We start from the raw sequence: 57266 nt of genomic DNA on the forward strand, positions 1-57266 counted from the left end.
GCGGCGTCCGCCAGTGCGGTGGCGGTCAGGGTGCGGGGTGCCGTGACGTCCATGGCGGGCGTCACCGAAACAGCTCCGAGGGCCGGCCCCAGCAGCGCAAACGGGGCGAAGCCCGCCACCAGCCGTGCTCCCGGCCGGATCCCCAGTGTCGCGGCCAGGGTGTCCCGCATCGCGGCAAGCTGCCGGTGCGTGTACACCACCCCTTTGGCAGGACCGGTGGAGCCCGAGGTGAAGAGGACCGCAGCAGGGGCGTCCTGGCCCGGAGCCGCGTACGGAGCAGGGACGTCCGACGGCGGCACCTGGCTGAGGCTGCTGCCGTGGCGGGTGAGGGCGGTGAGGGAGGTTTCGACGTGGAGGAGGCGGCGGCGGGCAGCCGGCAGGTCCCGCACACTGATGCGCCGGCCGGGCCAGCCAAGCACCGAGGCAGCGGCCAGCGCCTTATCGATGCCGATGAGGAAATCGGGGGTGGCTCCCTTCACGGCACGGCTCAGGCCCCGCGTGCCGAGCCCGGCGTCGGCCACAACCACCACCGCGCCGAGGCGCAGGCAGGCGTAGAGCACCACGGTCAGGTCCACGCCCGGCGGGACCATCAGGCTCACGCGGCTGCCATGCCTTACGCCCGCATCCCGGAGGCCCGCCGCGAGGACGCCGATGTTGTGTTCCAGTTCCCGCCAGGTGAGCGAGCGGGAGACGCCCCCGTTCGCGCCCATTTCCGCGACGGCGGTGTCCCCGCCGCAGTCGCCGGTTGCCTGCCGGATGAGCGGCGCCCAGAGTGTGGGGACACCGGCATCCGCCTGGTGGGTCCCGCGGCTGCCCTCCAACGCTGTGGTATCCAGGGCGGTGCCCTCCGACGCGTTGTCCGCCGGCGACGGGCTGCCGGGCAGGACATCTGCACGTTGCAGGTCGGGTTCGCTGTCCGGGCTGAGCCCGGCAAGCCATTCGAAAATGGGCGCGGCGATGTCCCGGTCTTCGGCGACGAGGTGGCCGGCCCCTTCGAAGCGGTGCACCTTGGCATGGGGCAGCCGGCCGATGAGGTCTTTGAGGTACCGGTCCGAGAAGATCGGGTCCCGCGGGCCCCAGAGCATCAGGGCAGGAACGTCCATTCCGCGCAGCCCCTCGGCGATGCGGGTGAGTGCCGGGAAGCTGGGGTGGGACGGGTCCGCCGGAATGTCCGCGACGAAGTTTCCGACGCCGGCGCGGCGGTCCGCACCGCGGTATGGGGCCATGAAGGCACTGCGGACATCAGCTGCGAGCGGAGGATGGGCCAAAGCATGAGTGACCCGCAGAAACGCGTCCGACGTCGTTGTTCCCCAGCGGTGCACGGCAGGGTGGAGGGCAAGCCGCAGGGCCGGCGGAACGGGGGAACCGGCCGGTTGGTGGACAGCGGTGTTTGTGAGGACCACGCCGGCGAGTTGGCGGGGATGCGCCAGTGCCCAGCCGAGGCTGATGACGCCGCCCCAGTCGTGGCCGACGGTGATGACGGGTCCGTCCAGGTCCAGCGCCGTGGTGAGGTCGCCCAAATCGTTGATCCGGTCCGCCAGGCGACGGAAGGTGCCGGTGCGCTCGGAGAAGCCCATGTCCAGCTGGTCCACGGCCACCACCCGCCACGGGCGGGCGGCTCCGGATCCGGCGGCACCGGACCCGGCGGCGTCGGTCCCGGCGGCCAGCAGCGTGCGCCACAGGAAGGACCACGTCGGATTGCCGTGCACGCACAGCAGGGTGCCGGCGGGAGCCATGCCGCGGCGGGAGAGCTGTGGCCCGTTGTCGAGCACATGCCAGCGGCGCACAGTTCCAGGGACATCGGCGGCGGAGGTGGAAACCACATCGATCTCGCGGGACCACTCCGGGTCCACGCCCGGCCAGCCGGCGGCTACCAAACGATTTCCATCAGGGCGGTGTTAAGGCCGGAGCCGACGCCCATGCACAGCACGCGGTCCCCGGCCACGAGGGTCTGTGCTTCGGCGGCCAGGGTCATGGGGAGCGAAGCGGGGCCCACATTGCCCCAATGCGGGAACGTGATGGGAACCCTGGCCGGATCCAGGTCGATTGCCTCGATGATGGCCTGCGTATAGGCATTGCTGACCTGGTGCGTGACGTAGCGGTCCATGGTGCTCCAGTCCCACTCCTTTTTCGCCTCCTGCCAGGCGTCCACCACAAGCTGCAGGCCGCCGTCGAGCAGCCCTTTGGTGTCGGTGCTCATGCCGTCGATACCGCCCACGCACAGTTCGTGGTGTTCGGTGCCGGCACGCATCACCCCGCCGACGATCCGGTGCGCGCCGGGGTGCTGGTCCGCCGGGCCCAGCACGGCTGCCGCGGCTCCCGAACCCAGCGTCAGCGTGGCGAACTCCCGGCCAAAGTCCTCACGGGTGGTTTCGGGCCGCTGCAGCCTGGCCAGGGTTGCCTCCTGCGTCGCCTGGGCATCCTCGCCGTTGACGATCATCGCGTACTTGATCTGGCCCGAGTCGATCATGTTCGCCGCCAGGGTGAGGCCGTTGACAAAGCCGAGGCACGCATTGGCGAGGTCAAAGTTCATGGCGGACGACGGCAGGCTGAGTCCGTGGTGGATCTTCACCGCAACCGACGGTTCCAGGCTGCGCCGGGTAACGGAGGTGTTGATCAGCAGGCCAACCTCGGACGCTTCAACCCCGGATTCGGCCAAGGCCTTCGCACCGGCTTCGATCGCGGCGTCGTCGAACGCCGTCCCGGCGGCCCACCAGCGCCGGTGCGTGATGCCTGCCACGCGTTCGAGCAGTTTTGGGGGGAACTTCAGCCGCCGGAGGGTCGGAGCCAGCCGCCGGTCGAAATCCGCCGAACTGACGATCTTCGGAGCTTCGACGCTGCTCACCGATAGAAGCGCGGTGTTACCGTGCCGGAATGTTGCATTCCCTGTCAAAACAAGCCCCTGTTCGTGTCCGTCCTGCGCTGCGGAGGTTGACCGCACTATCCGGCACAAGCCCAAGTGCTTAACTATGCCCGGTGCAGGTCCGTTCCTGCACATGCTTCCAGCGGCATCTATGGCAGCTTCCAACGTATCTGCGCGGAATTGTCGCTGCCCCGCAGTAGATTGTAAGTACGCCGGGGGCCATCCCCCCGGAAGACACCCGCAACGAACCATGCGCCCATAAAGCCAAGCAGGAGACCCGAAACACCTTGCACCTCAAGAGCCTCACCGTCCGGGGATTCAAGTCGTTCGCGTCGGCAACGACCTTCGACTTCGAGCCCGGAGTCACGGCCGTGGTGGGACCGAACGGCTCCGGAAAGTCCAATGTGGTGGATGCCCTGTCCTGGGTCATGGGGGAGCAGGGTGCCAAGACGCTGCGGGGCGGCAAAATGGAAGACGTCATCTTTGCCGGCACCTCCGGCAGGCCGCCCCTGGGCCGGGCCCACGTCTCCCTGACCATCGACAACACGGACGGCGCCCTGCCCATTGAGTACAGCGAAGTCACCATCTCACGGACCCTGTTCCGCACCGGCGGCTCCGAATACGCCATTAACGGGGCCGGTTGCCGCCTGCTCGACATCCAGGAACTGCTCTCCGATTCGGGCCTTGGCCGGGAAATGCACGTCATCGTGGGCCAGGGCCAGCTCGACAAGGTCCTGCATGCCACTCCGGAGGACCGCCGGGGTTTCATCGAGGAAGCCGCGGGGATCCTCAAGCACCGCCGCCGCAAGGAAAAGACAGTCCGCAAGCTGGAGGCCATGCAGGCGAACCTGCAGCGGCTGAACGACCTCACGGGAGAGATCAGGCGCCAGCTCACCCCCCTCGGCAAGCAGGCGGACGTGGCCCGCCGTGCCCAGCGGGTCCAGTTCGATGTCCGGGACGCCCGCGCGCGGTTGCTCGCCGACGATCTTGTCCGGGAGCAGACAACGCTGGAGCAGGACGTTGCCGGCGAGGCGGCGCTGAAAGCCCGCCGGGAAGTGGTGGAGCAGGAACTTGAAACCGGGCGGCGGCAGCAGGCCGGCCTGGAACACCTGGCTGCCGAGGCCACGCCCAGGCTCAATGCGGCACGGGACTCCTGGTACAGGCTGACCACGGCACGGGAACGCCTCCGGTCCCTTGGCTCCCTGGCCCGGGAACGCGGCCGGCTCCTGGGTGCAGTTGATGCGGAACCGTATTCCGGCCGCGATCCTGACCAGCTCGAACGGCAGGCCGCGCGCGTCCGCGACGAAGTGGCGGAGCTCGAGCGCCACATCCTTGACCGGCGCAGTGCCCTTGAGTCGGCCACGGCCGCCAAGGCCGGCGCTGAACATGCCGCCGCTGCCGAAGACAAACGTCTTACCGCCGTTCTCCGGGCCGCAGCGGACCGCCGGGAAGGGCTTGCGAAGCTGGCAGGCCAGGTAGGCGCGGCCAGGTCGCGCGTCGAGTCTGCCCAGGCTGAATTGGGCAGGATCCGGGAGTCACTCGCCGCCGGGCAGGAACGCCGCCGCCAGGCCCAGGCAGAGTTCACTGCCCTGGAAAACCAGGTTGCGGGAGTTGAGGACGGGGAGGAAAGCCTCGACGCCGACTACGAGGATGCCAGCGCCGAACTCGACGCCGTGGTCCAGGAGATCGCCGAACTCAAAGCCGCGGGGGGAGAGGCCGTCCGCGAACGCGACGCCCTGGTGGCCCGCCGCGATGCCCTGCAGCTTGGACTGAACCGCAAAGACGGCGCCGCGCATGTGCTGAATTCTGGGCTCGACGGCGTGGCGGGCACGCTCGCCGGGGCGCTCGCCGTCGAACCCGGCTACGAGGCAGCCATCGCCGCTGCGCTGGGCGATGCCTCCGAGGCGGTCCTGGTCCGTGATCCGGCCGTGGCCGCAGCCGTCGTGCAGCTTTTGAAGGATGACGACGCCGGGCGTGCAGTCCTGCTGCTGGAGTCCGCGCAGCCGGGCCGCAACCCGTCTCGGGGCGACGTATTGCCTCCGGGTGCCCGCTGGGCCCCTGACCTGGTCTCGGCCGACGACGCCCGCGGCTCTCTGGTGGCAGCCCTGCTGGCCGGATTCGCTGTCGTCGAGGATGTGGCCGTCGCCGGCCGGCTGATGGCGGAACGGCCGGAGCTGACGGCAGTGACAGGCGCCGGAGACGTCCTGACCGCGCTGACGGTTGCCGGAGGGTCCGCAAAGGCGCCGTCGCTCCTTGAAGTGCAGGCCGCCGTCGACGACGCCGAAGCCCGCCTCGCCGCCGTCACTGCCGTTCTCGAGCGGAACAGGTTTGCCCTGGCCGGCGCTGAAGCGCGGCGCACCCAGGCTGCGGCGAGGGCCGAGGCCGCGCTGGACCGGCTTCATGACTCCGACGCACGCCTGGCGGCTGTCGCCGAACGGCTGGGCCACCTGAACTCTGTCCTCCGCAGTGCCACGGGCGAAAGCGACAGGCTCGCGGCCTCGCTCGCCAAGGCTGAAGCGAATGTGGGAACTGAGGAAGAGGCGCTTGCAGCCATCGCCGCCCGCCTGGCAGCCGCGCAGGAGGCGCCGGCCGAAGCGGAGCCGTCCACCGATCAGCGCGACGCGCTGGCACTGGCGGCGTCCCTGGCCCGGTCCGCGGAGATGGATGCCAGGCTGTCACTCCGCAGCGCCGAAGAGCAGCTGACAGCCACCCGGAACCGGGCGGTCTCCCTGGAGCGGGCCGCCGCCACCGAACGCAGGGCCAGGGAAGAGGCTGCGGAACGGGCGCGCCGCCGCAGGCTCCAGGCACAGCGTGCGGCTGCGGTGTCGGCGGGCGCGGAGCTGGCCATCCGGTTCATTGACGTGTCCGTGGAGCTGGCTCGGGAGGAACGCGATCTCGCCGAGGAAAACCGGGAGCAGCGGGACCGGGAACTGCAGGCGGTGAGGACCGGGAACGATTCGCTGGCCCGCGAACTTGCGGAGCTGACCGATTCGGTTCATCGCGACGAACTGGCCCGGACCCAGCACCGGGCACGGATCGAAGCCCTGGAAACACGGTCCATCGACGAACTCGGCATCACGCCGGACGTGCTGGTGGCTGACTATGGACCCGATGTTCCGGTCCCGGTCCCCGCGGGGGAGAGCGGGGATAAATGGGCCGCCCTCAGGACGCCGGTGGATGAGAGCGGCACGCCGGTGGTCGAAGGCAAGCCTTTTGTCCGCGAGGAACAGGAAAAGCGCCTCCGGAAGGCAGAGCGGGACCTGTCAGCCCTGGGCAAGGTCAATCCGCTGGCGCTGGAGGAATTTGCCGCCCTTGAGGAGCGGCACCAGTTCCTGAGCACCCAGCTCGAGGATCTGCGTGCCAGCCGTAAGGACCTGCTGGACATCATCAAGGAAGTGGATGACCGGGTCCAGAAGGTCTTTGCCGAGGCGTTCGAAGACACCCAGTCCCAGTTCGTCCGGGTTTTTGGCCGGCTGTTTCCCGGCGGGGAGGGCCGGCTGGTCCTCACCGACCCGTCGGACATGCTCACCACCGGCATCGAGGTGGAGGCGCGGCCGGCCGGCAAAAAGATCAAACGGCTTTCGCTGCTCTCCGGCGGCGAGCGTTCCCTCACTGCGGTGGCCCTGCTGGTTGCCATCTTCAAGGCCCGCCCCTCGCCGTTCTACGTGATGGATGAGGTGGAGGCCGCCCTTGACGACACCAACCTGGGCCGGCTCATCACCATCTTCGAGGAACTGCGCGAGTCCAGCCAGCTGATTGTCATCACCCACCAGAAACGCACCATGGAAGTGGCTGACGCGCTGTATGGCGTGACCATGCGGGGCGACGGCGTATCAACTGTCATCAGCCAGCGACTGGGTGCCGAAGTCTAGAGTTCCCGCAGGCGGTGGCCGCAAGGGCCTGCCGCGTCTGTGAGAAGCTAGGGGAGTGAATGACATCCTCCCCATTATTCTGTCCATTGTTGCTGCCCTGGCGGTTATTGGCGGGCTGATCCCGGTCCTGATGAAGACGCGGAAGAACATCGACCGGTACCCCGGGACGCGGGACGCCAATGATCCTGATAGGGCCCGAGGCGGCGGCACGCTGCTGGAGGACGCTCCCGTGGTTCCGGCCGAGCGGAAGGCTCCTGCCGGCGTCGACCTCGAAGACCTCGAAACCACCGACGTCCCCGACGACGCGGCCGGCCTTGAAACCATCCCGGTGGAGACGCCCCTGCCGGTGGCCGGCCGCCTCACCCGGCTGCGCGAACGCCTGGTCCGGTCCAACAACATCCTGGGCAAGGGCCTGCTCGCGCTGCTCTCCAGCGACAAGATCGACGAAAATGTCTGGGACGAAGTTGAGGAAACCCTCCTTCTGGCCGACCTCGGAACCGAGCCGACCATGCAGCTGGTTGACGCGCTGCGGGAACGCGTCAAGGTCCTCGGCACCCGGACCCCTGAGCAGGTCAAGGCACTGCTCCGCGAGGAACTCATCAAGCTGGTGGATCCCACCATGGACCGCAGCCTGAACACCACCCGGCACGCAGACAAGCCAGCCGTCATGCTGGTGGTGGGCGTCAACGGCGTGGGCAAGACCACGACGGTGGGCAAGCTCGCCCGCGTGCTTGTGGCCGAGGACAAGGACGTCCTGCTGGGCGCGGCGGACACGTTCCGCGCTGCCGCGGCGGAGCAGCTGGCCACTTGGGGACAGCGCGTGGGCGTCCCCACGGTGAAGTCCGACATCGACGGCGCAGACCCCGCCTCAGTCGCCTACGAAGCGGTCAAGGCAGGCATCGACCAGGAAGTCGACGTCGTGATGATCGACACCGCCGGCCGCCTGCAGAACAAGACCGGCCTGATGGACGAACTCGGCAAGGTCAAGCGCGTCATCGAAAAGCTCGCCGAAGTGGACGAAGTCCTGCTGGTCCTGGACGCCACCACCGGCCAGAACGGTCTCAACCAGGCCCGCGTTTTCGCCGAGGTAGTGAACATCACCGGCATCGTCCTGACCAAGCTCGACGGCACGGCCAAGGGCGGCATTGTGGTGGCCATCCAGAAGTCGCTTGGTGTGCCGGTCAAGCTCATCGGACTGGGCGAAGGTGCCGATGACCTGGCGCCGTTCGACGCCGAAGGCTTTGTGGACGCCCTGCTCAACTAGCTCCTGCATCGAGGGGGGAGATCCCGCCGCTAAGCGCACGCCTTAGCGACGGGACCTCACCCCTCGACGTGTTTAAAGCGCTAGCGCGTAGAGGGCTAGCGACTAAGGGGCTCGCGCGTGACCGCCCAGCAGGCGGCTGCCGCCACCAGGACGCCGCCGGTGACGCCGAACGCCCACCCGTAGCCCAGCTGGTCCGCAAGGACGCCCACCAGGACAGGCCCGGCAATCGCTCCGATGTCTGAGGTCATCTGGTAAGCGGCCAGGACTTTGCCGCCTGACCGCTCGTTCCCGATGACGTCGGCCACGGCGGCCTGCTGGGCCGGGCCGAGCAGCCCCGACCCCGCCCCGGCCACTGCAGAGGCCACCAGAAACCAGGCCAGGCCGGAGGTGAAGCCGATGGCGCCCGTGGCCAGTCCGGCGACCAGGAGCCCGGAGATCAACATCGGCTTCCGGCCCAGGCTGTCGGCCAGCCGCCCGGAAAAGGTCAGCGCTGCGGCGTTCCCCGCGGCAAACACGGCAAGCGCCAGGCCGGCAGCTTCAGGACCCGCACCGAGCGCCGCAACCGCGAAGAGGGGCACGGTGGCCATCCGCACGCCGAAGGTCGCCCAGCCGTTGGCGAAGCTGGAAACCAGCGCAGAGCGGTAGGCGCCGTCCCCCAGGGCGTCCGCGAAACCCATGGCCGGAGCCTGGCCGCCGGAGCTCCTCGCAGATGAGGGCGTGTGGCTGAGCTGGGTCTGCACCACGATGGCGGCAAGGATGAGGGCCGCCGCGTAGCAGAGGAAGGGCACCCGCAGCCCGAAGCCCGCCAGCATGCCGCCCACCACGGGGCCCAGGACATTGCCGATCAGGAAAGCGGAGGCATAGGCGCCGGACACACGGCCCCGGCTCTCCGGGGGTGCCAGCCGGACCACCAGAGCCATGGAGGCCACAGTGAACATCACAGAGCCCACCCCGCCGAGTCCACGAAAGACCAAAAGCTGCACGTAGTCCTGGGCGAACGCGCACGCCGCCGTCGATACCGCCACAATGAGAAGGCCGGCCACGTATACGGGCCGTTCTCCCAACCTGCCGATGAGGGCGCCCCCGGCCGGCGCGAACAGCAGCCGCATAAAAGCGAAGATACTCACGATCACCGCGGCGGCCGTAGCACCGACGTCGAAGGTTGTGGCGAATTGTGGAAGCACGGGCGCAACCAGCCCGAAACCAAGCGCGATGAGGAAGGCCGCGGCCAGCATCACCTTAACGTCGCGCGGAAGTCCGGGCCGCTGCGGGCGGATCACGGACAAAATCCGCGTTGTGGCGCGGCTCACAGGCGAACGTGCCGTCATAGGGCGGGATTCCTTGCATGCTTGACCGCCGGTAGGCGGCGACAGGGGTGAAACATAACCGTAACAAGCCAGATATGCACCATTTACTTCCTAGAGGTTCTTGTAACAAACCAGCAATCTAAATCCTCCGCGGGCGAAACACTGCACGGACAAACTCTTTTCAGGACGCAAAAGGCGTTGGCAGGCGGAACAAATCCGCAGCATCGATAAGAGGAGGGACGTGCACCATGGAACTTACAGCAGGTCACGTATGGCTCATGGTGGCGGCAGCACTCGTGCTGTTCATGACACCGGGTCTGGCATTTTTCTACGGCGGCATGACGCGCGCCAAGGCAGCACTGAACATGATGATGATGAGCTTCATCTCCATCGGCATGGTCGGCGTGGTGTGGGTACTGTGGGGCGCGTCGATGAGCTCCGGCGAAGGATTCCTCCAAATCGTCGGGAACCCGTTCGCCACCTTCGGCCTTGAAGGCATCGATACCCCGGACGGCCTGATCAAGGTGGGCTACGCAGCTACCTTCGCCATCATCACGGTAGCCCTGATCAGCGGTGCGATCGCTGACCGCGCCAAGTTCGGCGCCTGGACTGTGTTTGTGCCCGTCTGGGTCACGCTCGTTTACTGCCCGCTGGCTTACATGGTGTGGGGCGGTGGTTTGTTCGGTCCCGAAGGCGCGATCGGTCAGGCACTCGGCCCGGCCATCGACTTCGCCGGCGGTACCGTGGTGCACATCAACGCCGGTGTTGCGGCCCTCATCCTCGTGCTGATCATCGGCAACCGCCGCGGCTTCGGCAAGGACCCCAACCACCGTCCCCACAACATCCCGTTCGTGATGCTTGGTGCGGCCATCCTCTGGTTCGGCTGGTTCGGCTTCAACGGCGGCGCGGCCACCACAGCTGAACAGGGCGGCCTGATCTGGATCAACACCCTCGCAGCACCGGCAGCGGCCATGCTCGGCTGGCTCGTCACCGAACGCATCCGCGACGGCCACCCCACCTCCCTCGGTGCAGCCTCCGGTGTTGTGGCCGGCCTTGTCGCCATCACCCCTGCCTGCGCCAACGTCAGCCCGGTGGGCGCGCTCGGCCTCGGCGTCGTTGCAGGTGTCGCCTCGGCACTGGCCGTCGGCCTCAAGTTCCGCTGGGGCTTCGATGACTCCCTGGATGTTGTCGGCGTCCACCTTGTCTCCGGCATCATCGGCACGGTGGCCCTTGGCTTCATCGCCCTCCCCATCGACGGTGTGGGCGGCGGCCTCTTCTACGGCGGCGGCATGGCCCAGATGTGGGCACAGCTGGCGGCAGCCGGCATCGCCATTGCCTACTCGGCCATCCTGACGGCGATCATCGCCTTCGCCATCCACAAGACCATGGGCTTCCGCGTCTCCCAGGAGCAGGAAGCAGTGGGCGTAGACCTCAGCCTGCACGCTGAGACGGCATACGAGTTCGGGGTAGGCGGCCAGGGCGGAAGCTTCCAGCCGCTCCACGAACTGATCACCGGCAAGGCACCGGCCGGCAACGCCGCAGCCGACGCCAAGAAGACGGAGCCGGCAGCCGGCAAGGAAAGCGTGGAAGCATGAAACTGATCACAGCCATCGTTCGCCCGGAGAAGCTCGAAGCCATCCGCGAAGGACTTGAGTCCTACGGTGTGCAGGGGCTGACGGTCAGTGCGGCCAGCGGCTACGGCCGCCAGCGCGGCTACACCGAGGTCTACCGCGGCGCGGAATACAACGTGGATCTCCTGCCCAAGGTACGGGTGGAAGTGCTCGCGACAGACGAACAGGCCGACGACATCCTTGATGTCATCATCGCCAGCTCCAACACCGGCCGCGCAGGCGACGGCAAGGTCTGGACCATGGACGTCTTCGAAGCAGTCCGGGTACGCACCGGAGAACGCGGCGTGGCAGCGATCTAGCAGGCAGCGCAGCAGTCACCGACACCAAAGAGAGCGGGCAGGGAACCAGGTTCCCTGCCCGCTCTCTGTTGTGGAGCTACTCCGCCGGCGCCGAACCGGACCAGCCTGCTGGACCGGACGACCCGGCGTCGTACTCCTCAAGCGGCACCGTCCCCCGCTGCCAGGCCTTCAGCACAGGTTCAAGGATCCGCCAGCAGTCCTCGGCGGTGTCCCCGCGGACGGACAGTAAGGGGTCACCGTTCAGTACTCCCTCCAAGACTTCGCCGTAGGGCAGCAGCTCCGAAGCGCTGAGTTCGGCATCCAGGGTCACGCGGCTGAGGCTGAGGATGCTGCCGGGGCCGTTGACGTCGACGTCGAACTGGAGCGTGTCCGGGCCGAAGCCGATCCGCAGCTGGTTGGGGGAGTCCACCCCGGTAAACCCGGCCGGAAGGTGGGGAACCGGGAGGAACGTGATCACGGCCTCTTTGCGTTTCACGCCCAGCGCCTTGCCGGACCGGAGGATGAAGGGAACGCCCTGCCAGCGCCAGTTGTTGATGTCCACCCGGACCTCGGCCAGGGTCTCCGTGCCGAGGTCCGGGTCCACACCGGCTTCTTTGGCATAGTCCGGGACTTTCCTGCCCGCGATCGAGCCCGCCGTGTACCGGGCCCGGTGGGTTGATTTGGCATACGGCGCGCTGATGGTGCTGGCGCGCAGGACGGTTGCCACAGCGTCGCGAAGGTCGCGCTCGCCGATGGTGGCCGGCGGTTCCATGGCCACCAGCGCCATGATCTGCAGCAGGTGGCTCTGGATCATGTCCCGCAGCGCGCCCGCCCGGTCGTAGTAGCGGGCGCGGCCCTCCAGTGCCAGGTCTTCGTCGAAGATGATTTCCACTTTCGCCACGTGCTCCCGGTTCCAGACCGGTTCCAGGAAGTTGTTGGCGAACCGCAGCCCGAGGATGTTCAGGACGGTGGCTTTGCCCAGGAAATGGTCCACACGGTGGATATGGTCCTCCGGCACGAGTGCCGCCAGCGTCCGGTTAAGGGACCGGGCCGACTCTTCGCTGGAGCCGAACGGTTTTTCCATGACCAGCCGGGTCCCGGCAGGTACCTGGTCAGGACGCAGGGACTCGCAGGCCAGCTGGCTGATCCGGGGCGGCAGTGCGAAGTAGATGGCAGTGGGCCCTTCGAGTCCGGCCAGCAGCGCGGCTAATGCTCCCTCGGCCGTAACGTCGAGCTGGTGATAGACCGTGGCCTTTTCGACGGCGGTGAGCTCTTTGCGTCCGGCCGGATCTGCCGTCTCCGCCGCTGCAGCGAAGGCTTCATGCACCCGGGACTGCCACTGGTCCGGTGTCCAGTCGTCTGAGCCGGCTCCCACCAGGTTCAGATCACCGGCACGGCCTTTCGCTACCAGCCGGGCCAGGCCGCGCAGGAGGAGGCGGCCGGTCAGATCCCCGGAGGCCCCCAGGATGAGCAGGGTTTTTACACTCGTTTGGCTCGTCACCTTGTCAGCATGCCATCATCCATGCCCGGCTTGGTACCCTAGATAGTCGAGTCCCCCCTGTAACTCCACTGAAAGAAGTGCGCGGCGCGTGTTCAATTCACTCTCTGACCGGTTGACAGCAACCTTCAAGAACCTCCGTGGCAAGGGCCGCCTCACCGAGGCTGATGTTGATGCCACAGTCCGGGAGATCCGCCGCGCCCTCCTGGATGCCGACGTCGCTGTTCCCGTCGTGCGCGAGTTCACAGCCAGGGTCCGGGAACGCTCCCTCGGTGCCGAAGTATCGGCGGCCCTGAACCCCAGCCAGCAGATCGTCAAGATCGTCAACGAGGAACTGGTTGAGATCCTCGGCGGCGAGACCCGCCGCATCCGCCTGGCCAAGACCGGCCCCACGGTCATCATGCTGGCCGGCCTCCAGGGCGCCGGCAAGACCACCCTGGCCGGCAAGCTCTCCAAGTGGCTCAAGGCACAGGGCCACAGCCCCATCCTCGTGGCCTGCGACCTCCAGCGCCCCAACGCGGTGACCCAGCTCCAGGTTGTGGGCAAGCGCGCCGGTGTGCCCGTGTTCGCACCGCACCCGGGTGCCACCTCCGAACTGGAGCACCCCGCCGGTGACCCGGTCGCCGTCGCCCGCGCCGGCGTCGAGGAAGCACGCCAGAAGCTGCACGACGTCGTGATTGTCGATACCGCCGGCCGCCTCGGTGTGGACGCCGAAATGATGGAACAGGCCAGCCAGATCCGGCGCGCCATTGTTCCCAACGAAGTGCTGTTCGTCATCGACGCCATGATCGGCCAGGACGCCGTTAACACGGCGATGGCCTTTGACGAAGGCGTGAACTTCACCGGCATCGTGCTGTCAAAGCTCGACGGCGACGCCCGCGGCGGTGCCGCGCTGTCCGTTGCGTCGGTCACCGGCAAGCCCGTGATGTTCGCGTCCACAGGTGAAGGCCTGGACGACTTTGAGCTCTTCCACCCGGACCGCATGGCCTCGCGCATCCTGGACATGGGAGACGTCCTCACCCTGATCGAGCAGGCCGAGAAGAACTGGGACAAGGACGAAGCCGCCCGGATGGCGAAGAAGTTCGCCGACCAGGAAGAATTCACCCTGGACGACTTCCTGGCCCAGATGCAGCAGATCCGCAACATGGGCTCCATGAAGAAGATGCTCATGATGATGCCGGGCGCGCAGAACATCCGGCAGCAGCTGGAAAACTTCGACGAGCGCGAGATCGACCGCGTGGAGGCGATTGTGCGCTCCATGACCCCGCACGAGCGTGTGGCTCCGAAGATCATCAACGGTTCCCGCCGGGCACGCATCGCGCGTGGCTCCGGCGTGCATGTGTCCGAGGTCAACGGCCTGCTGGAGCGGTTCGCCCAGGCCCAGAAGATGATGAAGAAGATGGCCCAGGGCGGAGGCATGCCGGGGATGCCCGGAATGCCCGGCATGGGCGGGCCCGGCGGTGCACGGAAGGGCGGCAAAAACGCCCCGAAGAAGAAGGCACGTTCAGGCAACCCGGCCAAGGCAGCCCAGGAGCTCAAGGACGCCGAAGCCCGCCGTGCGGGCGCGGCCAAGGCGCTGCCCACCGGCGCGGCTTTCGGCCAGCAGTCCGGCGACTTCGATCCCTCACAGCTGAACCTGCCCAAGGGCTTCGACAAGTTCCTCGGCAAGTAACCGCCCGCCCAACTGAGTAGCAGTAAGTGTCGTTTTGAACGCCCTAAACGACACTTACTGCTACTTACTTTTGATGTCATTGCCGTGGAATAGGGTTGGGTCATGTTCAAGCAGAGGGTAGTTTTCGTGCACGGCGCCGGTCCGTTCGGCGCGGCGGCGTGGCCGCGGCAGCACGGAATGGCGCTGAACTATGATGCTCTGTTCCTGCGGCGCCATGGGTTCGATCCCATGGCTGAACCGGTGGAATCGTCCTTTGAGGAGGACATGGCCATTGTCCTGAGGTCCCTGGCGGATGACGGCCGCGGTGCCGCCGGCGGCCATGTGGTGGCGCATGCCCAGGGCGCCATTGCAGCGATGACGGCCGCCGTCGAACGCCCGGACCTCGTGTATTCGCTGACACTGGTGGAACCGGCCTGTCTCTCACTGACGGCTGAACTTCCCGCCACTGCCGCGCACCGTGCCCTGATGCAGCCGCTTTTCGATGTCCGGCATCAACTGGGTGATGAGGACTTCCAGCGCGAATACGTCCGCCGCATGTTTGCCGTAGATCTTCAGGAGCCTGTATCCCAGGAAGAAAGGCGTTCGGCGCGCAGGCTCCGGCTCCAGGCGCCGGCGTGGGAAGCCCCGCTGCACATCGTGCCGGGCGTCCCCACGATGGTCCTGACCGGAGGCTGGGAACCGCTCTACGAGGAAATCGCCGGCTACCTGCGTGAGACCGGCGCCCTGCACCGCATTGCTGCGGGCGGGCACCGGCCTCAGGATTCGCGTGAAGGTGACTTCGCTGTCCGGTCCTTTATTGCCGACGTCAGCCGGGCGCGCTCACTCCAGGCCTCCTGAGGGCGCCGCCCCTGCCGCCGCGGGGAGCTGAAGTTCAGGCAGGTACACCTTCCCGCCCTTCGCCAGGAACTCCTCGCTTTTTTCGCGCATCCCGCTGTAGATTCCGGCAATGGCTGCCTGCGCGTCGGCAGAGCCATATTCGTCCCGGATGTCCTGGCTGATCTTCATGGAGCAGAATTTGGGGCCGCACATGGAGCAGAAGTGCGCGGTCTTGGCAGGCTCGGCCGGCAGCGTCTCGTCATGGAACGCCTCCGCCGTCACCGGATCGAGGGACAGCGCGAACTGGTCCCGCCAGCGGAATTCGAACCTTGCCTTGGACAGGGCATCGTCCCTTTCATGTGCTCCCGGGTGGCCCTTGGCGAGGTCGGCCGCATGGGCCGCGATCTTGTAGGTGATGACCCCCGTCTTCACATCGTCCTTGTTGGGCAGGCCCAGATGCTCCTTGGGCGTGACGTAACACAGCATGGCGGTACCATAGCGGGCGATTTCCGTGGCCCCGATTGCCGAGGTGATGTGGTCATACCCCGGGGCGATGTCGGTGACCAGCGGCCCCAGCGTGTAGAAAGGGGCACCTTTGCAGAGTTCCTGCTGGCGCTCCACGTTCTCCCGGACCAAGTGGAAGGGGATGTGCCCGGGCCCTTCCACCATTACCTGCACGTCAAATTCCCAAGCCCGCAGGGTCAGCTCCGCCAGGGTGTCCAGTTCGGCGAACTGGGCGGCGTCGTTCGCGTCTGCCGTCGCGCCCGGGCGGAGGCCGTCGCCCAGGGAAAACGCGACGTCGTATTTGGCGAAGATCCCGCACAGCTCGTCGAAGTGCGTGTACAGGAAGTTCTCCTGGTGATGGGCAAGGCACCAGCCGGCCATGATGGAGCCGCCGCGCGAGACGATCCCCGTGACGCGGTTGGCGGTGAGCGGGACATAGCGCAGCAGGACTCCGGCGTGGATGGTCATGTAATCCACGCCCTGCTCACACTGTTCGATCACGGTGTCGCGGAAAATCTCCCAGGTGAGCTTGTTGGCCTCGCCGTTGACCTTCTCGAGCGCCTGGTAAATGGGCACCGTACCGATCGGGACGGGGGAATTGCGGATGAGCCATTCACGGGTGGTGTGGATGTCGTCGCCGGTGGACAGGTCCATCACTGTGTCGGCACCCCACTGCGTGGCCCACTGCAGCTTGTCCACTTCCTCGGCGATGGAGCTGGTGACCGCGGAGTTGCCGATGTTGGCGTTGATCTTCACCAGGAATGCCTTGCCAATAATCATCGGCTCGGATTCCGGGTGGTTGATGTTGTTCGGGATGATGGCACGCCCGGCGGCCACTTCGCTGCGGACCAGTTCAACATCGCAGTTTTCGCGGAGCGCCACAAACTGCATCTCCGGCGTCACGATGCCCTGCCGTGCATAGTGCATCTGGGTAACGGTCTTGCCGGCGATGGCGCGGCGGGGCACCGGCTGTGCGCCCTTCCACTCCGCTGAGGCGGCGCCGCGGCGGACAGCCGACTTGCCGTCGTCGAGCAGGTTCCGCTCCCGGCCGCTGTACGGCTCGGTGTCCCCGCGATCCTCGATCCATTCGCGCCGGAAAGGGCTGAGGCCCACGACAGGATCGCTGCCCGGGCCCGCGGTGCGGTAGACCCGGAAGGGGCCGTTTGCGTCGCCGTTGGGCGAAGGTTCCAAGGCGATTTCGGTTACGGGTACCCGGATGCCGGAGTCTTCATCGTTGATGAAGGCCAGCGAATGAGACTTCAGGGATTGGGTTTCCGGCCTGAGTCTGTGATTCCCATCCGCTTCATTTTGGGCAGGGATCAGCTGTGTTTCTTGCGTATTCAATGAATACTCACTTCCTTCGCCGGCATTACCCGGACAGGTTCGACGGTCGCAGGCGCGTCAGCCCGATCTCAGCCCCTGCAAGGGCACCCGTGTGGTCAAAACGAAGCTACCACAGCCGCTGCCCGGATCCCGCGGAACACTTGTATTAAATTGAAGCTTCAAGTAAATTAGACGCATAACGGCCTTCAACCCCGAAAGCCAGCGGACCGGGAGCGTTCACATGACTGCAGCAGCCACCAGCCAGGATCTTCTACCTGCCGACCTCTCCATGGGCACTGTCATGCTCAAGGTGGCCGATATGAAGCTGATGGCCGACTACTACCAGCGGGCCCTTGGCCTTGAGGTTGTGGCCGAAGAGGACGGCGGCGTCTACCTGGGCCGCCTCAGGCGTCCCCTGGTCCACCTGGCGCCCGCCCCGTCGCTGCACTTGCCGGGCAGGGGAGAGGCAGGCCTGTTCCACACGGCCCTGCTCTTCGACAACCAGGCTGCACTGGCGGCCACTGTCGCCACCGCAGCACAGTTCGACCCCCGGCTCTTTACCGGCAGCGCCGACCACCTCGTCAGCGAAGCCTTCTACTTCAATGACCCCGAGGGCAACGGCATCGAGCTCTACTGGGACCGGCCCCGCAGGAACTGGTCCTGGAACGGCACCGAAGTGGTGATGGACAGCCTGGCCCTGCCGCCCCAGCGCTACCTCGAACAGCACCTGAGCCAGGAATCCCTGGACGGGCAGCTGGGCACTGAAGCCGGCGTGGGCCACGTCCACCTCCAGGTGGGGAACGTCCAGTCAGCACACGATTTCTACGTCGGCACGCTCGGCTTCGAAAAGACCGCCGGCTGGCATGGCCAGGCCTTGTTTGTCTCGGCGGGCCGGTACCACCATCACATGGCCATGAACGTCTGGAACAGCCGCGGCGCCGGGCCGCGCAAGGACACCCTGGGCCTCGGCGAGGTGCTGATCGAGGTGGCCTCCGGGGATGATGTCGGAGCACTCGCGGACCGCCTGAAGGTGGCCGGCGTGGCCTCCCGGCACACGGGTGCCGAGCTGCGCTTTGAGGATCCGTGGCGCAACAACATCCGGGTAGCCGTCCGCTGAGCAGGCGTGGCCGGAAGTGCGGCCCACCATGCACTAGGCTGATTTCGAACGGCCGGGGGCGGCACCCTACGCTGCCCGTCTGGGCCGCACCGTCGACGGAATGAGGGCTGTTCCCATGGGCTTCACTGAAATCTTTGTAGCTACCCACGACGCCGCGCTGAAACGCGCCGGGGTCCTTGATGCCGGCGGCACGCCGTCCGGACCCGCGCTGCGGATACCTGAAATCAGTGATTTTGAGATCGAACAGCTCGGGGACCTTGCCGGGGCTGCCGTCCACGCCGGTGGCGAGGGTTACGAACTGGCCATGGTTGACGTCTCCAGCGACTCCCTCCTCGGTGTCCCGCCGGCCATGGTGCGTGCGCTGGCTGACCTCCTCAGCTACGAAACTGAGGGTGAAGGCAATGTCCTGGAGGACGTCGCTGAACAGTGGGCTGCCCAGGATGACATGCCATTCGGCGTCACCGAGGCCCGGGACTATGTCCGGCAGCTTGCCGGGCTGGCCAGTGGAATCGGCGACGCCGAGCGCACTGGCCTGTACGTCTGGTCTTCCTAGTCCGGCGGCGGCCTTCCACATTGTCCCGGCTGCCGCTTCAAAACGTGTCAAGTCGAAATCCTGACGCTGATCTGGCACAATAAACAGGTACTCGATCTGCGTGGCCCCTCTCTCCGCGTCCGGATCCTGTCCTTCGAACCCTCAAGTATGGCCCGCCCCACGGGTGCAGAACGTCGGTTCAACCCTTTTCTGAAACAGGAGTGACCACAAAAGTGGCCGTAAAGATTCGCCTTAAGCGCTTTGGTAAAATGCGCGCACCGTACTACCGCATCGTCGTTATGGACGCACGCTCCAAGCGTGACGGCCGTGCCATCGAAGAGATCGGCAAGTACCACCCCACCGAAGAGCCCTCATACATCGAGGTCGACACGGACCGTGCCCAGTACTGGCTCGGCGTCGGCGCACAGCCGTCCGAGCAGGTTGCCGCGATCCTCAAGATCACCGGTGACTGGCAGAAGTTCAAGGGCCTCCCGGGCCAGGAAGGCACCCTGAAGACGAAAGCTGCCAAGGCTGCCTTTGTTGCCCCGGAAAAGGGTTCCGTGATCATCCCGGAAGCCATCACCAAGAAGGCAAAGCAGTCTGACGCAGCAGAGGCCCCGGCCGAAGCAGAAGCCACCGAGGCTGAGTAGATTGCTGGCAGAAGCGCTCGAACACCTGGTCCGGGGAATCGTTGATTCACCGGAAGATGTCAAGGTCAGCTCGAAGAACAACCGCCGCGGGGACACCCTCGAGGTCCGTGTTCATCAGGATGACCTGGGACGGGTGATCGGCCGTCAGGGCCGCACCGCACGTGCACTGCGCACCGTTGTGGCGGCACTGGCAGACGGCGAACCGGTTAGGGTCGACGTCGTCGACACCGACCGCCGCCGCTAAGCGCTCGGCACTATCAGTTTTTTGCTCCGGCCCTTCCACCCATGATGGTGGAGGGGCCGGAGTGCTTTTATCACAACACTGTGGATACACCCACAACCGGAACAGAGGAACAGATGCAGCTTCAGGTGGCACGAATCGGCAAACCGCACGGAATCCGCGGGGAAGTGACGGTCCAGGTTTTGACCGATGCTCCTGCGGACCGGTTTGTGCCGGGCACCGAGTTCGTGGTGGAGCCGGCCTCGGCCGGGCCCCTGACTGTTGAGAGTGCCCGCTGGAACAAGGACATCCTCCTGCTCGCGTTCGAGGGAATCGAAACCCGCAACCAGGCCGAGACGCTCCGCGGCGCCAAGCTGTTCATCGAAACCGAAGAGCTGGAAGCTGACGACGACGAAGGCTGGTACGAACACGAACTGGTGGGGCTTGAAGCGCGTGTGGGCTCCCAGGTGGTGGGCAAGATCGCGGCGCTGCACACCATGCCGGTCCAGGACCTGCTGGTGGTCGAAGATGCGGACGGCAAGGAAATCCTCATCCCCTTCGTGGAGCAGATCGTGCCTGAAGTCAACGTTGCCGAAGGTTTCGTCCTGCTCACGCCGCCGGATGGGCTCTTTGACATCAACTCCGACGACGCTGCAGGCGGACCTGAGGGCAGCGCGTAGATGAGAATCGACGTCGTCAGCATCTTCCCGGAGTACCTGGCACCCCTGGAGCTGTCCCTTATTGGCAAAGCACGCCAGGACGGCCTGCTGGACCTGCATGTTCACGACCTGCGGGAATTCACGACGGACAAGCACCGGTCCGTGGACGACACCCCCTATGGTGGCGGTGCCGGGATGGTTATGAAGGCAGAGCCATGGGCGCAGGCGCTGGCGTCCATTGCCGGTGCCAACGCAGACCCGGCAGCCAAGCCGGTCCTGATTGTGCCGTCGCCGGCAGGTGAGCGGTTCACCCAGGCGCTGGCGCATGAGCTTTCCGAAGAAGAGCAATTAGTCTTCGCCTGCGGACGCTACGAAGGTATCGACGAGCGCGTCATCGAATGGGCGGCGGAACACTTCACCGTCCGGCCCATGAGCCTGGGTGACTATGTGCTCAATGGCGGCGAAGTAGCCGTTCTGGCCATGGTGGAGGCCATCGGCAGGCTGTTGCCCGGGGTGGTCGGCAACCCCGAATCCCTGGTTGAGGAGTCGCACTCGGACGGGCTGCTGGAATACCCCGTGTACACCAAACCCGCCAGCTGGCGTGAGCGGGAAGTGCCGGCGGTGCTGCTGAGCGGCAACCACGGCAAGATCGCGCAGTGGCGGCGCCACCAGCAGTACCGGCGGACGGCGGAACGGCGCCCGGACCTGCTGGAAACGTTCGATGCCGGCAAGCTGCCACGTGCCGACCGCACGGCTCTCTACGAACTCGGGTACGACGTCGTCGACGGTCACCTGCGTGTACGGGGCACCGGAACCGACGCCCCAGCCTGAACCGGCAGGCCTGGCCGCCGGAGCAATTGGCCGAAGGCCTGCGAGTGTGGCAAAATTAGTCTTTGTGTCTGCTGGGTCCGCACCTGCCACAGGGGGAGCGCAACCAACAGCCGGACACCCAGGTCCTTTCAAGCATTGAAGGAACCGGACACTTAACTTTCGGCGGTAATTTCCGGTGCGCACTTGTGCGTCCGGGCTTGGCCGCCGTGACCCAAAGTGAATGACCTGTGGCGTTCACCAGGAGTGCAATAATGCATATTCTCGATTCCGTAGATGCAGCCTCGCTGCGCACCGATGTTCCCGAGTTCCGCGCGGGTGACACCCTCAAGGTTCACGTGAACATCATCGAAGGCAAGAACTCCCGTGTCCAGGTGTTCCAGGGCTTCGTCCTGGGCCGCCACGGCGATGGCCTTCGCGAAACCTTCACCGTCCGCAAGGTCTCCTTCGGCGTCGGTGTGGAGCGTACCTTCCCGGTTCACTCCCCGATCATTGAAAAGATCGAGGTTGTCTCCAAGGGTGACGTGCGCCGCGCGAAGCTGTACTACATGCGCGATCTCCGCGGCAAGGCTGCAAAGATCAAGGAAAAGCGCGACTTCCAGCCCAAGAAGTAAGTCCTTCGGGACCTACACAGGCCAAGCCGTTCCAGGCCGGCGCCGGAGCCTTCGCAACAGCGCCCCAGGAATACGGATTATGGACCAGACAAAACGCCAGCCCAGAAAAATGGGCTGGCGTTTTGTGTTCCTGGCGCTGGTGCTCGCCGTTGCGGTCAGCGGCCTGGTCCGTTCGCTGTGGCTGGATGTGTACTTCATTCCGTCCAACTCCATGGAGCCCGTCCTTGAGGGCGGCGACCGGATACTCGTCTCCAGGACAGGCTTCCAGGACGAGCCAATCCGCCGGGGTGACATCGTGGTCTTTGACGGCAGGGGATCCTTTGCTCCGCTGAACAGCGGGAAAGGCCCCTTGCTGGATTCGGTGGCGGCAGCCGGCCGGTGGCTGGGCCTGACCGGCAGCGACACCACGTACGTCAAACGGGTCATCGGACTTCCGGGAGATACAGTGGTCTGCTGCGACGGGAACGGAAAGATCACCGTGAACGGTGCGCCGCTTGACGAGCCCTACCTCTTCGAGGGGGACAGGCCAAGCACACAGGTCTTCACTGCGGTCGTTCCCGACGGGAGGCTGTGGCTCCTGGGTGACCACCGCTCGGTTTCCGCTGATTCGCGCAGCCTGCTGGGGGCTCCGGGCGGCGGCATGGTGCCGCTTGCCAGAGTCATTGGCAGGCCGGTCCAAATCATCTGGCCACTTGATAGATTTGCTGAAATACCACGGCCGCATGCGGCAGGACCAACAACAGAGGACGGACCGTAGATGCCCGAGAACCAAGCCCGGACTCCCGAGCCTCGTGATGGTGCCACCGGTTACACCACTGACCCCATCGCAGCCGGCACCACTGATGCCGGCCGTGCGGGTTCCGGGCCTGCCCGTTCAGGCCCCGTGAATTCCGACGCCGGTGCTTCCGCCCGCGACGTGCCCGACGCCGGTGCTTCCGCCCGCGACGTGCCCGACGCCGGAACTGACCCCAGGCCGGCCGCACCCGAACCAGGGCGGCGCTCAGCCGCACCAAAGTCCGAAGCCGACGCGCCCAGCCAGATTTTTGTCTGGCTGAAGGAAGTTGCCACTGTTGTGGTGATCGCCGTGGTTCTGTCCTTCCTGATCAAGACCTTCCTGTTCCGGGCCTTCTACATACCGTCGGAATCCATGGTCAGTACCCTGGATGTCAACGACCGGATTTTTGTGAACCTCCTGGTGCCCGAGCCCTTTGCACTGTCACGCGGCGACGTTGTGGTCTTTAGGGACACCCAGGGCTGGCTGGCCGAGGTGCCGGAGAAGGAGGCCGGGCCCTTTACGTGGGTCCAGGACGGCCTGACGTTTGTGGGACTTCTTCCGGACAACTCTGAACAGCACCTCGTCAAACGCGTCATCGGCCTCCCCGGGGATACCGTGATCTGCTGCGACGCCGGCGGTAAACTGACCATCAACGGGGTTCCTCTCGAGGAGAGCTACGTCAACGCTGCCGAGCCACCGGAGATCCGGGCGTTCGATGTCGTTGTGCCGGAAGGGAAAGTGTGGGTGATGGGCGATAACCGCAACCATTCCGCTGACTCCCGCGCGCACCTGGACTCCAATGGCGGATTCGTTGACCTGGTGGATGTGGAGGGCAAAGCCGCCGTCATCGCGTGGCCGCTGAACAGGATCACGGTCCTGGATAATTACCCCGATGTCTTCCGGAATGTGCCCGCGGGGAAGTAGCCGTGTCAACAGTCACACCGGCTCCGACGGCCAAGGCGCAGGGCCGGGCCGCAGGGCCCCGGTCCAAAGCCCCGACCCTCCGTCATGAGCGCACCTTCAAGGCACAGGGTGCCCGCTATCTGGCCGGCGTCGACGAGGTGGGGCGCGGGGCCCTGGCGGGGCCCGTGAGTGTCGGTATCGCCGTCGTCGACCTCCACACGCAGAAGCCCCTGTCCGGGGTGCGGGACAGCAAACTTCTGAGTCCTGCGGAGAGGGAGCGCCTGGAACCGCTGGTGCGGCGCTGGAGCGTCGCGTCGGCGGTGGGGCATGCATCCGCGCACGAAATCGACGCCCTCGGCATCATCGCCGCGCTGCGGCTCGCCGGGACACGCGCGTGGCTGGAGATCCTCGCAGCAGGGGTAAGCCCGGATGTGGTGCTGCTCGATGGCAGCCACAACTGGCTTTCGCCGGCCGCGCAGCTTTCCCTGTTCGACGAGCCGGTGCTTGACTCCGGCTGCTCCGCTCCGGTCCATACCAAGGTCAAGGCGGACATGCAGTGCCTCAGCGTGGCGGCCGCCAGCGTGATCGCGAAGGTTGAGCGGGACCAGCAGATGCGCGGCCTGCACGCCGAGTATCCGGCGTTTGGCTGGGACGTCAACAAGGGCTATGCCACTTCGATCCACCGGGACGCCCTGCGCGCCGCCGGCCCCACGCCCTACCACCGGGTGAGCTGGAACCTCCTCGGCGGCGACCTGGCGCCAGGTATTGAGCTGTAGCACCGATGCCGGGCTCGTGCTGCTGCGCCGGTGGCGCCCCGGATGGTGCAAGATGGAAGCATGAGTGCTGAGGATCTTGAAAACTATGAAACCGACATGGAGCTGCAGCTCTACCGTGAATACCGGGACGTCGTCGGGCTCTTCAGCTACGTTGTCGAGACCGAGCGCCGCTTTTACCTCGCCAACCACGTTGACCTCCAAGCCCGCAGCGCCGACGGCGAAGTGTACTTCGACCTGACGCTGCAGGACGCCTGGGTATGGGACGTCTACCGCTCGGCACGGTTCGTCAAGACGGTCCGGGTGCTGACGTTCAAGGACGTCAATGTCGAAGAACTGCCGCGCAACGAGGAACTCGCGTTGCCCAAGGACGTCGACCTGGGCAACTGACGCCTTGCATTCCCCACTTCTCCTCCACACCGCTGCAGCGAAGCGTTTTGCCTTGAGGTTACCCACATAGGCTCATAGCTTTCCGCCCTCCGCCGCCCTGCCACTGCAGGCTTATGGCGGAGGTAGAAATGAAAGCCAAAGACCTGTTGGGCCGGCGCGGCGAGGGGCTTGCCGCCGGCTATCTTGAATCGCTGGGCATGCTTGTGGTGGAGCGGAACTGGCGATGTACCGAAGGCGAAATAGACATCGTCGCGCTGGACGGGGATGCCCTGGTGATCGCCGAGGTGAAGACCCGCCGCACCCTGGATTACGGCCACCCGTTTGAGGCCGTGGGCACCGCCAAACTCGCCCGGCTTCATCGGCTGGGAGCGGCATGGTGCCGGGACCGGGAACTGCGCATGCCGCTGCGGCGCGTGGACGTTATTGCCGTGGTGGACGACGGCGGCGGCGACCCCCTGGTGGAACACCTCAAAGGGGTGGGCTAGATGGCGTTGGGCCGGACCTACTCGGTGGCACTGGTGGGGTTGAACGGGTACATCGTTGAGGTCGAGGCTGACATCGGCCAGACTTTGCCGGCATTCATTATCCTCGGCCTGCCCGATGCCGCACTCAACGAGGCCAAGGAACGGATACGGTCCGCGGCTAAAAACTCCGGCATCCCGCTGAGCCGGCGGAAGATCACCGCCAACCTGATTCCTGCGTCGCTGCCCAAGCGCGGTTCCGGGTTTGACCTTGCTGTCACCATGGCGGTCCTGCGGGCCGCCGACGACATCAGGGCCACCGAACGGACCGTCTTCATCGCGGAGCTGGGCCTTGACGGCCGGCTGCGGCCCATTCGCGGGATCCTGCCGGCGGTGATGGCGGCCGTCCAGGCCGGCTATCCGGACGTTGTGGTGGCACAGGCAAACCTCGCCGAAGCCTCACTCGTCCCGGGCGCTACCGTCAGGGGATACCGGACCCTTGCCCGGCTGGCCCTCGACTTCGGGGCGGACCCGCAGGAACTGGCGCTGGATTTTGAGCCTGAGGATGAAGCCGATCACGGGGATTCCGTTCAAGGCGCCCTGGCCGTTCCGGACATGGCGGATGTGTCCGGCCAGGGGGAGGCACGGCGGGCGCTTGAAGTAGCCGCGGCCGGGGCCCACCACCTTCTGCTGACAGGACCCCCGGGCGCGGGCAAGACCATGCTGGCGGAAAGGCTGCCCGGGCTGCTGCCGGACCTTGCCGACAACGAAGCAATGGAAGTCACCGCCATCCACTCGCTGTGCGGCCTTCCCTCGTCCGCCGTGCAACTCCTGCGTCGTCCGCCGTTTGAGAACCCTCACCATTCAGCTACGGCAGCCGCCATCATCGGCGGTGGATCAGGGCTGCCGCGCCCCGGTGCCGCATCGCGGGCGCACAGGGGTGTCCTGTTCCTTGACGAAGCGCCCGAATACGAACGCCGTGTTCTAGACGCGTTGAGGCAACCGCTGGAAAGCGGAGAACTCGTGATCCACCGTTCCGCGGGGACGGCCGCTTATCCTGCCCGCTTCCAGCTGGTCCTTGCCGCCAACCCGTGTCCCTGCGGCAAAGCGTCAGGCAAGGGCCTTGAGTGCACGTGTACGCCAATGATGCGCCGGCGGTATGTGGCCAGGATGTCCGGCCCGCTTCTTGACCGTGTGGATATCCAGTTGCAGGTAGAACGGGTCTCGCTGGCCGACTTCGGCCAGGCGGGGGCGGAAGAGAACACTGCTGCCGTGGCCGCACGGGTGTGCGATGCCCGGACCCGGCAGGCGGAACGGCTGCGGCCGCTGGGGCTGGAAACCAATTCACAGGTGCCCGGCCGGATCTTGCGCGGGGCTTTGCGCCTGCCGGCCACGGCCACACGGATCCTGGACCACTCCCTGGAACGGGGTGTGCTGACAGCCCGAGGCTACGACAGGGTCCTGCGGCTCGCCTGGACACTGGCGGACCTGTCACAACGGGACACCCCGGACACTAATGACATCGGCCAGGCCCTGGGCCTGCGGCAGGCTGCCTCGGCGGCGGCGTGAAGGACGGTACAAATGGATAACGAACGGATCGCCCGGGCCGCGCTGTCGCGGCTCATGGAACCCCAGGACGCCGCCGGACTGGCGCTTGTGCAGGCAACAGGCGCCCGGGACGCCCTGCAGATCGCCACGGGCAAGGCTGCTGCCGGACCGGCGCTGGAACAGGAAATCACCGGCATTCTGGCGGACAATGGCGCCGCTACCAGCTGGGGCGGAATGGCGGCAGCCCTCAAACGCTGGGCACCGCGCATCCCGGATCTGGCACCTGAGCGCGACCTTGCCACCATGGCGCGGCTCGGCGGCCGGGTGATTATCCCGTCGGACGATCTCTGGCCCGGCCAGCTGGGGGACCTCGGAGTCCACGAACCCATCTGCCTCTGGTGGCGTGGCGTGGAACAGGAGTTGCCCGGCCCCTCGCGAAGCGTGGCACTGGTTGGTTCGCGCGACAGCACCAGCTACGGTGCCTCGGTTACCGGGGACCTTGCCTACTCTCTGGCCCAGCGCGGCTTCACGATTGTGTCCGGAGGGGCGTACGGCATCGACGCGCACGCGCACAGGGCGGCGTTGGCCGGGGGATCCGGAGCGGTGCCCACCATTGCGGTTATGGCCGGCGGCGTGGACCGCTTCTACCCGTCAGGAAACGAGGATCTTCTGCGTGCTGTCAGCAACCAGGGGGCGGTGCTGGCCGAAGTACCGCCCGGATCGGCCCCAACACGTTACCGGTTTCTTCAACGGAACAGGCTAATCGCCGCGCTGGCGGCCGTGACCGTGGTGGTGGAAGCCCGGTGGCGTTCCGGAGCGCTGAACACTGCCCACCACGCCGAGAGCCTGGGCAGGGCGGTCGGAGCTGTGCCGGGTTCTGTGCACAGCGCAAACTCTGCCGGCTGTCATCGGCTGCTCCGTGATGGCGGTGCAGTCTGCGTGACCGACGCAGCCGAGATCGCCGAACTGGCGTCACCCAGCGGTGACGGGCTTGCTGAGCCCGGATCGGCGCGTGACAAAGTACAGGACGGCCTGACGCTGGAGGATCTGATCCTCCTCGATGCCCTGCCCCTCCGCTCCACAACGTCGGTGGACAAGCTGTGCGCTGTCGCGGGCCTCAGTGCCGACTCCGTGCGCGCAGGGCTCGGCAGGCTCGGGCTGCTGGGGCTGGCCGTCTCTGAGAGGGGCGGCTGGAAACGTGCCAAGGCCTCCGGATAGGTTCCGGGTGTCTCCTGTGTCCCTTGCCGGATTGGCGGGAAAATTCTGGGACAGTATAGGCGTGGAGAATAAGGAACTGCCCCCGGCGTATGAGCAGGCACTCGCGGGCTTTGGCCGGTATCTTGAGGCGGAGCGTGCACGGTCTGCACACACACGGCGCGCCTACCTCTCCGACCTGCGGAGCCTCCTTGAATACGCCGTCTCAGAGGGCCTCACCGATCTGCCGGGACTGGATCTGACGACTTTCCGAGGCTGGCTGGGGGCACAGAGCCAGGCCGGGATGTCCCGGTCCACCCTGGCCCGGCGATCGGCCACTGCACGGTCCTTCACCACGTGGGCGCTGCGGGAAGAAATCATCACGGTGGACCCCGCCCTCCGGTTGAGGGCGCCCAAAGCAGAAAAATCACTGCCCGGGGTACTGCAGTCCCAACAGCTTTTACGGCTGTTGACCGGCCTTGAGCAAGCCGCCGCCGAAGGCTCGCCGATTCCGGTGCGCAACCGCGCCATTGTGGAAGTCCTCTACGCAACCGGGCTGCGCGTGGGGGAGTTGGCAGGCCTGGATGTGGACGACCTCAACCCGGACCGCCGCACCCTGCGCGTGGTTGGCAAGGGTAACAAGGAGCGGACCGTCCCCTACGGAGTTCCGGCCGCGGTCGCTGTGGACGACTGGCTCCGCCGGGGCCGGCCGTCCCTGGCCAACGGGCACAGCGGTCCGGCGCTGTTTCTGGGCTCCCGGGGCAACCGCGTTGACCAGCGCCAGGTCCGGACGGTGGTCAAGGACCTCTTCGAGGCCTTGGGCGACACCTCCGCCACCGGCCCGCATGCTCTCAGGCACTCCGCCGCCACACATCTCCTGGATGGCGGCGCGGACCTCCGTGCGGTCCAGGAGATCCTGGGCCACAGCAGCCTGGCCACAACCCAGATCTACACGCATGTGTCGGTGGAACGGCTCCGGAAGAGCTATCAGCAGGCCCATCCGAGGGCCTGACAGCCATCACTTTTTCCCGCAGTGACGGCAAACAACGCTTCATGTCGGGTGTGGCGAATCGCACTGGCGTAATTACGCGGTGTACGGCACAATAAGAGTCACGTCCGCCAACTTTCAAGTTTCGCTTGAAGCTCTTCGCTTTGTGCGTCACAGCAAGTCCGGACTTAGTTTAATAATCAGTAAAGGAACACCGCCGCTGGACAGACAGCACGGGCAGTTTCATCCAGGCAGAGGTCGTTGGGGAAGACGTACCTACAGCTATGGAGGATGGAATGTCTGTTGCAATGACCCGCGGTGTGCTGTTCGTTCACTCGGCCCCTACGGCACTGTGCCCGCATGTCGAGTGGGCCATTGGATCCGTCGTGGATAAGCGAACGGATCTTGAGTGGACCCCTCAACCTGCCGCGCCCGGAATGTTCCGTGCTGAGCTCTCCTGGACGGGGGCCCCGGGGACCGGCTCCCTGCTGGCATCCTCCCTCCGTGGCTGGGCTCATCTGCGCTACGAGGTCACGGAGGAACCGAGCCAGGGCGTAGACGGCGGCCGCTGGTCCCATACCCCTGAACTCGGAATCTTCCATGCCACCACGGATGTTCACGGCAACATCATGGTCTCAGAGGACAGGATCCGCTACGCCTATGAATCAGGCGCCGGCGACCCTTCTGCCGTCTACCACGAACTTTCCCTTGCGCTCGGTGAGGCCTGGGACGAGGAACTTGAGCCGTTCCGCCACGCAGCCGAGGGTGCCCCGGTCCGCTGGCTGCACCAGGTCGGCTAACCGCCGTCCAGTCACTCCGCCAGTAACGCCACGGCGGACGCGGCCCCCTGCACCGAAGCGCTAAGCACCACGGCAGAGAATTACCATGTTCCATAGCAAAAGGAGGCCCCGCGCCTGTGCAGTGCACAGGCGCGGGGCCTCCTTCCGCATCAGCGGAAACCGGGGTTAGACGCTGCGGATGGCGATGACGGCGTTGTGGCCGCCAAAGCCGAAGGAGTTGCTGAGCGCGACAATGTCGCCGGCGGGCAGTTTGCGCGGCGTCTTAGTGACAACGTCCAGGGGGATCTCGGGATCCTGGTTCTCGAGGTTGATGGTCACCGGAGCCTTGCGTTCGTAGACGGCCAGCACCGTGAGTACTGCTTCGACGGCGCCCGAAGCGCCCAGGAGGTGGCCCATCTGCGACTTGGTGGCGGAGACCGCAACGTTGTCGATGTGGTTGCCCAGGGCGGCACGGAGCGCCGTGTACTCGGGCTTGTCACCGACCGGGGTGGAGGTGGCGTGCGCGTTGACGTGGACCACGTCTTCGGCCTGGATGCGGCCGTCGAACATGGCTGCCTTCAGGGCACGGGTGGCACCGAGGCCCTGGGGGTCCGGAGCCGTGATGTGGTAGGCATCCGCAGTCACGGACGTGCCGGCAAGTTCACCGTAGATGCGCGCCCCCCGGGCGAGGGCGTGTTCCTCGGCCTCCAAGACCAGGGCACCGGCGCCTTCGCCCATCACAAAGCCGTCGCGTCCCATGTCGTAGGGGCGCGAGGCGCCTTGGGGATCGTCATTGCGCCGGGAGAGTGCCTGCATGGAGGCGAATGCAGCCAGGGGCATGGGGTGGATGGCCGCCTCTGCGCCGCCGCACATGACCACGTCGGCCTTGCCGGAACGGATCAGATCCAGGCCCAGGTGAAGGGCCTCGGTGCCGGAAGCGCAAGCGGAAACAGGCGTGTGGGCACCGGCGCGGGCACCCAGGTCGAGGCTGACGGCCGCGGCGACGCCGTTGGGCATCAGCATGGGCACGGTCATGGGAAGGACGCGGCGGGGGCCCTTTTCCTTGAGGGTGTCCCAGGCGTCCAGCAGGGTCCAGACACCGCCGATGCCGGTGGCGAAGGCCACGGCGAGGCGGTCGGGGTCAATTTCCGTGATGCCGGAATCGGCCCATGCCTCGCGGGAAGCCACAACGCCGAACTGCGTGGAGGGGTCCATCCGCTTGGCCTCAACGCGGCTCAGCACATCCAGGGCCGGCACACTGCAACGTGCGGCGAAGTGGACGGGCAGTTCGTACTTGGCGACCCAGTCGTCCTCCAGGGTGCGTGCACCGGAGACGCCCTTCAACGCGTTGCTCCACATGGTTGGTACGTCGCCGCCGATGGGCGTGGTGGCACCCAGACCGGTAATGACTACTTTGCGTGTCATTGGATCACTCTCTGTCGCTGGGCAGGCCGTGTCCGGTAACTCCGGCGGGGTCCCGCATGTTGGGCAAATGGCTGCCCGGAAAAATGTGGTGGACTGCCGGCCGCCGAAAAGCAGGCCGGCAGTCCTGTCAACCGTAAGTGGCTGAAGACTTGGCTAGGCCTGTGCGCCGGCGATGAAGCTGACAGCGTCGCCCACGGTCTTGAGGTTCTTGACCTCTTCGTCCGGGATACGCACGCCGAACTTTTCTTCGGCGTTGACCACGATGGTCATCATGGAGATGGAGTCGATGTCCAGGTCCTCGGTGAAGGACTTGTCCAGCTCCACAGCCTCGGGGGCGAGGCCGGTTTCTTCGTTGACGATTTCGGCCAAACCGGCCAGGATCTCTTCGTTGCTAGCCATTGACGGCTCCTTTTCTTGTTATTGCCGGCAGGAAGTGCCGGAAACGGTTCAGCCCGCGGGTGCGGACTGTATGGGACGTTCCTAAGGAAGGACGATAACCTGGGCGCCGAAGACCAGGCCGGCGCCGAAGCCGATCTGGAGGGCGAGGCCGCCGCTGAGCTCAGGCTTTTCCTGGAGCAGGCGGTGGGTTGCCAAGGGAATGGAAGCCGCGGAGGTGTTGCCGGCGTCGGCGATGTCCCGGGCCACGGTGACGGACTCGGGCAGCTTGAGCTTCTTCACCATCTCGTCGATGATGCGCATGTTGGCCTGGTGCGGGATGAACGCGACCAGGTCTTCCGCCTTGATTCCGGCGGCCTCAAGGGCCTGCTCGGCCATTTTGGCCATTTCCCAGACCGCCCAGCGGAAGACCGTCTGTCCGTCCTGGCGAAGTGTGGGGTACAGCTCCTGCGCTTCTTCCAGGAGGGCGAAGTCGCCGGACTCATCCGACTGACGGGCAGCCATGCTCAGGTCGCGGACGTCCAGCATAGAGCGCGTCATACCGATGGCGTCCCATTTGCTTCCGTCCGAACCCCACACTGAGGGGCCGATGCCGGGGGTGTCGGAGGGGCCGATGACAACGGCGCCGGCGCCGTCACCCAGGAGGAAGGAGATGGTGCGTTCCCGGTTGTCGATGACATCCGAAAGCTTTTCCGCCCCGACCACAAGGACATAGGTGGCGGTACCGGAACGGACCAGGGCATCAGCCTGGGCGATCCCGTAGCAGTAACCGGCACACGCGGCCGAGATGTCGAAGGCGGGGGCCGGCGTCGCACCGATGCGGTCAGCCAGGGCGGCAGCAGCCGACGGCGTGGCATACGGGTGGGTCACCGTGGAAACGATCACGGCACCGAGCTGTGAGGCTTCGATGCCTGCCTTCTGCAGGGCCTCCCGGGCTGCGCCTTCGGCCATGTCGATGACGCTGACATCGGCGGCGGCGCGGTGGCGGGTGATGATGCCGGTCCGCTGGCGGATCCATTCGTCCGAGGAGTCAATCCATTGGCAGACGTCCTCGTTGGTGACGATGACATCCGGCCGGAACGCGCCCAGGCCGAGGATGCGGCTGTACTGGTTGACCGGAAGCTGGTTCAGCGTGGGAACGCTCATGCATTTCCCTCCAATTCTGCGAAGAGTGCCAGTGCGGCCGTGAGGTCGTCCGGGGTTTTGACTGCAACTGTTTTGACGCCGGGCATGCCGCGCTTCGCCAGCCCGGCCAGTGTGCCTGCGGGTGCCAGTTCAATCACACCGGTGACGCCGCGCTGTACGAGGGTTTCCATGCACAGATCCCAGCGGACCGGCCTGGAGACCTGGGCGATGAGGCTCTCGACGGCGGCATCGCCGTCAGTCACTTCGCGGCCGTCGAAATTGGACAGCAAGGGCACCAGCGGCTTCTGCGGCTTGAGGTGCGGCTTCAGCGCCTCAAGCGCGCTGACTGCGGGCTGCATGTGCGAAGTATGGAAAGCTCCGGCCACCTTCAGGGGGATGACGCGTGCCTTGGCAGGAGGGTTCTCCGCAAGGGACTTGAGTTGTTCAAAGGTGCCCGCGGCTACGGTCTGGCCGGCGCCGTTGACGTTGGCGGGAGTTGCACCCGCGGCCTCAATGGCGGCCAGGACCTCGGCCGGGTCCCCTCCTACCACGGCACTCATGCCGGTGGGCGTCACGGCTGCGGCTGCAGCCATGCTGTTGGCCCGTTCACGGACGAACGTCATGGCCTCATTCTCGGTGAGCACACCGGCCAGGGCGGCGGCGGTGATCTCACCCACCGAGTGGCCGGCAAGGATCACGGGAAGTGAGCCTAGTTCGACGTCGAAGAGGGACGCGGCGGCTACCAGCCCGGCGGCAACGATCAGGGGCTGCGCAACGGCTGTGTCCTTGATTGTTTCTTCATCGGAGGTGGTCCCGTGAGCAGTCAGGTCGATGCCTGCAATCTCGCTAAGGGAGGCCAGCTGGCCTGCTACCGAAGGCAGTTCCAGCCAAGGGGCCAGAAAACCCGGGGTCTGTGAGCCCTGTCCAGGGCAGACTATTGCAAGCACGTATCCAGCTTTCCAAATTACTGTGTCATCCAGCGGTGTTTCTCTGCACCAAGCTCAAGGGGTCAGATTGTAGGAAGTCTACAACCACTCAGACCTGATTCCGCGCCGGATGACGTTCGGCGGGCGCTTTTGGCGGCGCTGAAAGCCGTCCCACCACCAGGGCCGCCTGCAGCACAAACGCCTCGCGGGGAAGCAGCGGATCCCAGCCCGTAACATCGCAGACCCGCTTGAGCCGGTACCTCACGGTGTTGGCGTGGACAAACAGTTCCCGTGCCGTCGCCTCAAGGGAGTGGCCGAGTTCGAGGTAGGTTCCCAGGGTTTCCACCAGCCCGTTTGAGGCGGCAACCAGTGGACGGTAGATGTTCTTGACCAGGGAGCGCCGCGCGGCTTCGTCACCGGAAATGACGCGTTCCGGCAGCAGGTCGTCGGCGGCAACCGGCCGGGGCGCGGAAGGCCAGGCCCGCGCGGCGGTGAGGCCGGCAAAAGCAGACTGGGCCGAGCTGCTGGCTTCCAGCAGGGACCCTGCTTCCGGGCCATAGACCACCGGTCCCGGGGCGAACATTTCGCTGAGCTTCTGGTACGCGGTTTCGCGGTCCTGGACACCGCCCAGGATCAGGATCAGCCGGTCGCCCTGTATGCCCACCAGCGCGTCTTCCGCGTAGCGGCCTGCCAGCCGGCGCAGTTCGCTGACGTAACTGGCGCTCGGTTCCGATGGCGAATTCCCCACCATGACAGTGAACCGCTCTTGGGCTTTCCAACCGAGCGCTGCAATCCTGGACCGGAGGGCATCGGTGTTTTCCCCGCGGAGGATGGCGTCCACGATCAACGCTTCCAGCCGGGTGTCCCACGATCCGCGCGACTCAGCTGCCCTGGCGTAGACATCCGCAGCGGCGAAGGCCACCTCACGGGAGTACCGAAGGACCGCTTCGCGCAGGGAGGGCTGGTCCGCTTCCGGCGCGATGACCGGCACCTGGTCTTCCACCACCTCCACCACGATCCGGATGAGCTGAAGGGCCTTTTGCAGGCTGATGGACCGGGTCAGTTCTGTGGGGGCAGTCCCGAAGACGTCGGTGAGGATCCACGACGGCGAGCTGGGACGCTCGTACCAGGTGACAAACGCTGCGATGCCGTTCTGTGCCACCATGCCCAGGGCCGAGCGCTCTTCCGAGCTGAGCCGGGAGTACCAGGGGAGCGACTTCTCCAGCTGGCGAAGCGTGGTGGTGGACAGCTGGCCAACACTTGCCCGGAGCTTCTTCAGGGTTTCGGATTTCTCCGGAGTGGTGCTGCGCGAGGTTGGCTTGCGCTTCGCAGTAGGGGTGGTGGGCTCAGGCATCTTCTGAGCATACGGTGCCCGCCGCCCAAGCTCCATTTGTGCAAAGGCTACAACGCGGGTGGAGCTGCGTCACAGCCCGGCGCTGCGCGGGGGAAGCCGGCAGACGACGACGGCGGCCCTCACCTTCGGGTGGGGGCCGCCGTCGTCGTTCATTTCCGCTGCCGGAACCTCAGCGGGAATTGCCTCAGGATTCGCCGCCTGCGTTGCCGGTGGAACCGGCATTGACGTTGTGCAGGCGGTACTTCTCGATGGCCTGGGCCGGAGCCTGGGCATCGACTTCACCGCGGCGCGACAACATCTCCAGGGAACGGACCACGATGGAGTGGATGTCGTTCTTGAAGAAGCGGCGGGCTGCTGCGCGGGTGTCGGAGAAGCCGAAGCCGTCTGCGCCGAGGGTTGCGAATTCGTTGGGGACGAATTGGCGGATCTGGTCCGGGACGGCTTTCATGTAGTCCGAGACGGCGACTACGGGGCCAGTGGCGCCTGCGAGCTGGGCGGTCACGAAGGGTACGCGGGCGGGTTTGCCCGGGTTCAGGAACGCTTCTTCCTCGGCGGCCATGCCGTCGCGGCGCAGTTCGTTCCAGGACGTGACGGACCAGACATCTGCTGAGACGCCCCAGTCTTCGGCGAGGAGCCGCTGGGCTTCGATGGCCCAGGGGACGGAGACGCCGGAGGCCAGGATCTGGGTGCGGGGACCGTCGATCTTGGCCGGTGCCACCAGGTAGATGCCCTTCAGGAGGCCTTCAACATCAAGGTCCTCGGGTTCTGCGGGCTGGGTGATGGGCTCGTTGTAGACCGTGAGGTAGTACATGAGGTTACGGTCTTCAGAGTCCGGCCCGTACATGCGTTCGATGCCGTCGCGGATGATGTGGCCCATTTCGTACCCGTAGGCGGGGTCGTAGGTGACCACGGCGGGGTTCGTGGAGGCCAGCAGCGGGGAATGGCCGTCGGCGTGCTGGAGGCCTTCACCGGTGAGGGTGGTCCGGCCGGCGGTGGCGCCGATGATGAAGCCGCGGGCCATCTGGTCACCGGCTGCCCAGAAGGCGTCGCCGGTGCGCTGGAAGCCGAACATGGAGTAGAACACGTAGACCGGGATCAGCGGCACCCCGTGGGTGGCGTAGGCGGTGCCGGCGGCGGTGAACGCCGCGACGGCGCCGGCTTCGTTGATGCCGGGGTGGATCAGCTGGCCCTGGGCGGATTCTTTGTAGGCCAGGACGAGGTCCCGGTCCACGGACAGGTAGTTCTGGCCCTTGGGGTTGTAGATCTTGGCCGTGGGGAAGAACGCGTCCATGCCGAACGTGCGGGCTTCATCGGGGATGATCGGGGCGATGTGCTTGCCGAAGTTCTTGTCCCGCATGAGGTCCTTGAGGAGCCGGACGAACGCCATGGTGGTCGCGGCCTGCTGCTTGCCGCTGCCCCGCTTGGCCACCTCATAGGACTTGGCGTCCGGAAGGGTAATGTCCTGGTGCTTGGAGCGGCGCTCCGGCACAGCGCCGCCGAGCTCGGCCCGGCGCTCCATCATGTACTTGATTTCCGGTGCATCACTGCCCGGGTGGAAGTACGGCGGTGAGTACAGGTCCTTTTCCAGCTGCTCGTCGGTGACCGGAATCCGCAGGTGGTCGCGGAACTTCTTCAGGTCATCCAGGGTGAGTTTCTTCATCTGGTGGGTGGCGTTGCGGCCCTCGAAGTGCGGTCCGAGGCCGTAGCCCTTGACCGTTTTGGCCAGGATGACGGTGGGTTTGCCCTTGAATTCGGTGGCTGCCTTGTACGCGGCGTAGACCTTGCGGTAATCGTGCCCGCCGCGCTTGAGGTTCCAGATGTCATCGTCGGAAAGGTCCGCGACCATGTCCTTGGTCTGCGGGGTCTTGCCGAAGAAGTGCTCCCGGACGAACCCGCCCGATTCTGCCTTGTAGGTCTGGTAGTCACCGTCCGGGGTCTCGTTCATGATCTTCACGAGCGACCCGTCGGTGTCCTGGGTAAGCAGGTCATCCCACTCCCGGCCCCAGACGACCTTGATGACGTTCCAGCCCGCGCCGCGGAAGAACGCTTCGAGTTCCTGCATGATCTTGCCGTTGCCGCGCACCGGCCCGTCCAGGCGCTGGAGGTTGCAGTTGATCACGAAGTTCAGGTTGTCCAGGTTCTCGTTCGCGGCGAGCTGGAGCAGGCCGCGGGACTCGGGCTCGTCCATTTCCCCGTCGCCGAGGAACGCCCAGACCTGCTGGTCCGAGGTGTCCTTCAGCCCGCGGTTGTGCAGGTACCGGTTGGACTGGGCCTGGTAGATCGCGTTCATCGGCCCGATGCCCATGGACACGGTGGGGAATTCCCAGAACCCGGGCATCAGCCGCGGGTGCGGGTAGGAGGAGAGCGCGTGGCCTTCCTTGGACTTCTCCTGCCGGAACCCGTCCAGGTCCTGCTCGGTCAGCCGGCCTTCCATAAACGCCCGGGCGTACATGCCGGGGGAGGCGTGGCCCTGGAAGAAGACCTGGTCCCCGCCGCCGGGGTGGTCCTTGCCGCGGAAGAAGTGGTTGAAGCCCACCTCGTACAGCGTCGCGGCCCCGGCATAGGTGGAGATGTGCCCGCCCACGCCGATGTTGGCCTTCTGCGCCCGGTGCACCATGATGGCCGCGTTCCAGCGCATGTACGCCCGGTAGCGGCGCTCGTATTCCTCGTTGCCGGGGAACTGTGCTTCCTGGTCCACCGGGATGGTGTTCACGTAGTCCGTGGTGGTCACCATCGGCACGCCCACGCTTTGCGCGCCGGCACGCTGCAGCAGGCTCCGCATGATGTATTGGGCACGCTCGGTGCCCTGTTCCCTGATCAACGCATCCAGGGACTCAACCCATTCGGCGGTCTCTTCCGGATCACGATCAGGCAGCTGGTTAGTCAACCCGCTGAGGATATGGGAGGTATCTTCTCCTGCAGCCACGTCCAACCTCTCTTTGCGCGCATGCATCGGCGCCTTCACAACGGGCAGGGTGACTGTCCGGAATGAGTGCGACGTGTGCGACGTATCGGTTACAACAAGCCCGGTCATGTGCGCCGGGCAGGGTCCTATCACGCCTATGTCTGCATTCCATTCCAGGCGGTCGCCCCGCAGGCATAGTTGTCATCAGCCACTCTAGCTCCGACTCAAGCGCGATGCGTAGCCGCCTCCGTGGCACTGCAGTTGTATTTCGCCGTCATACTGGTTGTGTGACGAAAGCCGCTGCACTGCAGGCTGACGGCCCGTTATGTGACGCAGAATATGGCGGATCGCGGGCCGGGCAGCTTGAAGCGCAGGCACAAAGGGTGTTGGCTTGGAGTAATGGAAATCACTATGCGTTATGCATGTATTAGGCATTGGAGGAACACGTGAGCGAGGCCGACGCCGCCACTTCGGTAAATGTGGCGGAAAAATTGGGTTTCAAAAACGGGGATCTGATTCAGGAGTTCGGTTACGACGATGACGTCGATTTCGACTTGCGTGAGGATATTGAGGACCTGACCGGGTCCGAGCTCCTGGATGAAGACGATCATGACGTTGTGGACGCCGTCATTTTTTGGTGGCGCGAGGGCGACGGCGATCTGGTGGATACCCTCATGGATTCGCTGACCACGCTCAGTGAAGGCGGAGTCGTCTGGGTGCTTACGCCCAAGTCCGGGCGGCAGGGCTACGTCTCGCCGGCGGAAATCCAGGAAGCGGCTCCCACGGCCGGCCTGCACCTGACCACCTCGGCCGGTGTCTCCAAGGACTGGAGCGCCACCCGGCTGGTCAGTAAGAAGAACAAGTGACGGCAGCGCTTTCCGTCGCCGCCGGGCCTGTCCCCGCGGTGGGGGAGTCCGCCCCGGATTTTGAGCTGGTCAACCAGTTCGGGGAGCCTGTACGGCTGTCCTCCTTCCGCGGGCAGAACGTTGTCCTGGTGTTCTATCCGTTCGCTTTTTCGGGCATCTGCACCGGCGAACTGTGTGAAATCCGCGACAACCTGGCACTGTTCGAGGACGCCCGCGCTACGGTCTTGGCGATCTCCGTTGACAGTAAGTTCAGTCTGCGCGCTTATGCCGAAAAGGAAGCCTACGGCTTCGATCTGCTGGCTGACTTCTGGCCCCACGGGGCAGTGGCAAGCACTTACGGCGTCTTCGATCAGGAGACCGGGATGGCCGGGCGCGGAACGTTCATCATCGATGCAGCGGGCATCATCCGCTATGTCGTGGTGAATCCGCGTGGACAGGCCCGCGAGCTGTCCGCATACCGCGACGTTCTGACGGGCCTGGAACAGGCCTGAAGCCGTATGGACCAGCAGCGGCAGGGTGTTGGCGTTGGCTTGACGGGCTTCGCCAGCCTGCCCGCCGCCGCCCCCGCGGCGCTTTCCGCTGAGCACCTTCAGGGTCTGGAGAAAGTCCGGCTGCTGCTGGCCGGCGAGCCCCTGGCGCTGCTGACCGGTGCCGGGCTGAGCACGGATTCCGGCATACCGGATTACCGCGGTCCGGACGCTGCGCCACGGTCACCGATGACCTATCAGGAATTCGTGCGCGACGCCGCCAACCGGCAGCGCTATTGGGCCAGGAATCACATCGGCTGGTCCCACATGCGCCACGCCGACCCCAACCAGGGGCACCGGGCAGCGGCGGAACTGGAACGGCGCAGGCTGCTGACCGGCCTCATCACCCAGAACGTTGACCGGCTCCACGAAGACGCCGGCAGCATCAAAGTCATCGACCTCCACGGCCGGTACGACCAGGTAGTTTGCCTGGAGTGCAGGCGGACCTACAGCCGGCGCCTGCTGGCCGGGGTGCTTTCAGAACTGAACCCCGGGTTCCTGGAGCGCGCCACCGAATCCGGCATGGTGGAAATCGCACCCGACGCTGACGCTACTGTTGACGACGCCGCCCTCATCTCCGGTTTTGTTGTCGCGGGCTGCCCCGCCTGCGGCGGAACGCTCAAACCCGACTTCGTCTACTTCGGGGAGAATGTGCCGAAAGACCGGGTGGAAGCCGCCTACGCGATGGTGGACGACGCCGGGGCCCTCCTCGTGGCGGGATCGTCACTGACGGTGATGAGCGGTTTGCGGTTCGTCCGGCACGCTGCAAAGTCCGGTAAGCCGGTGGTCATCATCAACCGCGGGGAGACCCGCGGAGACCCCCAGGCCACCATCAAGCTTCACGCCGGCGTCAGCGAGTCCCTGACGTGGCTGGCAAACGAACTTCCCGATCTCTGATTCCGCCGAACCAGTGCTACGACCTGTGCCGGGGGCGGCGGATTGGCTTTTGCTCCAGTGCATCGGGTAGAGTTTATGTTCGTTGGTTGACGCGCTGAACTGCGGAAACCGGCCGTTCGGGTCTTTAGCTCAGCTGGTAGAGCGCCACGTTTACACCGTGGATGTCATCGGTTCGATCCCGGTAGGACCCACCACCAAAACCCCGTTTGTTCCAGGCCCCTGCGGCCGGAACAGGCGGGGTTTTTCGTTGCTCCCCATAAGGGGCTGCCTCGACGCCTGCGCTTGATTGTCAGTGCCCGTCCCTAGTGTTCCCCGTATGGAATTTGTGGTGGTCAAGACGTCCCGGGACGGGACGCCGACGTCGGTTGTCAGCAACGGCAGGGAATGGGCCGTCGGTGCCGAAGCGGTGAGATGGTTTGAACGTGTGAGCTGGTGGGAGCAGGAGCGTCGGATGCCCAAGGGCCTGGGCCGCGTGGATATAGAGGTCCTCCAGGTCCAGGTGAGGCTGGGACGCAACCCACAGTCCGCGCTGACCACTATGGTGCTGGAACGGGATGGCCTGGGCGGCGGCTGGCGGCTGCGGGAGGCGGCCGCCGATGCGGCCTGAGGCCCGGAGCCCGGTTGTCCGGGCATTGGAAAACCCTCCACCGCGACTATTGGGGGATGCCGCGGTGGAGGGTCTTCCATGAATATACAGTGAACTTCCGGAAACAAACAAATGCCCGTCATTTCGTGTCCGAGCCGCAGGAGCGGCGCAAAGTTTCACCGCCGCCCGATGAGCCTGCAGCCATTATGATGGTTAGTGTTCAGTGGATTGGACACATAAACGTGAAGCGCCCCGGCGTGCCGATTGAAGGAGAATCATGGCCGATTCCCGCACACCCCGTTCCTCCGATGGCCTGGGGAGCACCTCGCCGGCGCCGGCGGTCACCAGGGCTGCTGCCGTCATGGATGCCCTGGCGGCTTCCTCCACCGGGCGCCTGACGCTGAGCGACCTGGCCCGCGAGCTGGGGATTCCGAAGTCGTCAACATCGAACCTTTTGCTGGCACTGGAAGAAGCACGGCTCATCAGCCGCCAGGGCGCCGAGTTCACGCTGGGCCGCAAGCTGGTGGAGCTGGGTGCCGCGTATTTGAGCCGGCTCGATGAGGTGCAGGAGTTCTACCGCTTCTGTGAGCAGGCGCCCACACTTTCGGGGGAAACTGTCCGGATTGCCATGCTCGATGGCAGCAACGTCATCTACCTGGCCCGCTATGAGGGGCACCCGGCAGTCCGCCTGACCTCCAATATCGGCGACAAGATGCCGGTCTCGCTGTGCGCCGTGGGCAAGGCACTGATCGCGCGGCTCAATGACTATGACATTGACGCCATGTTCCCGGACGACGCGGAACTGCCCGTCCTCACGCCCAAATCGCTGCGCACCGGCGCTGATCTGAAAGGCCAGCTGCGAACCATCCGCGAGCAGGGCTACGCCTTCGAGGATGAAGAATCCACCACAGGTGTTGTGTGCCTCGCGGTGGCTGTCCCCACCCGCGGTGCCCACGGGCCGAGCCTGGGCCTGTCCGTCACGGCCCTGAAAGCGACCTACACCGAGGAGCAGGGGTCCCAGATGGTCAAGGAGCTGAGTGAGCTCGCCCAATCCCTGGGCAATCCCATGGGGTAAGTCCGCCGGCTGCCCGCCCACAGCCTGCAGCTGCTCTGCCGCAGCAACATTCGAGAAGATCTCTTGCAACCTGTTCAACTTGCTGTACTCTGTTCAGTATAGTGATCCGCACAACAGGTGTCGTCGCTAACCCACCAGGCCAACGGGGGCCTGGAGTGTTTTTGAGGGAGTTCTTGTGACAACTCGTACTAAATCACCGCAGGCTGACGCGGACGGCGCCGTCGTCGATCCGGAGCAGCTGCGAAGGGCAACTCTTGCCAGCTCAGTGGGCTCCGCCCTGGAGTACTACGACTTCTACATCTACGGCCTGGCATCCGCTCTCATCTTCGGGCCGCTGTTCTTCTCGCCCCTCGGCGAAAGCGGTGCTGTCATTGCGTCCTTTGCTACCTACGGCGTGGGCTTTGCCGCCCGGCCGTTCGGCGGCATCGTCTTCGGCTACATCGGTGACCGGTTCGGCCGGAAGATGGTCCTGATCCTGACCATTGGCCTCATGGGGATGGCAAGCTTCGCCATCGGGCTCCTGCCCACCTTCGAGCAGGCCGGAATGCTTGGGGCTGTCCTCCTGGTTGCCCTCCGCATCCTCCAGGGACTGGGCGCCGGTGCCGAGCAGGCAGGTGCCACCACGCTGATTTCAGAGGTCGCCCCGCGCCGCCGTCGCGGGTTCTTCGCTTCCCTGCCCTTCGTTGGCATCCAGCTCGGCACACTCCTGGGTGCAGGCACTTTCGCCCTCATGGCACTGGCCGACAAGGAAGTGCTCCAGGGCTGGCTGTGGCGCATACCCTTCCTGGCGAGCGTCATCCTGATTGTCATCGCGGTCTTCATCAGGCTCCGCCTCAAGGAAACCCCGGTGTTCCAGGAGCTTGAGAAGCACAAGGCCGTGGTGAAGAACCCGGTCACGCAGATCTGGAAGCACTCAAAGAAGAACGTGCTCATCGGCATTGGCCTTCGGATGGGTGAAAACGGCAACTCGTCCATCTACTCCGCGCTCCTGGTGTCCTTCATCAGCCTGCCCGCCGGCGTCTTCGCCGGTGACAAGTTCATCGGCCCCACGGGCCTGCTCATCGCCGCCGGGTTCGCGGCCGTCATGGTGGTCACCTTCGGCGCCCTGTCCGATCGCTTCGGCCGAGTGCCCGTCTACCGCTACGGCGCACTCTTCCAGGCGATCATCGCCCTGCCGGCCTTCTACCTGGTCACCCTGGGCAACGTCACCCTCGTCTGGGTGGTCATGGTGGTCGGCATCTCCCTGGGCGTGCAGTCCATGCTCGGCCCGCAGTGCGCCCTGCTGCCTGAACTCTTCGGCGCCCAGCACCGCTTCACAGGCGTGGCCCTGAGCCGGGAACTCTCAGCCGTGCTCGCCGGCGGATTCGCCCCCATGATCGGTGTGGCCCTTTTGGCCGCCACCGGCCACTCCTGGCTGGTCCCCGCGATTTACTCGCTGGTCCTGGCGCTGATCTCCTTCGGAACCACGTTCTTTACACCTGAGACGAACGGCCGTGACCTGGTCCTCGTGGAGGATGCAAGCTAGCTAAGCCTGCCCCAACAGTAGAAAGGCGGCCTTCCCGGGAAACGGGCAGGCCGCCTTTCGGCGTTCCGTGGGAGCGGCTGGACCGCTGGGGCTGGGTCACTGACCGGCTCCTGGTCGATGTCCGGCACGTCGCCAGTGGAAGGCTGCACTCGAGCCGACAAGTCAGGGGACGCGAAGAGCCCCTGCCGGATCCTGGTGCCAGGAGTCCGGCAGGGGCTCAAAGGTGAAACGGGGCGGTTATCTAGTAGAAGTGGACCGGGTCCACCAGGTGCGGCAGGTCGCCGCCGTCGAGGAACGTGCGGAGGTTGCTGGCGAAACGCTCGGCGATGAGTCGGTTTTCTGCCGCACTGAGAGCCGAGGTGTGCGGTGATACCAGGACCTTGGGATGTTCCCACAGCGGGCTGTCCCGGGGAAGGGGCTCCACGGCGAAGACGTCCAGGCAGGCGTAGGACACCTGGCCGTTGTTGAGGGCCTCCAGGAGCGCGTCCTCGTCCACCACGGTGCCGCGGCCGACGTTCACAAACACCGTTCCGGGTTTCATTGCGGCAAAGACGTCACGGTTGAACAGCTTCTCCGTAAACGGCGTGCCTGGCAGGGTGTTCACCACGGCATCGGCAGTGGCAAGGAGCCCGGCGAGTCCGTCGTTGTCCGCAACCTGCTCGATTCCCTCGATGGGTTCCACTGTGCGTTTCGTGCCGCTGACCTTCATGCCCAGGGCCCGGGCGATCCGCGCGGTCTCCAGGCCGATCTCGCCCAGTCCGGTGACCACCAGCGTGGAACCGCTGACCAGCCGGGTGGGGGTCCGCAGTTCGGGCCACACCTTGGCGGCCTGGTCCTGGACCAGTTCGCCGCTGCGCTTGAAGCCGTTGAGGATCCCCAGGGCGGCGAATTCGGCGAGGGGCAGGGCGTGGACGCCGGCCGATGTGGTCACCTTGAACTTCCGCAGTGTCTCCTGGTCCAGCCCGGATGCCTTGACAGCTCCGCCGGCTCCGGCGGCCATGGCGTGAACCCACTGGAGCCGCGGGTTCTCGCGGGCGATGCGGGCCAGGCCGGCCGGGCTTTCATTCGGCAGGCCATACAGGACCTGTGCTTTGGTGAGCATGTCCCAGTACCGCTCCTCCTGCGCGGGCGTCCGCTTGAAGTCCGGATCCCCGGAGTGGTCGGCAGGAAAACGTTCGGGCGGAAGGAGGTCCGGCTCATAGAGGACGGTCACGGAGGGGTCTACTGCGCGGATGCGGTCCACGAGCTCTGCTTCGAGCGGGACGGCGATCGCGACGGTGGTTTGAGTCGTCATACTGTTCATCATACTGAATAGCGGCTAGGATATTGGACAGATTTCCCTACATTAACCACACCACGATGTGAGTCGAGGCCGATTGATGGAAGACAAACGAGCGGGCTTTGTGGGCCTTGGACTGATGGGGCTGCCCATGGCCGAGAATCTGCTCCGCGCCGGCTGGGACGTTTCTGCCTGGAACCGTTCCGCCGGACCCCTGCGGCAGCTGGCGCTAAAGGGCGGCCGCCACGCGCCGGATGTTGCAGCGCTGCGGGACCTGCCGGTTATCGCGTTTATGCTGCCTGACCTGTCCTTCATCGAGGAGGCAGCGGAAGGGCTGCTGGCGAGCTGGGCCGACACGCCACCGAATGCCGGCACCGCGGTGGTGGTCATGAGCTCTGTTTCGCCGGCCAGGGTCCAGGACTTCGGCCGCCGCGTCCGTGAGGCGAGCGGCGGCCGCGCCGTGGTGGTGGATGCTCCGGTCAGCGGCGGAACCAAGGGGGCAGCCGACGGCACCCTGGCGATCATGGCAGGCGGTACAGCCGATGACTTCGAGCGGCTCACGCCCTTCTTTGCGGCGATGGGAACCACGGTCCGGCACATGGGGCCCTTGGGCTCGGGGTCGCTGGCCAAGGCATGCAACCAACTCATCGTGGGAACCACGACGGCGGCACTCGCCGAGGCGGCAGAGCTCGCTGAGCGTTCCGGCATGGATCCGGCAGCACTCTTTGACGTCCTGGCCGGCGGTCTGGCCGGCAGCCGCGTGCTCGACAATGTGGGGCCGCGGCTGGTCCGCAAGGACTACACTCCCACGGGCCCGGCGAAATTCATGCACAAGGACCTTTCCTTTGTGCTCGAGTCAGCCCGGGCGGTCGGTGCTGCCGTGCCCATGGCGACTGCCGGCGTCGAACTTTACGCGGAACTGAAGCGGCAGGGCCTGGGCGAGAAGGACCTTGCCGTGGTCCGCCAGGCAATTTCACAACTCAGCGACGCAGCAGCGGACAGCGCTACGAAAGGGACAGTGCATGAGCGGGCTTTTTGATTTGACGGGTCGGGTTGCTTTGGTGACGGGGTCGAGCCGGGGGATTGGTTTTGCGTTGGCGCGGGCGTTGGCTGAGGCCGGGGCGACGGTGGTGTTGAACGGGATTAATCCGGAGCGGTTGAAGGCGGCGGAGGCGGCGTTGGCTGCCGATTTCGCGCCGGGCCGGGTCCATAGTGTCGCGTTTGATGTCACCAGTGATGCGGAGGCTGCGCGGGGTGTGGCGTGGGTGGAGGAGCATGTGGGCCCGTTGCGGATTTTGGTGAATAACGCCGGGATCCAGCACCGGGTGCCGATGCTGGAGCTGGACGTCGCGGATTGGGAGCGGGTGATCGCCACGGACCTGACCAGCGCGTTTTTGGTGGGCCGGGCGGCTGCCCGGCACATGATCCCGCGTGGGAAGGGCAAGATCATTAATATTTGTTCGGTGCAGACGGACCTGGCCCGGCCCACGATCGCCCCGTATGTGGCGGCGAAGGGCGGGTTGCGGAACCTGACCCGGGCGATGACGGCCGAGTGGGCGGGCTCGGGGTTGCAGATCAACGGGATCGCGCCGGGGTATATCCATACGGAGATGACGCAGAACCTGGTGGACGATGAGCAGTTCAATGCCTGGATCCTGGGCCGGACCCCGGCGCACCGGTGGGGGACCGTGCAGGACCTGGCCGGGCCCGCGGTGTGGCTGGCCTCGGACGGGTCGGATTTTGTCAACGGCCAGACGATCTTTATCGACGGCGGCATGACGGTGGTGGTCTGATGGAGGCCTCAGCAGTGACAGGGTCAGCCCGGGAAACCCACGGGACAGCCCCGGCAGCAGGGACAGCCCTGCCCGTCTCCGGCCCGGCCGTGGTGGCGTATGCGGCGGGGGATCTGCGGATCGAGGACGTGCCGCTCGCGGTGCCGGGACCGGATGAGGCGGTGGTGGAGGTCGCGTACGGCGGGATTTGCGGGTCGGACCTGCATTACTGGCTCCACGGCGCGGCCGGCGAGTCGATCCTGAAGGCCCCGATGGTGCTGGGGCACGAGATTTCCGGTGTTGTGGTGGTTGCCGCGGCGGACGGGACGGGCCCGGCCGCGGGGACCCCGGTCGCGGTCCACCCGGCGACCCCGGGACCCGGTGACGGGACGGTCCGGTACCCGGGGGAGCGGCCGAACCTGTCTCCGGGCTGCACGTACCTGGGGTCCGCGGCGCGGTTCCCGCACACCGACGGGGCGTTCGCCCGCTACGTGAACCTGCCCGCCCGGATGCTCCGGGCCCTGCCGGAGACCCTGGACCTGCGCACCGCGGCGCTGATCGAGCCCGCATCGGTGGCCTGGCATGCGGTGGCCCGGGCCGGGGACGTGGCCGGCAAGTCCGCCCTGGTGATCGGGTCCGGCCCGATCGGGGCCCTGTGTGTTGCGGTCCTCAAACGTGCCGGCGCGGCCCGGATCACCGCCGTCGACATGCACCCCATGCCGCTGGAGATCGCCCGGGCGGTCGGGGCGGACGCGGTCCTGCAGGCACCGGACGCGGACACGATCGCGGCCGTGCAGGCCGATATCGTGATCGAATCCTCCGGCAGCCACCACGGCCTGGCCTCGGCCATCCGGGGCGCGGCCCGCGGCGGGACAGTGGTCATGGTCGGGCTGCTGCCCACCGGACCCCAGCCGGTCCTGATCTCCCTGGCCATCACCCGCGAACTGGACCTCAAAGGCTCATTCCGGTTCAACGACGAGATCGATGACGTCATCACCGCCCTCGCCGACGGCACCTTGCACATCGGGCCCGTCATCACCCACGACTACCCCCTGAGCCAGGGACTCGACGCCTTCACCACCGCCAAAAACTCCGCCCAATCCGGCAAAGTCCTCCTCAACTTCAAACCACAGGAGCAGTAAACGCCGCCGTCGGGTCAGCTCTGGCGAATATTCAGTTCCTGCGAACGGGAATGAACACCCGCGGCTGATCTGTCCATGTTCCGGAGAGCCGGGACGTCGTGCGCCGCATGATCTGTTCGGAGGCGTTCCGGGCCGCGGCGGCGTCGCCGGCCGCAACCGCCTCGGCGAGGTCCACGTGCCACTGGAGCGCGCCTTCGTGGGGATGGTCAGGCATCAGGCCGTGGACCGTGCGGCCGGTCAGGGTTTCGGCCACCTGGCCCATCAGGTTGGCGAACATTTCGTTGCCCGATCCGGAGAGCAGCACGGAGTGGAAGGCGATGTCCAGGTCAAGGAACTTTTGCCCGTCACCACTGTGGCCGGCGTCGCGCAGGGCATGGGCAATGTCCACAAGCTCAGTGCGCAGCGCCGCAGGTGCATTCTTCGCTGCCAACTCAGCAGCGGCCGGCTCGACGGCGGATCGCAGCTCGATCAGCGACCTGAGCTGGGCGCCGCGGCCCTCGCTGGACAGCCGCCACCGGATGACCTGCGGATCGTAGGGGTTCCAGCGGCTGGGCGGCAGGACCCGGATGCCAACGCGTTTGATGGTTTCAACCAGGCCCAGTGACTGAAGGACGCGCACGGCTTCGCGGACCACGGAGCGGGAAACCTTCAGCTCTTCCTCCAACTGCTCGGCCAGCATAACGTGGCCAGGGGGGAGGTCGCCCGTGATGATTCGGGTGCCAACATTCTCAATGGCACGGTGGTGCAGGCTGGTGGACATGACGTCAAGCCTAGACGGGGAATGACCCGCTGCGTTCCACAAAGTGGGCGGTGCTTCCCCTCGGCGCCTCGAATATATATGCTTTATTAGGATCCATCGGTTCGTCAGAGTGTGCTTCGCAGCGATTGCGGAGCCATCTGCACATCCACTGCACACAATGAATTGGAGTTTTTGATGTCTGCACACATCGGTGTCACCGGCCTTGCGGTGATGGGAGCAAACCTGGCCCGCAACCTGGCCCGCAACGGCTTCACGGTTGCCCTGCACAACAGGTCGGTGGAAAAGACCGACGCCCTGCTTGAGAAGCACGGCACGGACGGCGACTTCATCCGTACCGAAACCCTGCAGGAACTGGTGGACTCCCTGGAGAAGCCCCGCCGCGTCCTGATCATGGTCAAGGCCGGCAAGCCGGTTGACTCCGTCATCGAGCAGCTTGAGCCGCTGCTGGAAGCCGGGGACATCATCATCGACGCCGGCAACTCGCACTACGAGGACACCCGCCGCCGCGAAGCCGCGCTGGCCAAGAAGGACCTCCACTTCGTAGGCGTCGGCGTTTCCGGCGGCGAAGAAGGCGCACTGAACGGCCCCTCCATCATGCCGGGCGGCTCCAAGGAGTCCTACAAGGCCCTGGGCCCGCTGCTTGAAAAGATTGCCGCCAAGGTTGACGGCGAGCCGTGCTGCGCCTGGGTCGGCACCGACGGCGCCGGCCACTTCGTCAAGATGGTCCACAACGGCATCGAATACGCCGACATGCAGGTCATCGGCGAAGCTTTCGACCTCCTTCGTTCAGGTGCAGGCATCGAGCCCGCCGAACAGGCCAAGATTTTCACCGAGTGGAACAAGGGCGACCTGTCCTCATTCCTGATCGAAATTTCCGCCGAGGTCCTGGCCCACGTTGATGCCAGGACGGGCAAGCCGTTCGTGGACATTGTGGTTGACGCCGCAGGCCAGAAGGGCACCGGCCGCTGGACCGTCATCTCCGCCCTTGAACTCGGCTCCCCGGTATCCGGCATCGCCGAGTCCGTCTTCGCCCGTGGACTTTCTTCCCAGGCAGAGCAGCGCAAGCTCGGCCAGGAGCTGCTGGCCGGCGGGGAAGCCGCCGTGGAAATCCCCGAAACCTTCGTTGAGGACGTCCGGCAGGCGCTGTACGCCTCCAAGCTGGTCTCCTACGCGCAGGGCCTGGACATGCTGACGTCCTCCGCCAAGGAATACGGCTGGGACCTCAAGCTGGACGAGATCGCATCCCTGTGGCGGGCCGGCTGCATCATCCGTGCCGAGCTGCTTAAGGACATCACCAAGGCGTACGCCGCTGACGAAAAGCCCGCAAACCTGCTCTTCGCACCAGCCTTCACCCAGGCAATTGCTGACGCACTCCCGGCCTGGCGCCGCGTCGTTGCCACCGCCGTCCAGCTGGGCATCCCGGTACCTGTATTCTCCTCCTCCCTGGCGTACTACGACGGCCTGCGCCGCAAGCGCGTAGCAGCCGCCCTGATCCAGGGCCAGCGCGACCTCTTCGGTGCCCACACCTATGGACGTGTCGACGCAGAGGGCACTTTCCACACCCTCTGGGGCGAGGACAAGTCCGAAATCGAAGCAGTGGACACGCACTAACACCCGCGTTACTGCCCCTGCGGCCGGCACCGCCAAGGATATTCTTGGAGCTGCCGGCCGTTGGCGTTTCACGGCACCAGCGGTGTCCGTCCAGCCAAGGAGTCCACGGTGCCCAAACCAGTCGCATTCATCACCGGAGCCTCCACCGGAATAGGGTTCGAGGCGGCCAAACACCTCAGAAGCCACGGTTTCCTGGTGTACGCGGGAGCCCGCCGGACGGACCGGATGGAGCCGCTGGCTGCGCTCGGAATCCAGGTCCTGGCAATTGACGTGACGGACGATGATTCGATGCGCGCCGCCGTCGGACGTGTCCTTGAAGAGCGCGGACGGATAGACGTCCTGGTCAACAACGCCGGCTACGGATCCTATGGAGCGCTCGAAGAGGTGGACCTGGCCGAAGGCCGGCGCCAATTTGAGGTGAATGTTTTCGGGCTGGCCAGGATGACGCAGCTGGTTTTGCCCGCGATGCGGCTGGCTGGCCGCGGACGCATCATCAACGTCTCATCGATCGGCGGAAAATTCTACGAGCCGCTTGGTTCCTGGTACCACGCCTCGAAATTCGCTGTCGAGGGTCTGAGCGACTCGCTGCGGCTGGAGCTGAAGCCACACGGCATCAGCGTCTCGATCATCGAGCCGGCCAGTACCATCTCCGAGTGGGGAAGTATCGCCGCCCAGGGGCTTCGGGAGACCAGTGGTGCAGGTCCGTATGCCTCCCAGGCACAGCTGGCGGCCGGCGCGCTGGCGTCCACGGGCCGGGCGGGGACATCGTCGCAGCCACAGGTCATTGCCGCAGCGGTGCTGCATGCGGCCACCGCGGCACGGCCCCGGACCCGTTACCCGGTGGGTAGCGGGGCCCGGGCCATCCTTGCCCTGAGGCGGATACTGCCCGACAGGCTGTTCGACCCGGTGGTCATGCTGGTGCTGAAGCGGGTGGCCGGCGGCCATACGGCCACCACGAACACGTAGGGGTCAAATCCGGTATTCGATGTCGTACTCGGCCGGGTCCACCGCGGGTTTCGTTTCGCGCTGCGCGTCCCGGTGACGCCACTTGGCGGGGACTCCGGTCACGATCGATTCCGGCGGCGCGTCCTTCACCACAACGGCGTTGGCGCCCACGGCGCTGTCCCGCCCGATGGTGATGGGTCCCAGGATTTTGGCGCCGGCACCGATGGTCACCCGGTCCTCGATGGTGGGGTGACGCTTGACCTTGGCCAGGGAGCGGCCACCGAGGGTAACGCCGTGGTAGATCATGACGTCTTCGCCGATTTCGGCGGTCTCCCCAATGACCACACCCATGCCGTGGTCAATGAAGAAGCGGCGTCCGATGGTGGCGCCGGGATGAATCTCGATGCCCGTCAGGAAGCGCCCCAGCTGGGACACCAGCCGGGCCGGGAAACGCAGGCCCGGGGTTTGCCACAGGCGGTGCGTCAGCCTGTGGATCCAGATGGCGTGCAGCCCTGAATAAGCGAAAAAGTTCTCAAAAGAACCTCGAGCCGCCGGGTCGTGTGACCGGGCGGCGTCGAGGTCTTCCTTCAGTCTTGCGAAAAAGCCCACAAAGTTCTTTCTACAGGAAACGAGGCGACAAAGGCTGAATCAGCCGCGGATGTCGTCATAGAGCACGGTGGAGATGTAACGCTCACCGAAGTCGCACACTACAGCGACGATCAGCTTGCCCGCATTCTCCGGGCGCTTGGCAAGTTCCAGGGCGCCCCAGACGATGGCGCCGGAGGAGATGCCGCCGAGGATGCCTTCCTTGACGCCGAGGTCACGGGCAACGCGCACCGAATCTTCGAGGGTGGCATCCAGGACTTCGTCGTAAACGTTGGTGTCCAGGATTTCGGGGATGAAGTTCGCACCGATGCCCTGGATTTTGTGCGGCCCCGGAGCGCCACCGTTCAGGATGGCGGAGTCCTTCGGTTCGATGGCAACAATCTGGACGTCCGGGTTGCGCTCCTTCAGGACCTGCCCGACGCCGGTGACGGTTCCGCCGGTGCCGATGCCGGCGACGAAGATGTCCACCTTGCCGTCGGTGTCGGACCAGATTTCCTCGGCCGTGGTGGTGCGGTGGATCTCCGGGTTGGCCTCGTTGGCGAACTGCTGGGCCCAGATCGAGTTCTCCGTGTTGGCCACGATTTCCTGGGCCTTCTCCACGGCACCGCGCATGCCCTCGGAGCCCGGGGTCAGCACAATCTCGGCGCCGAACGCACGGAGCATCACGCGACGCTCGGTGGACATGGTTTCGGGCATGGTCAGGATGACCTTGTAACCGCGGGCAGCGCCCACCATGGCCAGGGCGATACCGGTGTTGCCGGAGGTGCCTTCGACGATGGTGCCGCCGGGCTTGAGGGCACCGGACTTCTCGGCGGCGTCGACGATGGCCACGCCGATGCGGTCCTTGACGCTGTTGGCCGGGTTGTAGAACTCAAGTTTGACGGCCACGCTGGCACCCAGGCCCTCGGTGAGCCGGTTCAGGCGGACCAGCGGGGTGCCGCCGACCAGCTGCGTTACATCGTCATAGATCCGTGCCATGGGGATATGCCTATCTCTCAAGAGTGAATGCTGAGGTCAGCCTAACGATGGCCTGCTGGCCCCTGCTAAGCATTAAGCCATGCAGAGTAATATTTCCGGGCCTTCGCGAGCTTGGGGTTGATGATCACCTGGCAGTAGCCCTGCTCGGGGAACTTGGCGTAGTAGTCCTGGTGGATGTCCTCAGCTACGTAGAACCGTGACAACCGGCTGACCTCGGTGACTATCGGGTGGGACCACAGCGCCTGGTTGCGATCAATGGCCTCCTCGAAAAGAATCTTCTCTTCGAGGGTCTCGTAGAACATGGACGAGCGGTACTGGGTCCCGACGTCGTACCCCTGGCGGTTGAGCGTGGTGGGATCGTGCAGCGCGAAGAACATGTCCAGGATGACCTCGGGAGGAATGACTGTTTCGTCAAAGGTCACCGCCACTGCTTCTGCGTGGCCCGTGGTTCCACTGCAGACCGAATAGTAGTCAGGGTGCGGATCGTGGCCGCCCGTATAGCCGGAAATTACCGAGGAGACGCCCCTGGTTTTTTGGTAGACAGCGTCCAAACACCAGAAGCAGCCTCCGCCCAGAACAAAAGTTTTCATGACCTCTTCAATGGTTGAGTGCCCCGGATGATTCCCTGACCACACTACGAGACGGCGACACACTCCGGCTAAACCGCCCGATGGGGTAAAACTGAGTCTATGGAATCTGCAGACACCGGCGTTACAGATGCGGGCAGCGGCGGCACCGGATCCGGCGGCGACGCCCCCGCGGAGTCCCCGGCTCCCACCCTGGGACAGGTGCTTTTGGCCGTCGAGGAACTCTGGCCGGAGTCGCTGGCTGAAAACTGGGACGAGGTGGGCCTGGTGGCCGGTCATCCCGCCGCACAGGTCACCCGGGTGATGTTCGCCGTGGATCCCACCCTTGCGGTGATTGAGGAAGCCGTGGAGTGGGGCGCAGAGCTGCTGATCACTCACCACCCGTTGCTCCTCAAAGGCGTCACCTCGGTGGCTGCCACAACTGCAAAAGGGCAGGCCATCCACCGGCTCATTGAGTCCGGAACGGCACTGCTGACCGTCCACACCAATGGTGATTCGGCCGTGGGCGGGGTTTCCGATGTCCTGGCTGATGCGCTAGGGCTGGAGGACGTGGCCCCGCTGACCGTGGCCGCGAACGGGCTGCCCGAAGAAGGCATCGGCCGGGTGGGGGATCTCGCCGACGTGATGAGCCTGGGCGATTTCGCCGCACGGGTTTTCGGCATCCTTCCCGCAGTGGCCGGGGGAGTCCGCGTGTCCGGCGACAAAGACGGCCTGGTGCGCCGCGTTGCGGTGTGCGGCGGCGCGGGTGACTCCCTGTTCGACGAGGTGCGGGCCAGTAACGCTGACGTCTATGTCACGGCCGACCTCCGCCACCATCCCGCGTCCGAAGCCCGCGAAGCGGCGGTGGACGGCAGGCCGTACCTGATCGACGTTTCCCACTTTGCCAGCGAGTGGCTCTGGCTGCCGGCCGCCGCATCAGCCCTGGGCAACGTGCTCGCCGATCAGGGGCACGACGTCGAGATCCAGGTGAGCAACACCAACAGTGACCCCTGGGACTTCATTCTGACTCCGGGCTAAGCCCGGGATGCGAGGCAGGGGAGCGGGCCAGGCGCTAGAGTCTATACAGCGCCGATCGGGTGCCCGGTTCCGGCCGGCAGGAAACAAACGGAGGTAGCAGTTGGCTAAGGCAGCACCGGCGGAACAGTTGAAGTTGCTCGAACTGCAAGGGCTGGACGCGAAGCTCAAGTCCCTGCAGAACCGCCGCCGTACCCTTAGCAACGATCCGAGGATCACCGACCTCGAGGCCGCGCTGTCGGTGGCCAATGGTGAACTGGGCGGCGCCAAGGTCGCCGTCCATGACGCTGAAGCCGAACTCAAGCGGGCCGAGGCCGACGTGGAGCAGGTGGCTTCCCGGATTGAACGCGACGAAGCCCGGCTCAACAGCGGAACGGGACTGTCCAAGGATCTCGTAGCCCTGCAGAAGGATATTGCCTCGCTGAACAAGCGCCGGTCAGATCTTGAAGACGTTGAGCTCGAAGTGCTGGAACGCCTCGACTCCCTGCGCGCCCGGCAGGCCGCCCAACAGCAGATCGTTGATGACATCCAGGGCTCCTTCAGCGGCATCCGTGCCGAGCTCGACGAAGCCCTGGCCGAGGTGGACGCCGAAGCGAATGTCGTCCGCGCCCAGCGTGATGAATTCGCCGCCGGACTCGATGCGGGGATGCTGGCAGTCTACGAAAAGACCCTCGCCAAGCGCGGTGTGGGCGCGGCCCGACTGTTCCACGGCACGTCGGAGGCCTCAGGAATGAAACTGAGCCCCGGGGACCTCGCCGAGATCAAGGCCGCCGCCGAGGACGACATCGTGTTCTGCCCGGATTCCGGCGCCATCCTGGTGCGCTCGGCCGAGTGGAACGCACCCGCCCCGACTGCCTAACACCCAACTAAGTAGCGCTATCTGTCGTTTTGAGAGGTCAAAACGACAGATAGCGCTACTTAGTTGGGGAGGATGATGTTCAGGGTGTGCGGCTTCCGCGCTGAGCCCTCCACGAGCTCCGCTTCCCATTTTTCGCGGGCCGCCTTGAGCAGCTGCGCCGGGGTCTCCGGGTCGCGGCCGCGGCGGGCCAGCAGGTGCCGCGCCAGCTCGCCCCGGGTATGTTTCGCGAAGTGGCTCACCACCTTGCGCACGCCGTTCACCTCGGTGAACACGTTGACCGCCACGGTCTGCGCGGGCGGCGGCGCCCACGCCGCCGCGTAGGTGCTGGAGCGGCAGTCCACCAGCAGGTGCCCGGACGCCGCCTCAGTGAGGGCCTCCGAAAGCTGCGGCTTCCAGAACGAGGCAAGGCGGCCGACGTCGGGCAGTGCAGTTCCCATCGACAGCCGGTACGCGGGCACCCGGTCGGCGAAACGGATGACGCCCCACAACGCGGATACCACCAGAACTGATTCGTCGGCTTTGCGGCGCTGCGTCGGCGTCAGCGTTTTGTACCCCAGGGCGTCGTACAGGACACCCGTATAAATCTGGTGCGCGGGCGCCGCCGGTTCCGCGTGGAGCCGGGTGTTGCGGTCGACGTCGTCCCTCAACGATGCGCCGACGCCCAACAAAGCGAGGGCATCCTCATGCGCACTTACCGTACCCAGCGCTTCAAGGACGGCGGCCCGGTGCCTGTTAAGGGCCGGAAAGCTCAGGGAAGGCCAGTCGACGGCGGATCCCCGGACCGCGGGGGTCTTGCCTTCAGAGGGGGGAAGCAGAATCAGCACCGTACGATCCTACCGGCGGCGGCGGCGCCTCCTTCCCCGGTAGACTGGGTTCCGGATGGGTTGACCAGGCGGCCGCGCGTCACGCAAGTGGCTCGAGGAACGTCCGGGCTCCGCAGGGCAGGGTGGTGGGTAACACCCACTCGGGGTAACCCGCAGGCCAGTGCCACAGAGAAAAGACCGCCTGCGTCCGCCGGCAACGGAAGGCAGCAGGTAAGGGTGAAACGGTGGTGTAAGAGACCACCAGCTTCCCGGGTGACCGGGAAGGCTAGGTAAACCCCACCCGGAGCAAGGCCAGACAGGACACGTTTGAGGGCTGCCCGCCCGAGTGTCCGGGTAGGCCGCTGGAGGGCGTCGGCAACGGCGTCCGTAGATGGATGGCCGCTACTCCCGCGCTGGTAACGGCACGGGAGCACAGAACCCGGCGTATCGGTCAACCCATCCCACAACCTCCCGCCGTAAGGCATGTGAGTGACTTCACGTCCCACGGCGTCCCGCAGTGCGGTGCCCCGGCTTAGAATAGAGAGCGAACGTAGAAGTTCTGCCACCGGGTCTGCGTTCGCAGCCGGTGGTTTTTCTTTGCGCTTCTCCACGGCACCCGGGGCAGAACCCCGCCGGTGCCAGAGCCCCTGGACAACGTCAGGTGGCCGACAACCGCATACGAGGACGTATGCGGCTGAACCGAGGAAGGTAGTTCTGTGAGCCAGACGTCAGATTCTTGTCTAGATACGTGGATGGGCCGGGAGGCTCTCGCTGAGGCCATGATTCCGGTGATTGGCCGGCTGTACCGCGAAAACAACGTGGTGACGAGCATCCACGGCCGCAGCCTGATCAACAAGTCCACCATGAACATCCTCAAAGCGCATCGGTTCGCCCGCCGCATGAGCAACAGCGAGCTCCTGCTTGAGGAAACCGCACCGCTGCTGAACACCCTGGCGGAGCTGGAACTTGGCGCAGCAGCCATCGACGTGGCACGCCTGACCGAGAAGTACAAGCTTGAAGGCAACGGCGCTTCCCTGGAGGAGTTCCTCCGCGCCGAACTGGCCGACGTTGTTGGCAAGCGCGGGGCTGACAACCGCACTAGCACCGACGTTGTGCTGTACGGGTTTGGCCGCATCGGCCGCCTGCTGGCCCGCCTCCTGATCGAAAAGGCAGGCGGTGGCCACGGCCTGCGACTGCGCGCCATCGTGGTGCGCCGCGGTTCGGACAAGGACATCGTCAAGCGTGCCAGCCTGCTGCGCCGCGACTCGGTCCACGGCCCGTTCGAGGGCACCATCCGCGTGGACGAGGAAGCCAACACCATCACCGCCAACGGCGTGCAGGTCCAGGTCATCTACTCGGACAACCCTGCCACCATCGATTACACCGCTTACGGCATCAAGGACGCCCTGGTGGTTGACAACACCGGCCGCTGGCGCGATGCCGAGGGCCTGTCCCAGCACCTGCAGAGCAAGGGCGCGGCCCGTGTCCTGCTCACCGCACCGGGCAAGGGCGCGCTGAAGAACATCGTGCACGGCATCAACCACGGCAGCATCCTGGACTCGGATCAGATCGTTTCCGCCGCGTCGTGCACCACCAACGCCATTACCCCGGTGCTGAAGGCCATCAACGACAGGTTCGGAGTGATCCACGGCCACGTTGAGACCGTCCACTCGTTCACCAACGACCAGAACCTGATCGACAACTTCCACAAGGGTGACCGCCGCGGCCGTTCCGCCGCGCTGAACATGGTGATCACCGAAACCGGCGCGGCCACCGCGGTGGCCAAGGCGCTCCCCGAACTTGAGGGCAAACTCACCGGCAGTTCCATCCGCGTCCCCACCCCG

The 57266-nt window shown here is 65.6% G+C and carries 53 protein-coding genes, 1 tRNA gene, 1 other RNA gene and 1 riboswitch (2 of these 56 only partly in view); of the genes, 38 read left to right on the top strand and 17 right to left on the bottom strand.

Annotated features, from left to right (window positions below; genetic code table 11):
* Both GUV69_RS01840 and GUV69_RS01845 read right to left on the bottom strand, forming a co-directional pair.
* Window positions 1-1877: the 5' portion of an alpha/beta fold hydrolase gene (locus GUV69_RS01840; protein ID WP_164199197.1), read on the bottom strand. It extends 916 nt beyond the left edge of the window; 1877 of the gene's 2793 nt are visible here — the first part of the coding sequence; the start codon lies at window positions 1875-1877; its stop codon lies beyond the left edge, outside the window.
* Window positions 1871-2893 (bottom strand): 3-oxoacyl-ACP synthase III, encoded by a 1023-nt coding sequence (locus GUV69_RS01845; protein ID WP_164199199.1) that lies wholly within the window; start codon window positions 2891-2893, stop codon window positions 1871-1873. Before GUV69_RS01845 ends, GUV69_RS01840 begins: the two co-directional genes overlap by 7 nt.
* Before the next feature lie 257 nt (window positions 2894-3150).
* Here GUV69_RS01845 and smc point away from each other — a divergent pair, with 257 nt between their 5' ends.
* The gene (gene smc, locus GUV69_RS01850; protein ID WP_164199201.1) at window positions 3151-6735 is read left to right on the top strand and encodes a chromosome segregation protein SMC; all 3585 of its coding nucleotides are present in this window, start codon (window positions 3151-3153) and stop codon (window positions 6733-6735) included.
* 55 nt (window positions 6736-6790) lie between these two features.
* Window positions 6791-7999, top strand: coding sequence for a signal recognition particle-docking protein FtsY (ftsY, locus tag GUV69_RS01855; RefSeq protein ID WP_164199204.1), 1209 nt, complete (start codon window positions 6791-6793; stop codon window positions 7997-7999).
* A gap of 95 nt (window positions 8000-8094) precedes the next feature.
* On the opposite strand, the gene GUV69_RS01860 is transcribed toward ftsY, so the two are convergent.
* Window positions 8095-9327, bottom strand: a complete 1233-nt coding sequence (locus tag GUV69_RS01860; RefSeq protein ID WP_164199206.1) for an MFS transporter — start codon at window positions 9325-9327, stop codon at window positions 8095-8097.
* 227 nt (window positions 9328-9554) lie between these two features.
* Between GUV69_RS01860 and GUV69_RS01865 the strand changes: the two genes are divergently transcribed.
* Both GUV69_RS01865 and GUV69_RS01870 read left to right on the top strand, forming a co-directional pair.
* Window positions 9555-10901, top strand: coding sequence for an ammonium transporter (locus GUV69_RS01865; RefSeq protein ID WP_164199208.1), 1347 nt, complete (start codon window positions 9555-9557; stop codon window positions 10899-10901).
* Entirely contained in the window at window positions 10898-11236 is a 339-nt protein-coding gene (locus tag GUV69_RS01870) for a P-II family nitrogen regulator (protein ID WP_164199210.1), read from the top strand. Before GUV69_RS01865 ends, GUV69_RS01870 begins: the two co-directional genes overlap by 4 nt.
* A 76-nt stretch (window positions 11237-11312) precedes the next feature.
* Here GUV69_RS01870 and GUV69_RS01875 read toward each other — a convergent pair whose 3' ends face one another.
* Entirely contained in the window at window positions 11313-12716 is a 1404-nt protein-coding gene (locus GUV69_RS01875; protein ID WP_164199212.1) for a glucose-6-phosphate dehydrogenase, read from the bottom strand.
* Between the two features lie 88 nt (window positions 12717-12804).
* Between GUV69_RS01875 and ffh the strand changes: the two genes are divergently transcribed.
* Window positions 12805-14385 carry a signal recognition particle protein gene (ffh, locus tag GUV69_RS01880; protein WP_164199214.1) on the top strand — a complete coding sequence of 527 codons (1581 nt, stop codon included), beginning with the start codon at window positions 12805-12807 and terminating at the stop codon, window positions 14383-14385.
* 102 nt (window positions 14386-14487) lie between these two features.
* Window positions 14488-15222 carry an alpha/beta hydrolase gene (locus GUV69_RS01885; protein WP_164199216.1) on the top strand — a complete coding sequence of 245 codons (735 nt, stop codon included), beginning with the start codon at window positions 14488-14490 and terminating at the stop codon, window positions 15220-15222.
* Here the strand turns inward: GUV69_RS01885 and thiC are convergent.
* Window positions 15205-17049 carry a phosphomethylpyrimidine synthase ThiC gene (thiC, locus tag GUV69_RS01890; protein ID WP_164199218.1) on the bottom strand — a complete coding sequence of 615 codons (1845 nt, stop codon included), beginning with the start codon at window positions 17047-17049 and terminating at the stop codon, window positions 15205-15207. The two genes, GUV69_RS01885 and thiC, sit on opposite strands and share 18 nt — an antisense overlap.
* Window positions 17044-17150: riboswitch (TPP riboswitch) on the bottom strand. It overlaps the preceding gene by 6 nt.
* A 119-nt stretch (window positions 17151-17269) precedes the next feature.
* Here thiC and GUV69_RS01895 point away from each other — a divergent pair.
* The 16 genes from GUV69_RS01895 (at window position 17270) to GUV69_RS01970 (ending at window position 29480) form a co-directional block, all read left to right on the top strand.
* Complete coding sequence (locus tag GUV69_RS01895; RefSeq protein ID WP_164199230.1) at window positions 17270-18145, top strand: VOC family protein; 876 nt, start codon at window positions 17270-17272, stop codon at window positions 18143-18145.
* A 115-nt stretch (window positions 18146-18260) separates the two neighbouring features.
* Window positions 18261-18698: a hypothetical protein gene (locus tag GUV69_RS01900; RefSeq protein ID WP_191079194.1), complete on the top strand. Its 438-nt coding sequence runs from the start codon at window positions 18261-18263 to the stop codon at window positions 18696-18698.
* Between the two features lie 212 nt (window positions 18699-18910).
* The gene (rpsP, locus tag GUV69_RS01905; protein WP_164199234.1) at window positions 18911-19327 is read left to right on the top strand and encodes a 30S ribosomal protein S16; all 417 of its coding nucleotides are present in this window, start codon (window positions 18911-18913) and stop codon (window positions 19325-19327) included.
* 1 nt (window position 19328) lies between these two features.
* Window positions 19329-19571, top strand: a complete 243-nt coding sequence (locus tag GUV69_RS01910) for an RNA-binding protein (protein WP_056349097.1) — start codon at window positions 19329-19331, stop codon at window positions 19569-19571.
* 113 nt (window positions 19572-19684) lie between these two features.
* Window positions 19685-20227, top strand: a complete 543-nt coding sequence (gene rimM / locus GUV69_RS01915; protein ID WP_191081924.1) for a ribosome maturation factor RimM — start codon at window positions 19685-19687, stop codon at window positions 20225-20227.
* Window positions 20228-21037, top strand: a complete 810-nt coding sequence (gene trmD, locus GUV69_RS01920) for a tRNA (guanosine(37)-N1)-methyltransferase TrmD (protein ID WP_164199236.1) — start codon at window positions 20228-20230, stop codon at window positions 21035-21037.
* A gap of 251 nt (window positions 21038-21288) precedes the next feature.
* A complete protein-coding gene (gene rplS, locus GUV69_RS01925; RefSeq protein ID WP_164199238.1) occupies window positions 21289-21648 on the top strand; it encodes a 50S ribosomal protein L19 in 360 nt (119 codons plus the stop codon).
* 79 nt (window positions 21649-21727) lie between these two features.
* Complete coding sequence (gene lepB, locus GUV69_RS01930) at window positions 21728-22405, top strand: signal peptidase I (RefSeq protein WP_164199240.1); 678 nt, start codon at window positions 21728-21730, stop codon at window positions 22403-22405.
* Window positions 22406-23347: a signal peptidase I gene (gene lepB / locus GUV69_RS01935; protein ID WP_167525074.1), complete on the top strand. Its 942-nt coding sequence runs from the start codon at window positions 22406-22408 to the stop codon at window positions 23345-23347.
* A 2-nt stretch (window positions 23348-23349) separates the two neighbouring features.
* Window positions 23350-24102, top strand: coding sequence for a ribonuclease HII (gene rnhB / locus GUV69_RS01940; RefSeq protein ID WP_164199242.1), 753 nt, complete (start codon window positions 23350-23352; stop codon window positions 24100-24102).
* A 60-nt stretch (window positions 24103-24162) separates the two neighbouring features.
* The gene (locus GUV69_RS01945) at window positions 24163-24489 is read left to right on the top strand and encodes a DUF2469 domain-containing protein (RefSeq protein WP_111909356.1); all 327 of its coding nucleotides are present in this window, start codon (window positions 24163-24165) and stop codon (window positions 24487-24489) included.
* Between the two features lie 128 nt (window positions 24490-24617).
* Window positions 24618-24974, top strand: coding sequence for a YraN family protein (locus tag GUV69_RS01950; RefSeq protein ID WP_164199244.1), 357 nt, complete (start codon window positions 24618-24620; stop codon window positions 24972-24974).
* The gene (locus GUV69_RS01955) at window positions 24975-26519 is read left to right on the top strand and encodes a YifB family Mg chelatase-like AAA ATPase (RefSeq protein ID WP_164199246.1); all 1545 of its coding nucleotides are present in this window, start codon (window positions 24975-24977) and stop codon (window positions 26517-26519) included.
* 12 nt (window positions 26520-26531) lie between these two features.
* Window positions 26532-27716 (top strand): DNA-processing protein DprA, encoded by a 1185-nt coding sequence (gene dprA, locus GUV69_RS01960; RefSeq protein ID WP_164199249.1) that lies wholly within the window; start codon window positions 26532-26534, stop codon window positions 27714-27716.
* 61 nt (window positions 27717-27777) lie between these two features.
* A complete protein-coding gene (locus GUV69_RS01965; RefSeq protein ID WP_208786568.1) occupies window positions 27778-28704 on the top strand; it encodes a tyrosine recombinase XerC in 927 nt (308 codons plus the stop codon).
* Between the two features lie 272 nt (window positions 28705-28976).
* Complete coding sequence (locus tag GUV69_RS01970) at window positions 28977-29480, top strand: DUF3145 domain-containing protein (RefSeq protein WP_141140870.1); 504 nt, start codon at window positions 28977-28979, stop codon at window positions 29478-29480.
* 165 nt (window positions 29481-29645) lie between these two features.
* Here GUV69_RS01970 and GUV69_RS01975 read toward each other — a convergent pair whose 3' ends face one another.
* From GUV69_RS01975 to aceE, 6 genes are all read right to left on the bottom strand, one after another.
* Window positions 29646-30884, bottom strand: coding sequence for a beta-ketoacyl-[acyl-carrier-protein] synthase family protein (locus GUV69_RS01975; protein WP_164199251.1), 1239 nt, complete (start codon window positions 30882-30884; stop codon window positions 29646-29648).
* A gap of 153 nt (window positions 30885-31037) precedes the next feature.
* Window positions 31038-31283, bottom strand: coding sequence for an acyl carrier protein (locus tag GUV69_RS01980; RefSeq protein WP_009359314.1), 246 nt, complete (start codon window positions 31281-31283; stop codon window positions 31038-31040).
* Between the two features lie 81 nt (window positions 31284-31364).
* Window positions 31365-32426, bottom strand: coding sequence for a beta-ketoacyl-ACP synthase III (locus GUV69_RS01985; RefSeq protein ID WP_164199253.1), 1062 nt, complete (start codon window positions 32424-32426; stop codon window positions 31365-31367).
* A complete protein-coding gene (locus tag GUV69_RS01990) occupies window positions 32423-33352 on the bottom strand; it encodes an ACP S-malonyltransferase (RefSeq protein WP_208786569.1) in 930 nt (309 codons plus the stop codon). The genes GUV69_RS01985 and GUV69_RS01990 overlap by 4 nt, the downstream gene beginning before the upstream one ends.
* An 88-nt stretch (window positions 33353-33440) precedes the next feature.
* Window positions 33441-34685 (bottom strand): PucR family transcriptional regulator, encoded by a 1245-nt coding sequence (locus tag GUV69_RS01995; RefSeq protein WP_164199255.1) that lies wholly within the window; start codon window positions 34683-34685, stop codon window positions 33441-33443.
* Window positions 34686-34869: 184 nt separating this feature from the next.
* Window positions 34870-37638 carry a pyruvate dehydrogenase (acetyl-transferring), homodimeric type gene (gene aceE, locus GUV69_RS02000; RefSeq protein WP_208786692.1) on the bottom strand — a complete coding sequence of 923 codons (2769 nt, stop codon included), beginning with the start codon at window positions 37636-37638 and terminating at the stop codon, window positions 34870-34872.
* Between the two features lie 398 nt (window positions 37639-38036).
* Between aceE and GUV69_RS02005 the strand changes: the two genes are divergently transcribed.
* The 7 genes from GUV69_RS02005 to GUV69_RS02035 all read left to right on the top strand — a co-directional run bounded on the left by GUV69_RS02005 (window position 38037) and on the right by GUV69_RS02035 (window position 43066).
* Window positions 38037-38456 carry a DUF3052 domain-containing protein gene (locus tag GUV69_RS02005; protein ID WP_164199259.1) on the top strand — a complete coding sequence of 140 codons (420 nt, stop codon included), beginning with the start codon at window positions 38037-38039 and terminating at the stop codon, window positions 38454-38456.
* Entirely contained in the window at window positions 38453-38947 is a 495-nt protein-coding gene (locus tag GUV69_RS02010; protein ID WP_164199261.1) for a peroxiredoxin, read from the top strand. Before GUV69_RS02005 ends, GUV69_RS02010 begins: the two co-directional genes overlap by 4 nt.
* 6 nt (window positions 38948-38953) lie before the next feature.
* Window positions 38954-39880 (top strand): Sir2 family NAD-dependent protein deacetylase, encoded by a 927-nt coding sequence (locus GUV69_RS02015; protein WP_164199263.1) that lies wholly within the window; start codon window positions 38954-38956, stop codon window positions 39878-39880.
* Between the two features lie 118 nt (window positions 39881-39998).
* Window positions 39999-40074 (top strand) — tRNA-Val (locus GUV69_RS02020).
* A gap of 122 nt (window positions 40075-40196) precedes the next feature.
* A complete protein-coding gene (locus GUV69_RS02025; protein WP_164199265.1) occupies window positions 40197-40487 on the top strand; it encodes a hypothetical protein in 291 nt (96 codons plus the stop codon).
* A 256-nt stretch (window positions 40488-40743) separates the two neighbouring features.
* A complete protein-coding gene (locus GUV69_RS02030; RefSeq protein WP_164199267.1) occupies window positions 40744-41541 on the top strand; it encodes an IclR family transcriptional regulator in 798 nt (265 codons plus the stop codon).
* Between the two features lie 175 nt (window positions 41542-41716).
* Window positions 41717-43066, top strand: a complete 1350-nt coding sequence (locus GUV69_RS02035) for an MFS transporter (protein ID WP_164199269.1) — start codon at window positions 41717-41719, stop codon at window positions 43064-43066.
* A gap of 241 nt (window positions 43067-43307) precedes the next feature.
* Here the strand turns inward: GUV69_RS02035 and GUV69_RS02040 are convergent, their stop codons facing one another.
* Window positions 43308-44372 (bottom strand): NAD(P)-dependent oxidoreductase, encoded by a 1065-nt coding sequence (locus GUV69_RS02040; RefSeq protein ID WP_164199271.1) that lies wholly within the window; start codon window positions 44370-44372, stop codon window positions 43308-43310.
* Window positions 44373-44445: 73 nt separating this feature from the next.
* Between GUV69_RS02040 and GUV69_RS02045 the strand changes: the two genes are divergently transcribed.
* Genes GUV69_RS02045 through GUV69_RS02055 form a run of 3 tightly spaced genes read left to right on the top strand, consistent with a single transcriptional unit; the run spans window position 44446 to window position 47259 of the window.
* Window positions 44446-45384: an NAD(P)-dependent oxidoreductase gene (locus GUV69_RS02045; RefSeq protein ID WP_164199273.1), complete on the top strand. Its 939-nt coding sequence runs from the start codon at window positions 44446-44448 to the stop codon at window positions 45382-45384.
* Entirely contained in the window at window positions 45368-46138 is a 771-nt protein-coding gene (locus GUV69_RS02050; RefSeq protein ID WP_164199275.1) for an SDR family oxidoreductase, read from the top strand. Before GUV69_RS02045 ends, GUV69_RS02050 begins: the two co-directional genes overlap by 17 nt.
* Complete coding sequence (locus GUV69_RS02055; RefSeq protein ID WP_164199277.1) at window positions 46138-47259, top strand: L-idonate 5-dehydrogenase; 1122 nt, start codon at window positions 46138-46140, stop codon at window positions 47257-47259. The genes GUV69_RS02050 and GUV69_RS02055 overlap by 1 nt, the downstream gene beginning before the upstream one ends.
* A gap of 31 nt (window positions 47260-47290) precedes the next feature.
* Here GUV69_RS02055 and GUV69_RS02060 read toward each other — a convergent pair whose 3' ends face one another.
* Window positions 47291-48019: a FadR/GntR family transcriptional regulator gene (locus GUV69_RS02060; protein WP_164199279.1), complete on the bottom strand. Its 729-nt coding sequence runs from the start codon at window positions 48017-48019 to the stop codon at window positions 47291-47293.
* A gap of 174 nt (window positions 48020-48193) precedes the next feature.
* Here GUV69_RS02060 and gndA point away from each other — a divergent pair, with 174 nt between their 5' ends.
* Window positions 48194-49630 (top strand): NADP-dependent phosphogluconate dehydrogenase, encoded by a 1437-nt coding sequence (gndA, locus tag GUV69_RS02065; protein WP_164199281.1) that lies wholly within the window; start codon window positions 48194-48196, stop codon window positions 49628-49630.
* 108 nt (window positions 49631-49738) lie between these two features.
* Window positions 49739-50596 (top strand): oxidoreductase, encoded by an 858-nt coding sequence (locus GUV69_RS02070; protein ID WP_164199283.1) that lies wholly within the window; start codon window positions 49739-49741, stop codon window positions 50594-50596.
* A 3-nt stretch (window positions 50597-50599) separates the two neighbouring features.
* Here the strand turns inward: GUV69_RS02070 and epsC are convergent, their stop codons facing one another.
* The 3 genes from epsC to msrA form a co-directional block, all read right to left on the bottom strand.
* A complete protein-coding gene (gene epsC, locus GUV69_RS02075; protein WP_164199285.1) occupies window positions 50600-51184 on the bottom strand; it encodes a serine O-acetyltransferase EpsC in 585 nt (194 codons plus the stop codon).
* A gap of 39 nt (window positions 51185-51223) precedes the next feature.
* Window positions 51224-52159 carry a cysteine synthase A gene (cysK, locus tag GUV69_RS02080; RefSeq protein ID WP_164199287.1) on the bottom strand — a complete coding sequence of 312 codons (936 nt, stop codon included), beginning with the start codon at window positions 52157-52159 and terminating at the stop codon, window positions 51224-51226.
* A 65-nt stretch (window positions 52160-52224) separates the two neighbouring features.
* Complete coding sequence (msrA, locus tag GUV69_RS02085; RefSeq protein ID WP_164199289.1) at window positions 52225-52749, bottom strand: peptide-methionine (S)-S-oxide reductase MsrA; 525 nt, start codon at window positions 52747-52749, stop codon at window positions 52225-52227.
* A 99-nt stretch (window positions 52750-52848) separates the two neighbouring features.
* On the opposite strand from msrA, the gene GUV69_RS02090 reads away from it, so the two are divergent.
* Together GUV69_RS02090 and GUV69_RS02095 are read left to right on the top strand one after the other, a co-directional pair.
* Window positions 52849-53763, top strand: coding sequence for a Nif3-like dinuclear metal center hexameric protein (locus GUV69_RS02090; RefSeq protein WP_164199290.1), 915 nt, complete (start codon window positions 52849-52851; stop codon window positions 53761-53763).
* A gap of 100 nt (window positions 53764-53863) precedes the next feature.
* Window positions 53864-54619: a zinc ribbon domain-containing protein gene (locus GUV69_RS02095; protein ID WP_164199292.1), complete on the top strand. Its 756-nt coding sequence runs from the start codon at window positions 53864-53866 to the stop codon at window positions 54617-54619.
* Window positions 54620-54678: 59 nt separating this feature from the next.
* Here the strand turns inward: GUV69_RS02095 and GUV69_RS02100 are convergent, their stop codons facing one another.
* Window positions 54679-55443, bottom strand: coding sequence for a YaaA family protein (locus tag GUV69_RS02100; protein WP_164199294.1), 765 nt, complete (start codon window positions 55441-55443; stop codon window positions 54679-54681).
* 56 nt (window positions 55444-55499) lie between these two features.
* Here GUV69_RS02100 and rnpB point away from each other — a divergent pair.
* Window positions 55500-55885, top strand: an RNA gene (rnpB, locus tag GUV69_RS02105) — RNase P RNA component class A.
* Window positions 55886-56138: 253 nt separating this feature from the next.
* Window positions 56139-57266, top strand: the 5' portion of a protein-coding gene (locus GUV69_RS02110; RefSeq protein ID WP_164199296.1) for a glyceraldehyde-3-phosphate dehydrogenase. 351 nt of this gene lie beyond the right edge of the window; only the first 1128 of its 1479 coding nucleotides appear in the window; it begins with the start codon at window positions 56139-56141; its stop codon lies beyond the right edge, outside the window.

The organism is [Micrococcus luteus] ATCC 49442, assembly GCF_010367585.1.
GTDB classification, from domain to species: domain Bacteria; phylum Actinomycetota; class Actinomycetes; order Actinomycetales; family Micrococcaceae; genus Arthrobacter; species Arthrobacter luteus_A.

Excerpts from the sequence above, each read along its gene's own strand:
- cysK (WP_164199287.1), bottom strand. The coding sequence starts at position 52,159 with ATGGCACGGATCTATGACGATGTAACGCAGCTGGTCGGCGGCACCCCG.
- GUV69_RS01955 (WP_164199246.1), top strand. The coding sequence starts at position 24,975 with ATGGCGTTGGGCCGGACCTACTCGGTGGCACTGGTGGGGTTGAACGGG.
- lepB (WP_164199240.1), top strand. The coding sequence starts at position 21,728 with ATGGACCAGACAAAACGCCAGCCCAGAAAAATGGGCTGGCGTTTTGTG.
- GUV69_RS01985 (WP_164199253.1), bottom strand. The coding sequence starts at position 32,426 with ATGAGCGTTCCCACGCTGAACCAGCTTCCGGTCAACCAGTACAGCCGC.
- GUV69_RS01870 (WP_164199210.1), top strand. The coding sequence starts at position 10,898 with ATGAAACTGATCACAGCCATCGTTCGCCCGGAGAAGCTCGAAGCCATC.
- GUV69_RS02040 (WP_164199271.1), bottom strand. The coding sequence starts at position 44,372 with ATGATGAACAGTATGACGACTCAAACCACCGTCGCGATCGCCGTCCCG.
- GUV69_RS02045 (WP_164199273.1), top strand. The coding sequence starts at position 44,446 with ATGGAAGACAAACGAGCGGGCTTTGTGGGCCTTGGACTGATGGGGCTG.
- GUV69_RS01945 (WP_111909356.1), top strand. The coding sequence starts at position 24,163 with ATGAGTGCTGAGGATCTTGAAAACTATGAAACCGACATGGAGCTGCAG.
- GUV69_RS01860 (WP_164199206.1), bottom strand. The coding sequence starts at position 9,327 with ATGACGGCACGTTCGCCTGTGAGCCGCGCCACAACGCGGATTTTGTCC.
- rimM (WP_191081924.1), top strand. The coding sequence starts at position 19,685 with ATGCAGCTTCAGGTGGCACGAATCGGCAAACCGCACGGAATCCGCGGG.
- GUV69_RS01950 (WP_164199244.1), top strand. The coding sequence starts at position 24,618 with ATGAAAGCCAAAGACCTGTTGGGCCGGCGCGGCGAGGGGCTTGCCGCC.
- GUV69_RS02030 (WP_164199267.1), top strand. The coding sequence starts at position 40,744 with ATGGCCGATTCCCGCACACCCCGTTCCTCCGATGGCCTGGGGAGCACC.
- GUV69_RS02025 (WP_164199265.1), top strand. The coding sequence starts at position 40,197 with ATGGAATTTGTGGTGGTCAAGACGTCCCGGGACGGGACGCCGACGTCG.
- GUV69_RS01995 (WP_164199255.1), bottom strand. The coding sequence starts at position 34,685 with ATGCCTGAGCCCACCACCCCTACTGCGAAGCGCAAGCCAACCTCGCGC.
- GUV69_RS02055 (WP_164199277.1), top strand. The coding sequence starts at position 46,138 with ATGGAGGCCTCAGCAGTGACAGGGTCAGCCCGGGAAACCCACGGGACA.
- GUV69_RS02060 (WP_164199279.1), bottom strand. The coding sequence starts at position 48,019 with ATGTCCACCAGCCTGCACCACCGTGCCATTGAGAATGTTGGCACCCGA.
- gndA (WP_164199281.1), top strand. The coding sequence starts at position 48,194 with ATGTCTGCACACATCGGTGTCACCGGCCTTGCGGTGATGGGAGCAAAC.
- msrA (WP_164199289.1), bottom strand. The coding sequence starts at position 52,749 with ATGAAAACTTTTGTTCTGGGCGGAGGCTGCTTCTGGTGTTTGGACGCT.
- GUV69_RS01895 (WP_164199230.1), top strand. The coding sequence starts at position 17,270 with ATGACTGCAGCAGCCACCAGCCAGGATCTTCTACCTGCCGACCTCTCC.
- GUV69_RS02050 (WP_164199275.1), top strand. The coding sequence starts at position 45,368 with ATGAGCGGGCTTTTTGATTTGACGGGTCGGGTTGCTTTGGTGACGGGG.
- GUV69_RS02015 (WP_164199263.1), top strand. The coding sequence starts at position 38,954 with ATGGACCAGCAGCGGCAGGGTGTTGGCGTTGGCTTGACGGGCTTCGCC.
- GUV69_RS01980 (WP_009359314.1), bottom strand. The coding sequence starts at position 31,283 with ATGGCTAGCAACGAAGAGATCCTGGCCGGTTTGGCCGAAATCGTCAAC.
- GUV69_RS01900 (WP_191079194.1), top strand. The coding sequence starts at position 18,261 with ATGGGCTTCACTGAAATCTTTGTAGCTACCCACGACGCCGCGCTGAAA.
- GUV69_RS01865 (WP_164199208.1), top strand. The coding sequence starts at position 9,555 with ATGGAACTTACAGCAGGTCACGTATGGCTCATGGTGGCGGCAGCACTC.
- dprA (WP_164199249.1), top strand. The coding sequence starts at position 26,532 with ATGGATAACGAACGGATCGCCCGGGCCGCGCTGTCGCGGCTCATGGAA.
- rplS (WP_164199238.1), top strand. The coding sequence starts at position 21,289 with ATGCATATTCTCGATTCCGTAGATGCAGCCTCGCTGCGCACCGATGTT.
- GUV69_RS01970 (WP_141140870.1), top strand. The coding sequence starts at position 28,977 with ATGTCTGTTGCAATGACCCGCGGTGTGCTGTTCGTTCACTCGGCCCCT.
- aceE (WP_208786692.1), bottom strand. The coding sequence starts at position 37,638 with ATGCATGCGCGCAAAGAGAGGTTGGACGTGGCTGCAGGAGAAGATACC.
- lepB (WP_167525074.1), top strand. The coding sequence starts at position 22,406 with ATGCCCGAGAACCAAGCCCGGACTCCCGAGCCTCGTGATGGTGCCACC.
- GUV69_RS01975 (WP_164199251.1), bottom strand. The coding sequence starts at position 30,884 with ATGACACGCAAAGTAGTCATTACCGGTCTGGGTGCCACCACGCCCATC.
- GUV69_RS01885 (WP_164199216.1), top strand. The coding sequence starts at position 14,488 with ATGTTCAAGCAGAGGGTAGTTTTCGTGCACGGCGCCGGTCCGTTCGGC.
- trmD (WP_164199236.1), top strand. The coding sequence starts at position 20,228 with ATGAGAATCGACGTCGTCAGCATCTTCCCGGAGTACCTGGCACCCCTG.
- GUV69_RS02090 (WP_164199290.1), top strand. The coding sequence starts at position 52,849 with ATGGAATCTGCAGACACCGGCGTTACAGATGCGGGCAGCGGCGGCACC.